The sequence below is a fragment of the uncultured Henriciella sp. genome, assembly GCF_964005855.1.
Classification (GTDB): Bacteria; Pseudomonadota; Alphaproteobacteria; order Caulobacterales; family Hyphomonadaceae; genus Henriciella.
Genome location: NZ_CAXFSW010000002.1, coordinates 272448 through 327486, shown reverse-complemented (window position 1 = coordinate 327486; position 55039 = coordinate 272448). Strand labels below are relative to the sequence as shown.

General features: G+C 62.8%; 57 protein-coding genes and 1 tRNA gene (2 of these 58 only partly in view). 37 read left to right on the top strand and 21 right to left on the bottom strand.

All coding sequences use genetic code 11. The features are described 5' to 3' along the window. A protein-coding gene (locus tag ABNU55_RS04740; RefSeq protein WP_290754807.1) for a sodium:proton antiporter crosses the window boundary here: on the top strand, positions 1–1342 show its 3' portion. It extends 584 nt beyond the left edge of the window; only the last 1342 of its 1926 coding nucleotides appear in the window; its start codon lies beyond the left edge, outside the window; its stop codon occupies positions 1340–1342. A 10-nt stretch (positions 1343–1352) separates the two neighbouring features. Here ABNU55_RS04740 and ABNU55_RS04735 read toward each other — a convergent pair whose 3' ends face one another. Continuing rightward, complete coding sequence (locus tag ABNU55_RS04735) at positions 1353–2072, bottom strand: SprT family zinc-dependent metalloprotease (RefSeq protein ID WP_290760577.1); 720 nt, start codon at positions 2070–2072, stop codon at positions 1353–1355. Positions 2073–2135: 63 nt separating this feature from the next. On the opposite strand from ABNU55_RS04735, the gene ABNU55_RS04730 reads away from it, so the two are divergent. The 4 genes from ABNU55_RS04730 to msrA all read left to right on the top strand — a co-directional run bounded on the left by ABNU55_RS04730 (position 2136) and on the right by msrA (position 6311). Beyond that, complete coding sequence (locus tag ABNU55_RS04730; protein WP_290754805.1) at positions 2136–3707, top strand: hypothetical protein; 1572 nt, start codon at positions 2136–2138, stop codon at positions 3705–3707. A 95-nt stretch (positions 3708–3802) separates the two neighbouring features. Then, entirely contained in the window at positions 3803–4630 is an 828-nt protein-coding gene (locus ABNU55_RS04725; protein WP_290754804.1) for a TIGR00282 family metallophosphoesterase, read from the top strand. 126 nt (positions 4631–4756) lie between these two features. After that, a complete protein-coding gene (locus tag ABNU55_RS04720) occupies positions 4757–5509 on the top strand; it encodes a YebC/PmpR family DNA-binding transcriptional regulator (RefSeq protein ID WP_290754802.1) in 753 nt (250 codons plus the stop codon). Between the two features lie 133 nt (positions 5510–5642). Beyond that, positions 5643–6311 carry a peptide-methionine (S)-S-oxide reductase MsrA gene (gene msrA / locus ABNU55_RS04715; RefSeq protein ID WP_290754800.1) on the top strand — a complete coding sequence of 223 codons (669 nt, stop codon included), beginning with the start codon at positions 5643–5645 and terminating at the stop codon, positions 6309–6311. A gap of 84 nt (positions 6312–6395) precedes the next feature. Here msrA and ABNU55_RS04710 read toward each other — a convergent pair whose 3' ends face one another. The 3 genes from ABNU55_RS04710 to amt all read right to left on the bottom strand — a co-directional run bounded on the left by ABNU55_RS04710 (position 6396) and on the right by amt (position 11288). Beyond that, positions 6396–7259 carry an outer membrane lipoprotein carrier protein LolA gene (locus ABNU55_RS04710; protein WP_290760582.1) on the bottom strand — a complete coding sequence of 288 codons (864 nt, stop codon included), beginning with the start codon at positions 7257–7259 and terminating at the stop codon, positions 6396–6398. Positions 7260–7370: 111 nt separating this feature from the next. Next, positions 7371–9764, bottom strand: coding sequence for a DNA translocase FtsK (locus tag ABNU55_RS04705; protein WP_290754506.1), 2394 nt, complete (start codon positions 9762–9764; stop codon positions 7371–7373). A gap of 198 nt (positions 9765–9962) precedes the next feature. Next, the gene (amt, locus tag ABNU55_RS04700) at positions 9963–11288 is read right to left on the bottom strand and encodes an ammonium transporter (RefSeq protein WP_290754505.1); all 1326 of its coding nucleotides are present in this window, start codon (positions 11286–11288) and stop codon (positions 9963–9965) included. Between the two features lie 199 nt (positions 11289–11487). On the opposite strand from amt, the gene ABNU55_RS04695 reads away from it, so the two are divergent. Continuing rightward, positions 11488–12711, top strand: coding sequence for an FAD-dependent oxidoreductase (locus ABNU55_RS04695; RefSeq protein WP_290754504.1), 1224 nt, complete (start codon positions 11488–11490; stop codon positions 12709–12711). On the opposite strand, the gene ABNU55_RS04690 is transcribed toward ABNU55_RS04695, so the two are convergent. The 5 genes from ABNU55_RS04690 to ABNU55_RS04670 all read right to left on the bottom strand — a co-directional run bounded on the left by ABNU55_RS04690 (position 12708) and on the right by ABNU55_RS04670 (position 15446). Further along, positions 12708–13019, bottom strand: coding sequence for a gamma-butyrobetaine hydroxylase-like domain-containing protein (locus ABNU55_RS04690; RefSeq protein ID WP_290754503.1), 312 nt, complete (start codon positions 13017–13019; stop codon positions 12708–12710). The genes ABNU55_RS04695 and ABNU55_RS04690 overlap by 4 nt on opposite strands. Further along, positions 13019–13237, bottom strand: a complete 219-nt coding sequence (locus tag ABNU55_RS04685; RefSeq protein WP_290754502.1) for a Trm112 family protein — start codon at positions 13235–13237, stop codon at positions 13019–13021. The genes ABNU55_RS04690 and ABNU55_RS04685 overlap by 1 nt, the downstream gene beginning before the upstream one ends. After that, positions 13234–13884 (bottom strand): LON peptidase substrate-binding domain-containing protein, encoded by a 651-nt coding sequence (locus ABNU55_RS04680; protein ID WP_290754501.1) that lies wholly within the window; start codon positions 13882–13884, stop codon positions 13234–13236. The genes ABNU55_RS04685 and ABNU55_RS04680 overlap by 4 nt, the downstream gene beginning before the upstream one ends. 65 nt (positions 13885–13949) lie before the next feature. Next, a complete protein-coding gene (gene trxA, locus ABNU55_RS04675; RefSeq protein WP_290754500.1) occupies positions 13950–14858 on the bottom strand; it encodes a thioredoxin in 909 nt (302 codons plus the stop codon). Positions 14859–14936: 78 nt separating this feature from the next. Then, positions 14937–15446: a prolyl-tRNA synthetase associated domain-containing protein gene (locus tag ABNU55_RS04670; RefSeq protein WP_290754499.1), complete on the bottom strand. Its 510-nt coding sequence runs from the start codon at positions 15444–15446 to the stop codon at positions 14937–14939. A 52-nt stretch (positions 15447–15498) separates the two neighbouring features. On the opposite strand from ABNU55_RS04670, the gene ABNU55_RS04665 reads away from it, so the two are divergent. The 3 genes from ABNU55_RS04665 to ABNU55_RS04655 all read left to right on the top strand — a co-directional run bounded on the left by ABNU55_RS04665 (position 15499) and on the right by ABNU55_RS04655 (position 18905). Next, entirely contained in the window at positions 15499–16233 is a 735-nt protein-coding gene (locus ABNU55_RS04665; protein WP_290754498.1) for a DUF6065 family protein, read from the top strand. A gap of 123 nt (positions 16234–16356) precedes the next feature. Beyond that, positions 16357–16431 (top strand) — tRNA-Gly (locus tag ABNU55_RS04660). Between the two features lie 191 nt (positions 16432–16622). Next, positions 16623–18905 (top strand): TonB-dependent receptor, encoded by a 2283-nt coding sequence (locus ABNU55_RS04655; RefSeq protein WP_290754497.1) that lies wholly within the window; start codon positions 16623–16625, stop codon positions 18903–18905. Positions 18906–18914: 9 nt separating this feature from the next. On the opposite strand, the gene ABNU55_RS04650 is transcribed toward ABNU55_RS04655, so the two are convergent. Then, positions 18915–19328, bottom strand: a complete 414-nt coding sequence (locus tag ABNU55_RS04650; RefSeq protein ID WP_290754496.1) for a DUF2147 domain-containing protein — start codon at positions 19326–19328, stop codon at positions 18915–18917. 119 nt (positions 19329–19447) lie between these two features. Between ABNU55_RS04650 and ABNU55_RS04645 the strand changes: the two genes are divergently transcribed. From ABNU55_RS04645 to ruvB, 6 genes are all read left to right on the top strand, one after another. Further along, complete coding sequence (locus ABNU55_RS04645) at positions 19448–20788, top strand: anthranilate synthase component I family protein (protein ID WP_290754495.1); 1341 nt, start codon at positions 19448–19450, stop codon at positions 20786–20788. 8 nt (positions 20789–20796) lie between these two features. Further along, positions 20797–21594: an aminotransferase class IV gene (locus ABNU55_RS04640; RefSeq protein ID WP_348764245.1), complete on the top strand. Its 798-nt coding sequence runs from the start codon at positions 20797–20799 to the stop codon at positions 21592–21594. Between the two features lie 49 nt (positions 21595–21643). Continuing rightward, a complete protein-coding gene (locus ABNU55_RS04635) occupies positions 21644–22354 on the top strand; it encodes a metallophosphoesterase family protein (RefSeq protein ID WP_290754643.1) in 711 nt (236 codons plus the stop codon). A 93-nt stretch (positions 22355–22447) separates the two neighbouring features. Next, positions 22448–22960: a crossover junction endodeoxyribonuclease RuvC gene (ruvC, locus tag ABNU55_RS04630; protein ID WP_290754642.1), complete on the top strand. Its 513-nt coding sequence runs from the start codon at positions 22448–22450 to the stop codon at positions 22958–22960. After that, a complete protein-coding gene (ruvA, locus tag ABNU55_RS04625; RefSeq protein ID WP_290754640.1) occupies positions 22957–23583 on the top strand; it encodes a Holliday junction branch migration protein RuvA in 627 nt (208 codons plus the stop codon). Before ruvC ends, ruvA begins: the two co-directional genes overlap by 4 nt. After that, positions 23580–24611 (top strand): Holliday junction branch migration DNA helicase RuvB, encoded by a 1032-nt coding sequence (gene ruvB, locus ABNU55_RS04620; RefSeq protein WP_290754638.1) that lies wholly within the window; start codon positions 23580–23582, stop codon positions 24609–24611. The genes ruvA and ruvB overlap by 4 nt, the downstream gene beginning before the upstream one ends. A 13-nt stretch (positions 24612–24624) precedes the next feature. Here ruvB and ABNU55_RS04615 read toward each other — a convergent pair whose 3' ends face one another. Further along, a complete protein-coding gene (locus ABNU55_RS04615) occupies positions 24625–25008 on the bottom strand; it encodes a hypothetical protein (protein ID WP_290754637.1) in 384 nt (127 codons plus the stop codon). A 63-nt stretch (positions 25009–25071) separates the two neighbouring features. Beyond that, on the bottom strand, positions 25072–25302 hold the full coding sequence (locus tag ABNU55_RS04610; protein ID WP_290754635.1) for a BolA family protein: 231 nt from the start codon (positions 25300–25302) through the stop codon (positions 25072–25074). 74 nt (positions 25303–25376) lie between these two features. Here ABNU55_RS04610 and ABNU55_RS04605 point away from each other — a divergent pair, with 74 nt between their 5' ends. From ABNU55_RS04605 to leuB, 9 genes are all read left to right on the top strand, one after another. Further along, entirely contained in the window at positions 25377–25997 is a 621-nt protein-coding gene (locus ABNU55_RS04605) for a molecular chaperone DnaJ (RefSeq protein WP_290754633.1), read from the top strand. A 34-nt stretch (positions 25998–26031) separates the two neighbouring features. Then, on the top strand, positions 26032–26760 hold the full coding sequence (gene trmD / locus ABNU55_RS04600; protein WP_290754632.1) for a tRNA (guanosine(37)-N1)-methyltransferase TrmD: 729 nt from the start codon (positions 26032–26034) through the stop codon (positions 26758–26760). Continuing rightward, entirely contained in the window at positions 26747–27304 is a 558-nt protein-coding gene (gene rplS / locus ABNU55_RS04595) for a 50S ribosomal protein L19 (RefSeq protein WP_348764244.1), read from the top strand. The genes trmD and rplS overlap by 14 nt, the downstream gene beginning before the upstream one ends. Before the next feature lie 345 nt (positions 27305–27649). Then, positions 27650–29050, top strand: a complete 1401-nt coding sequence (locus ABNU55_RS04590; RefSeq protein WP_348764243.1) for a hypothetical protein — start codon at positions 27650–27652, stop codon at positions 29048–29050. Positions 29051–29213: 163 nt separating this feature from the next. After that, a complete protein-coding gene (leuC, locus tag ABNU55_RS04585; RefSeq protein WP_290754630.1) occupies positions 29214–30611 on the top strand; it encodes a 3-isopropylmalate dehydratase large subunit in 1398 nt (465 codons plus the stop codon). A gap of 17 nt (positions 30612–30628) precedes the next feature. Then, the gene (locus ABNU55_RS04580) at positions 30629–31468 is read left to right on the top strand and encodes a VOC family protein (RefSeq protein ID WP_290754629.1); all 840 of its coding nucleotides are present in this window, start codon (positions 30629–30631) and stop codon (positions 31466–31468) included. 10 nt (positions 31469–31478) lie between these two features. Then, positions 31479–32111 carry a 3-isopropylmalate dehydratase small subunit gene (gene leuD, locus ABNU55_RS04575; protein ID WP_290754627.1) on the top strand — a complete coding sequence of 211 codons (633 nt, stop codon included), beginning with the start codon at positions 31479–31481 and terminating at the stop codon, positions 32109–32111. An 11-nt stretch (positions 32112–32122) separates the two neighbouring features. After that, positions 32123–32419, top strand: coding sequence for a putative quinol monooxygenase (locus ABNU55_RS04570; RefSeq protein WP_348764261.1), 297 nt, complete (start codon positions 32123–32125; stop codon positions 32417–32419). Between the two features lie 14 nt (positions 32420–32433). Continuing rightward, positions 32434–33489, top strand: a complete 1056-nt coding sequence (gene leuB / locus ABNU55_RS04565) for a 3-isopropylmalate dehydrogenase (protein WP_348764242.1) — start codon at positions 32434–32436, stop codon at positions 33487–33489. Here the strand turns inward: leuB and ABNU55_RS04560 are convergent. Then, on the bottom strand, positions 33486–33845 hold the full coding sequence (locus ABNU55_RS04560) for a nuclear transport factor 2 family protein (RefSeq protein ID WP_290749515.1): 360 nt from the start codon (positions 33843–33845) through the stop codon (positions 33486–33488). The genes leuB and ABNU55_RS04560 overlap by 4 nt on opposite strands. A 209-nt stretch (positions 33846–34054) precedes the next feature. Here ABNU55_RS04560 and ABNU55_RS04555 point away from each other — a divergent pair, with 209 nt between their 5' ends. Then, positions 34055–35074 (top strand): aspartate-semialdehyde dehydrogenase, encoded by a 1020-nt coding sequence (locus tag ABNU55_RS04555; protein ID WP_290749512.1) that lies wholly within the window; start codon positions 34055–34057, stop codon positions 35072–35074. A 152-nt stretch (positions 35075–35226) separates the two neighbouring features. Further along, positions 35227–36138: an EamA family transporter RarD gene (gene rarD / locus ABNU55_RS04550; RefSeq protein ID WP_290749509.1), complete on the top strand. Its 912-nt coding sequence runs from the start codon at positions 35227–35229 to the stop codon at positions 36136–36138. 113 nt (positions 36139–36251) lie between these two features. Here rarD and ABNU55_RS04545 read toward each other — a convergent pair whose 3' ends face one another. Continuing rightward, positions 36252–36863, bottom strand: a complete 612-nt coding sequence (locus tag ABNU55_RS04545; protein ID WP_290749507.1) for a LysE family translocator — start codon at positions 36861–36863, stop codon at positions 36252–36254. 105 nt (positions 36864–36968) lie between these two features. Next, positions 36969–38087: a serine hydrolase domain-containing protein gene (locus ABNU55_RS04540; protein ID WP_290749504.1), complete on the bottom strand. Its 1119-nt coding sequence runs from the start codon at positions 38085–38087 to the stop codon at positions 36969–36971. An 89-nt stretch (positions 38088–38176) separates the two neighbouring features. Here ABNU55_RS04540 and ABNU55_RS04535 point away from each other — a divergent pair, with 89 nt between their 5' ends. The 10 genes from ABNU55_RS04535 to ABNU55_RS04490 all read left to right on the top strand — a co-directional run bounded on the left by ABNU55_RS04535 (position 38177) and on the right by ABNU55_RS04490 (position 46176). Next, complete coding sequence (locus tag ABNU55_RS04535) at positions 38177–38680, top strand: DUF302 domain-containing protein (protein ID WP_290749502.1); 504 nt, start codon at positions 38177–38179, stop codon at positions 38678–38680. A 128-nt stretch (positions 38681–38808) separates the two neighbouring features. After that, positions 38809–39693 carry a CoA ester lyase gene (locus tag ABNU55_RS04530; protein WP_290749499.1) on the top strand — a complete coding sequence of 295 codons (885 nt, stop codon included), beginning with the start codon at positions 38809–38811 and terminating at the stop codon, positions 39691–39693. Positions 39694–39746: 53 nt separating this feature from the next. After that, a complete protein-coding gene (locus tag ABNU55_RS04525; RefSeq protein ID WP_290749496.1) occupies positions 39747–40094 on the top strand; it encodes an arsenate reductase family protein in 348 nt (115 codons plus the stop codon). A gap of 64 nt (positions 40095–40158) precedes the next feature. After that, on the top strand, positions 40159–40368 hold the full coding sequence (locus tag ABNU55_RS04520; RefSeq protein ID WP_290749493.1) for a hypothetical protein: 210 nt from the start codon (positions 40159–40161) through the stop codon (positions 40366–40368). A 90-nt stretch (positions 40369–40458) separates the two neighbouring features. Next, complete coding sequence (locus ABNU55_RS04515) at positions 40459–41493, top strand: MaoC family dehydratase (protein WP_290760118.1); 1035 nt, start codon at positions 40459–40461, stop codon at positions 41491–41493. A 58-nt stretch (positions 41494–41551) separates the two neighbouring features. Next, the gene (locus tag ABNU55_RS04510) at positions 41552–41974 is read left to right on the top strand and encodes a hypothetical protein (protein WP_290752031.1); all 423 of its coding nucleotides are present in this window, start codon (positions 41552–41554) and stop codon (positions 41972–41974) included. A 51-nt stretch (positions 41975–42025) separates the two neighbouring features. Continuing rightward, positions 42026–42835, top strand: coding sequence for a diaminopimelate epimerase (dapF, locus tag ABNU55_RS04505; protein ID WP_290752033.1), 810 nt, complete (start codon positions 42026–42028; stop codon positions 42833–42835). 88 nt (positions 42836–42923) lie between these two features. Next, positions 42924–44204 (top strand): tRNA (N(6)-L-threonylcarbamoyladenosine(37)-C(2))-methylthiotransferase MtaB, encoded by a 1281-nt coding sequence (gene mtaB / locus ABNU55_RS04500; RefSeq protein ID WP_290752037.1) that lies wholly within the window; start codon positions 42924–42926, stop codon positions 44202–44204. Next, a complete protein-coding gene (gene ftsY / locus ABNU55_RS04495) occupies positions 44201–45544 on the top strand; it encodes a signal recognition particle-docking protein FtsY (RefSeq protein ID WP_290752040.1) in 1344 nt (447 codons plus the stop codon). The genes mtaB and ftsY overlap by 4 nt, the downstream gene beginning before the upstream one ends. Then, entirely contained in the window at positions 45541–46176 is a 636-nt protein-coding gene (locus ABNU55_RS04490) for a 5-formyltetrahydrofolate cyclo-ligase (RefSeq protein ID WP_290752042.1), read from the top strand. The genes ftsY and ABNU55_RS04490 overlap by 4 nt, the downstream gene beginning before the upstream one ends. On the opposite strand, the gene ABNU55_RS04485 is transcribed toward ABNU55_RS04490, so the two are convergent. Genes ABNU55_RS04485 through argH form a run of 4 tightly spaced genes read right to left on the bottom strand, consistent with a single transcriptional unit; the run spans position 46173 to position 51779 of the window. Continuing rightward, entirely contained in the window at positions 46173–48836 is a 2664-nt protein-coding gene (locus tag ABNU55_RS04485; protein WP_290752045.1) for a DUF4175 family protein, read from the bottom strand. The two genes, ABNU55_RS04490 and ABNU55_RS04485, sit on opposite strands and share 4 nt — an antisense overlap. Continuing rightward, positions 48824–50086, bottom strand: a complete 1263-nt coding sequence (gene lysA / locus ABNU55_RS04480) for a diaminopimelate decarboxylase (protein WP_348764241.1) — start codon at positions 50084–50086, stop codon at positions 48824–48826. The genes ABNU55_RS04485 and lysA overlap by 13 nt, the downstream gene beginning before the upstream one ends. A 5-nt stretch (positions 50087–50091) precedes the next feature. Further along, entirely contained in the window at positions 50092–50367 is a 276-nt protein-coding gene (locus ABNU55_RS04475) for a lipoprotein (RefSeq protein WP_290752051.1), read from the bottom strand. Then, entirely contained in the window at positions 50364–51779 is a 1416-nt protein-coding gene (argH, locus tag ABNU55_RS04470) for an argininosuccinate lyase (RefSeq protein WP_290752053.1), read from the bottom strand. Before argH ends, ABNU55_RS04475 begins: the two co-directional genes overlap by 4 nt. A gap of 34 nt (positions 51780–51813) precedes the next feature. Here argH and ABNU55_RS04465 point away from each other — a divergent pair, with 34 nt between their 5' ends. Beyond that, a complete protein-coding gene (locus ABNU55_RS04465) occupies positions 51814–52404 on the top strand; it encodes a TlpA disulfide reductase family protein (protein WP_290752055.1) in 591 nt (196 codons plus the stop codon). On the opposite strand, the gene ABNU55_RS04460 is transcribed toward ABNU55_RS04465, so the two are convergent. Together ABNU55_RS04460 and cobT are read right to left on the bottom strand one after the other, a co-directional pair. After that, positions 52401–53477, bottom strand: a complete 1077-nt coding sequence (locus ABNU55_RS04460) for an esterase-like activity of phytase family protein (RefSeq protein ID WP_290752058.1) — start codon at positions 53475–53477, stop codon at positions 52401–52403. The genes ABNU55_RS04465 and ABNU55_RS04460 overlap by 4 nt on opposite strands. 11 nt (positions 53478–53488) lie before the next feature. Next, positions 53489–55039, bottom strand: partial view of a cobaltochelatase subunit CobT gene (gene cobT / locus ABNU55_RS04455; RefSeq protein WP_290752060.1) — the 3' portion only. Its footprint extends 453 nt past the window's final position; the window shows 1551 of its 2004 coding nt (coding positions 454–2004); its start codon lies off the right edge, out of view; the stop codon is at positions 53489–53491.

Genomic DNA, 55039 nt, shown 5'->3' with positions numbered 1-55039 from the left:
GGGCGATTCCACATTCGCGGCCGGGCTCTGGATCCTCGCAGCTGCCGGTATCGGCGTTGGGCTCGGCATCGTTTTCGGGCTCGCCATCTCGCGCGCCTTCCGCGCCGGCTGGACGCCGGAATACCTCAAGGCACCGCTGATCTTCGCCTCGATCATCCTGTGTTACGCGCTCGCCGAAGAGGTCGAGAAGGAAATCGGCCTCGTCGCCGTGACCGCCTATGGCATGACGCTCGCCAATTCCAAGCTCGCAGACCTTTCGGAACTTCGCAAGTTCAAGGAAGACATCGCGGTTCTGCTCGTTTCGGGCGTTTTCGTCATCCTGACCGCGGACCTCACGCCGGCGACGATTGCATCGGCGCTGAACATGAACACGCTGCTTTTCCTTCTGGTGATGCTCTTCCTGGTGCGCCCGCTTTCGGTCTGGATCGCGACCATTGGCACGCTCAGCCGCAAGGAGGCGCTGCTCCTTGGCTGGATCGCGCCGCGCGGTATCGTTGCTGTCGCCGTCTCCGGCCTGTTCGGCTCGCTTCTGGTGGACCTGTCCCGCGAGGGCCGCTTCTATTTCTCCGGTGCAGACCAGATCGTGCCGCTCGCTTTTGCGATGGTGTTTACCACCGTTGTCCTGCATGGCTTCACCATTGGCCCGCTGGCCCGGCGTCTTGGCCTCGCGCGGTCTGAAAAGCCGGGTGTCCTGCTGGTGGGCGCCAATTCCTGGAGTGTGGAATTCGCCAAGGCGCTGAAATCGGTGAAGATCGATGTCATCGTTGCAGACAGCAATTACAGGCGCCTCCGGCCCGCGCGTGAGGCCGGTCTCGACACCTTCCTTGGCGAAGTTCTTTCAGAGGACGCCGAAATCCGGCTCGACCATTCACGGTTCGCGACCGTGGTCGCTCTGTCGACCAATGATTCCCACAATGCGCTGGTGTGCAGCCAGTTTGCCCCGGAAGTCGGCCGCCACCGCGTCTACCAGCTTTCGCTTTCCGAAGGCGATGAGACCGATGACAAGTCGGTCGGCTCCTCGGCGCGCGGGCGCACGCTGATCCGGCGCGGGCGCACCTATGACGGGCTGATCCGCGACCAGTATCGCGGCTGGAATTTCTCGCGCACGCGGCTCACCGACAAGTACACGCTGGAGCAGTATCTGGCCGAGCGGCCGAAAGGCGACCTGGTTGCCGAGATCCGCCCGGACGGCACACTCGTCCTTCTGGGGCCGAGCCGTGAGGCGCGCGGCGGCGAAGGGGCGACCATCATCAGCTTTGCCCCGGACCAGCAGCCGCAGCCTTCCACACCGCAAACCCCTTCCGGCAAGGATGCAAAGAGCGGTGAGGCCCAGAAAGCCTAGAAACTGAAGCCTAGAAGCTGACGGCGTGCAGCTCGCCGCCATGCCGGCGCAGCCAGGCGCGCTCACGCTTCCAGTCCGGGCAACATCTGGCGACATGCGCCCAGAAGCGCGGGCTGTGGTTCATCTCGAGAAGGTGAGCGCATTCATGGGCGGCGACATAGTCGAGCACGCTCGGCGGCGCCATGATGAGCCGCCAGGAGAAGGCGAGCCCGCCATTGGAGGTACATGACCCCCATCTTGAGCGGGTATCCTTCACACTCACACGCCGGGCATCGACGCCAAGGCGCGCGCAGTATTGCGTGACCGCGGCAGAAAGATCCTCGCGGGCGGCCTTGCGGAGATAGCGTTCGGCGCGCCGGCCTACAGTCTCCACCTCTCCCGGCAGACGCAGCGTCTGGACCTCTCCCGCCTCCAGAACCGCGCGCCGTCCCGGCCCCTCAACCGAAATCCTGCAGGGTTGGCCGCGCAGCGAAAAGACAGAGCCGGGCGCAAGCCCATTGCGGTCGGGAAGCTGGGCCAGCCGGTCTGCGATCCAGTCTGCACGATCAGCGGCAAATTTCGCTGCAGCCTTCAGGTGACGCCTTGAGGGCGCGACGGCAACCGCCTCTCTCTCGCGTTCATCGAGCCGAAGGATCAAACGCTTTGCTCGCGGGTTGATCTCCAGCCGAACATTCACATTTTGACCGTCTGAGGAGATCAGGGTCAAACTCTGGCCTTTATCGACAAACATGATAAGTCTCGCTGAGTGTGGCGACGAACAAGATCGTTTGCAAAAACATTAGGGAAACCCACTATGAGATATCTACTTTCCGGCGTCGCGGCTATTGCCATGATGACGGCGTGCGACCAGTCCGGCGGCTCTGAAGCTGCACCGCTTGAAGAAATCACGCTTCGCGAAGGCGATCCAGCCGATGCACCAGATGTGATTTCGGCGATGATGCTCACCAATTCCGGTGACGGCGCACTCGCCTACGAATCCAAGGACGTCGATGGCGCCAACGCCACCTTCTCCAACGTCACGATCGCGGACATGGACGGCGTGACGATCGATTCGCTGGTCTTCGAAGGCCTCGACATGATCGACGGCCAGGCTGCCTTCTCCCGCATGAGCTTCAGCGGCATCACCTATGACGCCCCCGAAGAGGCCGACACGTCGACGCTCACCGTGGGCGAGATCGAGCTGATCAACCCTTCACCGGCCCTGGCGGCATGGGTTGCGGGCGCGCTTGGTACCGGTGAACCGGCCGACTTCCCGTCGGTCGATCAGGTTGCTTTCGATGCCTGGGCCGTTTCGGATGTTTCCGGCGACTTCTCCGGCACCGAAGCCGAGGGCAAGTACAAGCTGAGCTCGGTCAATATGCGCGACTTCACCGGCGACAAGGCGGCCCTGGCAGAGATCAGCGGCCTCAGCTTCGACATCGTCGATGAGGACGACATGAATTTCAAAGGCGGCCTCGACTCCATGAGTGTGTCCGGCGCCGACCTCAAATTCCTGACCGCCATGCAGCAGAATGCAGGCGATGAGGAAGCCATGGCCGCGGCCATGATGAGCATGATGATGAGCAATCCAATGGAGCCCGGCTATGACCGCATCTCCCTGGATAACTTCACCTTCGCCGGTGAAGGCATGGACCTCGCCGTGCCGTCCGTCGACGCCTATGTCGAGCGCAACAATGATGGCAAGCCCGTGCGCTTCGTCCTCGAGCCCACAAGCATGACGCTCGACGCCGATGCAGATGGCGGCGAAGTCGGCGCCCAACTGGCCGAGAGCCTCAGCATGATCGGCTATGAAGGCATTGAGCTTCGCATGGCCAGCATCAGCGATTACGATCCGGAAAAAGACGCGCTGACCTTTGAGGCAGACGATAATTATTTCGAGCTCGTCGATGGCGCCCGCTTCTCCTATGGCGGCGACATCAGCGGCTATGCTGAATTCAACGAGCAGCTGGCCGCCTCCATGGACATGGAAACCCTTGCTGAGGGCGGTGAGCCCGATCCAATGGTCATGCAGCAAGCCATGGGCGCTCTGGAAATCGGCAGCCTCGAAATCCGCGTCAGCGATGACAGCCTCATTGACCGCATCTTCAATGCTGTCGCCGCCCAGAGCGGTCAGGACCCGGAGCAGATGCGCGCGCAGGCCTCACAGATGATGGGCATGGCCCCGCTCATGGCCCAGCAGGCCGGTGTAGATGTCGCCATCGCCACCGAGCTTGGCACCGCGCTGTCTTCGTTCATCCAGGACCCGAAAACGCTGACCATCATGATCGACCCTGAAGAGCCGGTCTCGATGGAAAGCCTTTCGACCATGGAAGATCCGAGCATGATCACCAAGGATTATCTCGGCTTCTCGGCCTCCAACAAATAGGCCTGAACGGGAAATCACCCCAAAAACAAAGGCGCACCTCTCCCCGCTGAGAGGCGCGCCTTTTCTTTTGCCCCCTGAACGCGCATAGCTGCCCCATGAAACTCGCTTATTTCGGAGATGTCGTCGGCAAGCCCGGCCGCGTAGCGGTGACAGACCACCTGCCTGCCCTTCGCCGCGACCTGAAACTCGATTTCGTCGTCGTGAATGGCGAGAACGCCGCTGGCGGCTTCGGCCTCACCGAATCCATCGCCGGCGACTTCTTCAATGCGGGCGCCGATTGCCTGACGCTGGGCGATCATGCCTGGGACCAGCGCGAGGCCCTGACCTATATTGCGCGCGAACCGCGTCTCCTGCGTCCGGCCAACTATCCGGCCGCCGCCGGCGCCCCCGGCAAGGGCGCTCATGTCTTCGTGCTCGATGATGGCCGCCGCGTCGGCGTGGTCCAGCTCCAGGGCAATGTGTTCATGAAACAGCAGCTGGAAAACGCCTTCCAGCATGCCGACCGTGTTCTGGATGAAATGCCGCTCGGCCTCGCCGTCGATGCGATGATCGTGGATATTCATTGCGAGGCGACGAGCGAGAAGATGGCGATGGGCCATCATTGCGACGGGCGCGCCAGCCTTGTTGTCGGCAGCCACACCCATGTGCCCACCGCGGATCTCATGATCCTGGAAGGCGGCACGGGCTATCAGACGGATGCCGGCATGTGCGGCGACTATGACAGCGTGATCGGGATGAAGAAGGAAAACTCCATCCAGCGCTTTGCGACCCAGCTGCCGGGAGAGCGCTATGCTCCGGCTCTTGGTGAAGGCACGCTGTGCGGGGTCTATGTCGAGACAGATGACAGGACCGGGCTCGCCCAGCGTATCGAACCGATCCGCATCGGGGGACGGCTGGCGGAGACCATTCCCGTCCCGGACTGACGGATGAGGCCGGGCCATTTACGTGCGTGCCGGTCTGGCGCTCTGCATCGATACCTTTAAAAAGACGCGGCGCTGCTTTACTTCGGCGCCACAGACAAAAGACGAAGCCAGCTTTGCGAGGAATTCATGGCCGGACATTCCAAATGGGCCAATATCCAGCACCGCAAGGGCGCGCAGGACAAGAAACGTGCCGCGCTCTTTGCCCGCCTGTCGAAGGAAATCACGATCGCTTCCAAGCTTGGCGGTCCGGACCCCGACGCCAATCCGCGCCTGCGCCTTGCGATAAACAATGCGCGCGGTCAGTCCATGCCCAAGGACAATATCAAACGGGCCGTCGACAAGGGCCAGGGCGGCAATGCCGAAGAATATTACGATATCCGCTATGAAGGCTTCGGTCCCGGCGGCGTCGGCATCATTGTCGAAGCCTCCACCGACAACAAGAACCGCGCCGCCAGCGAGATCCGCGCGGCCTTTTCAAAGAATGGCGGCAATCTGGGTGAGACCGGCTCTGTCTCCTTCGGCTTCGACCAGGTCGGTGAAATCGAATACCCGCTGGAAGCCGGCGACGAGATGGAAATCATGGAAGCGGCCATTGAGGCTGGCGCCACCGATGTCGAGACCGATGAGACCAGCCACTGGATCTATACCGAACGTGAGGATCTGATGGACGTTGCCTCCACGCTCGAAGGCAAATTCGGCGAGGTCGAGGCCAAGTCGACCAAGCTCATCTGGAAGCCGCAGAACAATGTGCCCGTCGAAGGCGATCAGGCCGACACGCTGATGAAGCTGCTCGATGTCCTGGATGAGCTTGATGACGTCCAGAACGTCTACGACAATTCAGAGCTCTCAGAAGCCGAAATCGAACGCCTTTCGAGCTAGTTTCCGTAAGGAGAGGACGGGCGGATTAAAGCCCGGCTCACCTTTCCGTGAGGCCTGCAGAGACGATCTCGTAATCTCCAGGCGCGGCGCCATATGACGGGGCAGAAGACACCCGTTTGATATGGACCGACCGATGAAACTTTCTCAATCCACGCTGGTTGCCATCGCCGCAGGCACGATTGCCGCTGGCTCGGCCTTCGTCTGGAGTGCCATGGCGGACGAAGGCCGTGACGCGCCGCCGCCCAGCACCAATGTCGAAAGCGCCATCTTCGCCGGTGGCTGCTTCTGGTGCACAGAGGCCGATTTCGACAAGGTCGATGGCGTGATCTCCACCGTCTCCGGCTATACCGGCGGCACGGTCGAGAACCCGACCTACCGTCAGGTGACGAGCGGCGACACCGGCCATTATGAAGCCGTCGAAGTGACCTATGACCCGGCCAAGGTCACCTATGACGAGCTTGTCGATTATTACTTCCACACCATCGACCCGACCGATGAACGCGGCCAGTTCTGTGACAAGGGCTCCAGCTACCGCTCGGCTGTCTTTGTCGAGACCGGTGATCAGCGCGAGGCGGTCGAAGCCGAGATCGAGGAGATCGAGGAATCAGGCGTCCTGCCTGGCCCGGTCGTCACAAGTGTGCTGGACGAGAGCACCTTCTGGAAGGCTGAGGACTATCACCAGAACTATTACAAGACGACGCCCGTGAAGTACCGCTTCTACCGTCAGGGCTGCGGACGCGATGCGCGTCTGAAGGAGCTCTGGGGCGATGAGGCCATGCATCTGCCGGACAGCGACAGCTAAACCCCGGTAGGATGTAACCAGACAGAAAAAGCCCCGCAGGTCCGCTGCGGGGCTTTTCATTTTAGCGGTCAGCCTGGCAGCTGCCTAGCGCTCGTCCTCTTCCCGGTCAGCCGGGTCTTCCAGCCGGAACAGGCGCGGATCGAGGCGGACATTTGTCTCGATGTCCTGCAGCGCGACACGGGTCACCTGCTGATTGGCATCCAGCGTCCGCCAGCTCATCAGCTGATAGCTTGCCGGATCGAAATAGAGCGTCAGGATGCCTTCCGCCTCGCCCCGGCGATCCTCCATCGTGATGGCGATCTCGCTCGGCGTTTTCTGCACATCCGTCACCCGCGCCTCGGTCTCGAAATCGAGCTCATCATCAAGGATAAGGCCAAGCGGGGTCGAGGCCAGCGGCACGCGGTCCACTGTCTCAAGGTCGCTGTCCTCCATGGCGACAGTCGTACCGTTCGCGACGATCAGGATGGGTGTCGGGTCATCGTAATCAAAACGCATCCGGCCGGGGCGGCTAAGGGCAAAATCGCCCTGTGTCAGCGAGCCGTCCGGGGCGAGCTGGGTAAAACGGCCACGCGCCGTCTCCGCGGCCGAGAGCGACTCTGCGGCCGCTTTCAGGATCGCGCGCCGCTCGGTCGCCGACACGGCGCCGGCTGTCTTGGCTGGCTCGCTTGTGGCGGCGGCGGGCTCAGCGCGCGGCTCTGGCGGAGGCGGGGCGACACCGGTCTGCGGCGTTGCGGCCTTCTCCTCGGTGTCTTCAGTCTCAGCCTGGGCCAGAACGATCTCGCCCTGGCTGGACTGGGCAACCGGACCGGCAGCAAGGCCGGTCGATGCAGGGGCGGCAACACGCCAGGCGAGCGGCTGCTGTGGCATGGCGCCAAACTCTGTGGTCAGCGCGAACGGGCTCGTCCCGAGGGCCAGGATGGCAGTGAGCGCTGGAAATAGAGACGTCATGGTCGTTCTCCTGTCTTGGCCAAGCAACATAGGTCCCGCATGGGCCGCAAAACAGGGCTGAAATAAGGTATTTCCGCCGCGATTCGTTGTGTCTCGTTCAGCCTCAACCTGTCACTCGGACGGCGTATCGCGCGCCAGAATCTCACGCTTGCCGGCATGGTTGGGCGCGGAGATCACGCCTTCTTCTTCCAGACGCTCGATCAGCGTGGCGGCCTTGTTGTAGCCGATCTTGAGGCGGCGCTGGATATACGAGGTAGAGGCGCGCTTGTCGCGAAGCACCACCGCCATGGCCTGCGCATAGAGGTCATCATCGCCATCGCCTGACGAAACCCCCAGCATCGCATCCATGATCGCGCTGCCCGTGCCACCCTCCTCGGGCTCTTCCAGGATCTCGGCATTATAGTCCGGCTCGCCCTGCTCCTTTAGCCAGCCGACCACGGTTTCCACCTCTTCATCGGACACGAAGGGGCCATGCAGGCGCTTGGTCTTCACACCGGCCGCCTGATAGAGAAGATCACCCATGCCGAGCAGCTGTTCAGCGCCCTGCTCACCCAGAATGGTCCGCGAGTCGATCTTCGTCGTGACCATATAGGAGATACGCGTCGGGAAGTTCGCCTTGATCGTGCCGGTGATGACATCGACCGATGGACGCTGGGTCGCGGTAATGAGGTGAATACCCGCCGCCCGCGCCATCTGCGCGAGGCGCTGGATACAGCCCTCGATTTCCTTGCCGGCGACCATCATGAGGTCAGCCATCTCGTCGATCACGACGACGATGTTCGGGATATGCTCCAGCGGCAGGATTTCGGTCTCATGGATGGGCTTGCCGCGCTCATCATAGCCGGTCTGCACCTTGCGGGTGAGCTGGTCGCCCTTCTCGCGATAGCGCGCAGCTTTCTCATTGAAACCGGCCAGGTTGCGCACGCCCGCCTTGGACATGAGCTCATAGCGGCTTTCCATCTCACGCACCGCCCATTGCAGCGCGTTCACCGCCTTTTTGGGGTCCGTGACGACAGGCGCCAGAAGGTGTGGGATGCCCTCATAGATCGAAAGCTCCAGCATTTTCGGGTCGATCATGATGAACCGGCACTGTTCGGGCGTCAGGCGGTAGATCAGCGACAGGATCATCGCATTCACCCCGACCGACTTACCGGAGCCGGTCGTCCCCGCGATGAGGAGGTGGGGCATCTTGGAGAGGTCCACCACGGTTGGCGTACCGCCAATATCCTCGCCCAGCGCCATGGGCAGCGGCGATTTGTTGTCGGCATAGGCTTTCGCCGAAAGAAGCGAGCGCAGATAGACGGTCTCGCGCTCATCATTCGGCAGTTCGATACCGATCGCGTTCTTGCCCGGAATGACGGCAACGCGTGCAGACACTGCGCTCATCGAGCGGGCGATATCATCAGCCAGGGAAATGACGCGGGCCGACTTCACACCGGCCGCCGGTTCCAGTTCGAACAGGGTGACGACCGGGCCGGGCCGGACTTCCTTGATGCGCCCGCGCACACCGAATTCGCGCAGCACCTCTGCCAGACGGTTCGCCTTGGTCAGAAGGCTGTCTTCATCGATGGCACTGCGGCGTCCGGGCGGCGCGCCCAGAAGGTCGAGCGAGGGTAGGCGGCTGGCGCGCTTGCGCTTGCCGCTCTTGGTGGTGACGGCGGGCGCGCTCGGCTGCGGGGCCTGGCGCTGGGAGACTTTCGGTTTCGTGATGGCCTTGGGCAGGTCCTCGTCTTCCTCATAGTCGGGATCGAAGTCGTCGGTCTCCTCCTCGAAAGCCTCTTCCTCGGGCGGGAAGACACGCTCAGGGCTCCGCGCCTCAGCGTGCTCGCGGGCAGCTTTGCGTGAGAACAGGCCGCCAAAGACGCGTCCGAGACCTCCCCCCAGGGCACCGAGACTGCTTGCCGCCCGCCGGCCTGAGCTGCTGGCCGCGGTCTGCAGCAGGCTGGCATCGCCGCGCCTGAAGCCGAGCGCCGCGGCGCCCAGAAGGAAGGCGCCGATGCCGAGGCTCAGCCCCGCGAGGAAGGCCGGCGCGGGCAGGAGAAGCGCCTTGAAGGGCATCATGACGAGTGCGAGCAGGCCGTCGCCTACCATTCCACCCATACCTGTCCAGAACGGCCATGAGGCAGGGACAGGAAAGGCTGACAGCATGGCGGCCAGAACCGGAATGAAGGCTGCACCGAACAGCCAGCGGCGCAAGCGCGGCGTGCCGATAAGCACGGCCCGCATCGCCCCGCCAATCATCAGGCAGAGCCCGGCCATCCAGGCCGCAAAGCCGAAGGTCTGCAGCGCAAGATCGGCAATGATGGCGCCTGTGGGCCCGAAGAGGTTGGCCACGTCGAGCCCACTGGCCGCGTTCAGGCTGGGGTCGGTCGGCTGGTGCGTTCCCACGCTGCCGCAAAGGAGCACCCCCAAGGCGAAGGCCGCTGTCCCTGTGAGGATGCGCCAGGCGGGGTCGGAAACCTCGCGATGGGCGCCAGTCTTCGTTTCAGCGGTGGTCGAGGCCATGAGGGGTAAGGTCCATCAGCTTTCAGGGTCTTTTCCTGAAATTGGCAGACGCGCCTTAACACACAGCAAACGCAGGGAGACCCAGCTGCAATCCGCAAATGCCATGTGCGGCCGCCACCGCACAAAAAAATCCCCGGCCAGTTGCCTGGCCGGGGAAGTCTGGGAGGAAACGCTTCGAAAGAAGCGAGGTATTCAGCCTCAGCCGAATTCCGGATAGGCCTCGAGGCCAACTTCGCTTTTGTCCATACCGGCGATTTCCTCTTCCTCGGTAGGACGGACGCCGACGGTTGCCTTCAGCACGAACCAGACGATCGCGGAGGCGACGGACACAAAGATTGCACAGGCCAGGACACCGATGAACTGGCCGACATAGCTCGGATTACCAGCCTCGTTCAGGCCGATATCGTTCGCGTGCGACAGCGGGACGATCATCGTGCCCCAGATACCGCAAACAAGGTGAGCCGGGATCGCGCCGACAACGTCGTCGATCTTCAGCTTGTCGAGCAGCGGAACGGTCAGGACGACGAGGACACCACCAATCGCGCCGATCAGGATCGACAGACCCATGGACGGCATCAGTGGTTCTGCGGTGATCGAGACCAGACCGCCAATGGCGCCGTTGAACGCCATCGTCGCGTCGACCTTGCCCTTGTAGAGGATGCCCGTGAGGATCATCGCGGCCAGCACACCGCCACACGCGGCCATATTGGTATTGGCGAAGATATTGGCGACGGCATTGATGTCATCGAACGTGCCGGCAGCAAGCTGCGAGGCGCCGTTAAAGCCAAACCAGCCGAACCACAGGATGAACGTACCGAGCGCAGCGAGCGGAATGTTGGAGCCCGGCATCGGGTGAACGGTCCCGTTGACGAACTTGCCAGCCCGCGGGCCGATGATGATGGCGCCGACAAGCGCTGCCCAGCCACCGGTCGAGTGAACGAGCGTGGAGCCAGCAAAGTCAGAGAAGGCGAACTGCGAGTCGAGCGCGCCGCCGCCCCATTCCCAGGAGGCTACGATCGGATAGATGAACGCGGTCAGCACAGCCGTGAAGATCAGGAACGGCCAGAGCTTCACGCGCTCTGCGACGGTACCGGAGACGATGGACGCAGCGGTCGCCACGAAGACCATCTGGAAGAACCAGTCCGAAGAGGCGGCGTAGCCGGTATCGAGGCTCTCTTCCGGCGACCAGATAAATGCAGGGATACCCACCCAGCCTGCGATCGTGGACCCCGGATAAGCCATATTGTAGCCGACCAGCCAGAACATGATCCCGGCGACCGAGAAGAGCGCGACGTTCTTCATGGACTGCATGGCGGCGTTTTTCTTCCGCACCAGACCTGCTTCCAGCATACAGAAGCCCGCTGCCATGAACATCACGATCAGGCCGCCGATCAGGAAGAGATAACTATTGTCGACATAGGCGCCGACGGCGGACGCGTCCTGCGCCGAGGCGCCTAGCGCGAGGGAGGCAACAGCTGATACAGCCCCCAGCCCCCGAATTCCCCTTTTAACCATACTGTTCATGCCCTTCTCCCATTGATTTGGTATGACAAAGCCGACTAAAGGCGCTCGCCCGTTTCTCGACCAGCGCGGCACGCCCCGACCATAATGACGCTCCGATCTTTGACCAAGAATCGTGCAGACTGCGGCGCAAACGCCCACTTCTGCGTCACCTCGCGCATAGCTCTGGACCGGAGGCCCGCGCCTGCTTACCTTGCGGGACATGGCGAACATCGACACGGAAATCGCAATTATCGGCGCCGGCCCGGCTGGCAGCTCCCTGGCGCTGGCGCTGGCGCAAGCCGGCTTTAAGGTTGCGCTGGTCGACGCCCGCGACCCGGCCGCAACCCCGCCTACCGACACGCGGAATTACGCAATCGTGACAGGCAGTTGGCGCCTTCTCACAGCGATTGGCGCGGCGCAGCGAATTGAGGGTGAAACCCAGCCACTGCATGGGCTGGAAGCGGTCGATGGCGGCACGCACTGGTTCGGCGCACCCTCCATCCTGTTTGGCGATGAAGACCTCGTTCATCGCGGTGAGGACGAAACCCTCGGCCAGATGGTGCAGGCGCCGATCCTTCAGGACGCGCTAGACAAGGCCATTGCCGACGAGCCGCGCATCACCCTGCTCGCGCCTGCCCTGTTCAAGAACTGCAAGCCCGCCCCCGGCTCTATCGATGTGGAGCTTGAGGATGGCCGCACACTCAGTGCCCGTCTTCTAATCGGCGCCGATGGCATGAAGTCGCCAGTCCGCCATGCCGCCGGCATTGAGGTTCAGGGCCGCGACTATGGGAAATCGGTCTTTGCCGCCAATGTGACCCTGTCTCGTCCGCATGACGGCATCGCCCGCCAGCTTTTTACGCCCGAAGGTCCGTTTGCGACACTTCCCCTGCCCGGCAACCGGGCAAATCTCGCCTGGTACATGAAGCGCGGCGCGCCTGAAGCGCTGGCCAGACTGCCCAAGGAAGAGGTTGAGGCCGAGCTTAATCACCGCTTTGCCCATTTTGCGGGCACCATGACGATAGACGGTCCGATGGGCAGCTATCCGCTGATCCTCCAGATCGCCGAACACCTGGTGGGCGAGCGGATCGCAATTGTCGGCGATGCGGCACGCCGGCTCAATCCGCTGGCCGGGCAGGGCCTCAATCAGGGCTTTCGCGATATCGCCGCCCTGCACCAGGCCATTGTGGAGACAGACAGGGCCGGGCTCGATATTGGCGGCGCGCAGGCGCTTGGCGCCTATGAGTCCTCGCGCCGCTTTGGCGCCAGCACCGCCGCGCTCGGCATGGATGCGATTGACCGTCTTTTCTCGAATGACAACACGTTCGCCAAGCCGCTGCGGGGCCTTAGCCTGCTGGCCGCGAACACAATTGCGCCGGTGCGACACAAGCTGGCCAGCCTTGCCAGCGCATCTTCGCCGGACCTGCCGCCCCTGATGCAGCCCTAGGCGGGCCCGCCTTCGGCAAGCTCGCGAAGATAGGCCCAGGTATAAAGACCGCTGGAATGGCCGTCGCTGAAATGGATGCGCACAGCATAGCGGCCGACCGGGTCTGCAGCTGTCACGGAGATATCGCCCGGCACAGGCGGCTGGGGCGGGCGCGGGCCGGCGCCATGGCCGCGGACTTCGGCGGAAGGGCTCTCTTCGCGCAGGCGCTTGTACCCAATATCGCCGCGAAACCCGTCCTCAAAGACAAGGCTGAGCACACCGGCGCCCTTGCGAAAGCGGAGTTCCTGCGGCCACGGCATGACACTCATCACGGCGCCTCATCGTCCAGCGGGCGCGCTTCGCTTTCCAGCATGATCGGCAGCCCGTCACGGATCGGATAGGCAAGCTGCGCACGTCTGGAGACAAGCTCCTGGCGGGCGCGGTCATAGGTCAGCGGCGTGCGCGTGACCGGGCAGATCAGGCGCTCGAGCAGACGCGGATCGGTCTGACGCGTGGCCGGTTCGGTGTGGTTTGTGTCTTCACTCATTGCAGGGTCGAGGAATCGTCGCCGCCCGCATCCATGTCAAGCAGCGTGATGAGCGCCCGGCATCTTGCCGCAACGGTCTCTGCTTCCAGAAGGGCCTGTTTCTCCATCGCGGCAAAGGGACACCCGGCCGCCAGCGCATGGACCAGCGTCTCGATGGGCGCTGTTTCCACCGCGTCCCAGTCGACGTCCATCGCATGGGTCGCCACGTATTTGCGCAGGGCTTTTGCCAGCTCGTCCCGGTCCGGAAGATTCGACAGGTCCGGCTCCTGCAGGTCGGCTGCGAAGGGCGCCCAGTCCGCCGCCACCTGCCTGTAGGGCGTCTGGATATCCAGCTCCTGACGCACATTGAAACGGCAGATTCCCGTCAGGCTGATCAGGTATCGCCCGTCATCGGTTTCCGAATAACTGGTCAGCCGCCCCGCGCACCCCACGCCGGCAAGCTGCGGATTGCGCCTGTCCTTGGTGGCCGGCTGGACCATACCGATCAGCCGCGAACCGGACATCGCATCATCGATCATGTTGAGGTAGCGCGGCTCGAATATGTTGAGCGGCAGCGACCAGCGCGGAAAGAGCAACGCGCCCGTGAGCGGGAAGACGGGGATCGTTTCGGGAAGATCTTCAATCTTCCTGTAGCCGTGCCTTGTCATAACGGGTCAGCACCTCTTGCCTTTGAAGGAAAGGACATGGCGCGCCTGCCAGTGAAGTCGAGGCCTCAGGCAAACATGAGAGAGGAGAGCCGGCGGCGTCCTTCAATAGTGGCGGGGTCTTTAGGCCCTGCAGCTTCGAACAGTTCCAGCAGCTTGGCCTTCGCCTTGCCCTCTTCCCAGTTGAGGTCGTCGGACAGGATTCTCAGAAGGTGATCGGCCGCTTCCTTGTTCTTGCCGCGCGCCATCAGCGCCTCGGCAAGCTCGAAGCGAAGGGCATGATTGGACCGGTCATTGGTGACCTTCTCCATAAGCTCATCGAGCTCGCTGTCCTTCGGCGCATCGGCCATCAGCTCGATGGCGGTGCGCACACTCTTGATCGCCGGGTCCATCTGACGGTCAGGCCCCGCCATGTCGAGGATCTGCGCGGCGCGGTCCGGATCGTCATTGGCCAGATAGCAGCGCGCAAGGCCCGCAATCGCGGCGATATTCTTCTGGTCGCGTTCGATGATCGCGCTGTAGATCTGCGCCGCCTGCCCGGCATCGCCGGACTGGAGCAGCTTGTCGGCATGCTCGATGGCTTCCTGGATCTGCTGGCCTTCATCGGTGCCGCCCAGCAGCTTCTCGACAAACTGTTTCAGCTGGCCTTCCGGCAGCGCGCCCTGGAAGGCATCGACCGGGCGGCCATTTTCAAAGGCGAAGACCGCCGGAATGGAGCGCACACCCAGCTGGCCGGCCACGCCCGGATTCTCGTCAATATTCACCTTGACGAGCTTCACCTTGCCCTGCTGCTCATTGACGACTTTCTCAAGCACGGGGGTGAGGGATTTACACGGCCCGCACCACGGCGCCCAGAAATCGACGAGCACCGGGGCCTCTTTCGAGGCCTCGATCACATCCGCCATAAAGCTCTGGTCGGTTGCGTCCTTGATATTGCCACCGGCGCCACCGGCCGGTCCGATCGTGATATTTTCCATATCGCTTGCGCCTTTCGGAATTTTCTGAGCGGAAACTTGGGCCCTCACCGGCCAAAAAACAACAGGGGCAGGCCGGTCCTAGGCGTCAGGCAGCAGCGCGGCAAAATCGACCACGGTGAGGTCATGGCCGGTCGCCTCGACAAACCGCCTGAAATCGCTGTTGGAAATGGCCGTCGTGCCTGTGTTCACCAGCGGGTGGAAGTTCAGCGTGTCATACGCCATCAGCGCGGCATCGGCGATAAAGCGCACCTTGCCCGCCTTGTCATTCATCAGCGCGAAGGCGGTGACCGATCCCGGCGTCACACCCAGAAGCTCTTCCATCAGCTCCCCGCTCGCAAAGGAGAGCCTGCGCGTACCGATCAGCTTGTGCAACTGGTTGAGCTTCAGCTCGCTGTCAGCATGCGCCGAGACAAGGACGATCACGCCATCCTTGTCCTTCATGAAGAGGTTCTTCGTGTGCCCGCCCGGCATCGTCTCCTTCAGCTCGCGGCCTTCTTCCACGGTGAAAGTGGCTTCATGCCAGCGTGTATCATGGGCGAGGCCGAGCTGGTCGAGATAGGCGAAGAGATCGTCAGGGCTTGCAGGCATGGCGGTGTTTCAGGCAATCAGGGCGCACACGTCAAGTAAGGGAGCCCGCCCGATGGAGCTCGAATGCTACAAGATCTACAATGTCGCCCCTGAAATCGTGCCGGGCCGCTCCCAGCGCGAATGGATGGATGCCTTTCCCGACCGCCATCCATATCGCTGCCTGCCGCTGACCATGGCCAACTCCACGGGCTGGGAAATCCTCTGCCCGATGGACATCAAGATCATCTGGGATGGCGGCGAGCATGACTATTCGCTGAAACTGTTCACGACAGGCAATCCGGCGGCCATCCCCTCCTTTGCCGACAGTCACTTCCGGCGCGGCATCGTCACCTTCCACACCGGCCACCTCTTCCGCACCCCGCCCGGCTGGGGCCTCTGGGCGTCCGGCCCGCCGAACTATTTCAAGGATGGGATCGCCCCGCTGACTGGCCTGGTTGAGACCGACTGGCTGCCTTTTCCCTTCACCATGAACTGGCAGATGACCCGGCCCGGCGAAGTGACCTTCAAGAAGGGCGAACCCTTCTGCTTCATCATGCCGTTCGAACATGGCAAGACCGAAGAGATCCAGCCGGAACGCAAGCTGCTGGCCTCCAATCCGGAGCTACAGAACGACTATCATGCCTGGCACCAGAGCCGGGGCAGCTTCCTCGAAAAGCTGAACGCCCTCGATTCCGACACGGTGAAGGCCGGCTGGCAGCGCCACTATATGCGCGGCGAGAAAGTCACCGGCGACAAGGCCGACGCCCACAAGACCAAACGCCGCCTCAAACCCCCGAAGGACGTCTAGAGCAGGGCGGCTGGCGCTGTGTGCAGTAAAGTCCTGCGAATCCCCCTTGCAAGGACTTCTGATTTGCGCTTAAAGCCCGTCTCTCGCTGATCGGCCTCGCGCAGGTCAGTTACCCTATCGGATGCGGGCGTAGCTCAGGGGTAGAGCACAACCTTGCCAAGGTTGGGGTCGTGAGTTCGAATCTCATCGCCCGCTCCAATTTTCTCTACGATTATCAAGCGTTTCCACGCCCGTCCCGGGCATCGCTTTTGTGGGTCACAGCAACCTTAGCAGCGCTAATCGCCGCCATCAGTTGACCCTCCTATTGCCCGCTGTATGGCCCATGGCGCAGCGGGCGGCGCAAGACCGTCCCTCCCCCCAAGCGTATCTTTCAGAGGGCCAGTCTTTCCATGAGTATCACTTCCCTGCGCCGCGCCTGCCTCGCATCCGCCAGCCTTGCCTGTCTGGCTCAGCCGGCCCTGGCGCAGACCGGCGCAAGCGATGAAGACGCCGTCCGCAAACTGGAAACCGTCGCCGTCACCGCGACACGGCGCGAGGAATCCACGCTCGACATCCCTGCCAGCGTCACTGTGCTCGCGGGCGACATCGCCGAAGAGGCTTCGACGCTCGACGGGGCCGAAGGTGTCACGCAATATCTCACCGGCGTCGAAGCCGCCGTCGCCAACGGGTCGCAGGTCGCCTTCCAGATCCGCGGCATTGGCGCCGTGGACCATCAGGCGCTGACGCCCACAGCCGCCGCCATCTATTCTGACGGCGTCTTCCTGTCGACCAACGTCCAGACCAGCCTCTTCCTCTATGACCTTGCCCGCGCCGAAGTCCTAAAAGGCCCGCAGGGCACGCTTTACGGCCGCAACGCCTCTTCCGGCGCGATCAACTTCATCAGCACGCGGCCCAGCCCGGATCAGGACGGATATCTCCGCGCCTCCTACGGCAATTTTAACCGGGTCGATCTTTCCGGCGCGGGCGGCGCAGCCCTCACCGACCGCCTGTCTTACCGGATCGCGGGCCGCTATCTCTCGCAGGAGCCGGCGCTCGACAATGTTCAGACCGATCCCGCTATTCCACGTGGCCCGGAAGATGCTGGCGGTGTGCGCGACGAATTCGGCCTTCGCGCTCAGCTTCTCTACGAAACGCCCGGCGGCTCCTCGCTCCTGCTGCGCGGCCACTATGAAGAAGACAATGGCATCAACACCACGCCCCGCAATGACAGCCTCAGCGTCGGCGACCACGAAATATCGTCCGAAGGCGATGGCCTGAAGGACACCGATAATGAGTTCTACGGCCTCGCCCTTGAAGGCCAGACCGATCTCGGCCCATGGACACTCTATTCCCTTTCGGCCCTCGAAGGCTATGGTCAGGATTACGGCTTCGATTTCGATGGCACACCGGCCCCGTCCGGCAACCCGAACCTCAATGCCAATCTGAGCTATGACCGCTCTTTCCTGCAGCTTAGCCAGGAAGTGCGCGCGAGCCGCGATTTCGAGCGCGCGCGTGTCCTGTTCGGCGCCCATCTTGCCTATGAGGATTTCGCCCAGGACTATCTCATCTGGTGCGGTGAGCTCGACCCGCAGACGCTTGCCGGCACCTGCCCCTATGTCGGCACGGCCGGCCGCGTCGGTCCGAACCCGGTCTCACCACTTACAGCCGTCACTCTCCTGACCCATATCGGACAAGAGCGGACAACTGCTGCCCTCTTCACCTATAACGACTTTGACCTGTCGGACCGCCTCACCCTGACGCTTGGCGCGCGCTACACCTTTGAAGATATTGAAGGCAATGGCTACGGCCAGCACATCTTCACCGATGGCACGCGCGGCCTGAACAACCGCGATGGCCTCGGTGGCGCGGTCGGCCAGAATGAGATCGAGGAAGACAAGCTCACCGGCAATGCCGCGCTGCGCTATGCGCTTTCTGCAGACACGTCGATCTACGCCTCGGTCGCCAATGGCTACAAAAGCGGCGGCTTCAATGGCGAGGTCCAGAACAATGCCACCAGCTGGCAGGATGAGGGCCTGTTCGGCGCCGAAACCGTGACCTCCTATGAAGCTGGCTTCAAGACGGCGCGCGGCAATCTCGCCTTCAACGCCGCCGCCTTCTATCAGGACTATGATGCCCCGCAGGCCCGCATCTTCGTCGCCTTCGACCTGCCAGACGGCAGCCAGATCACGTCCAACTCGCTCTCAAATCTTGATGAAGCGGTCTCCTATGGCGTGGAAGCCGACACAAGCTGGTCGCCGCTTCAGGGCCTCGACCTCACCGCCAGCCTCACCTGGCTCGAAACCGAGATCGAGCAGACGAGCAACACCGCAGGAAACGCCGCCCTCTTCGACGGCAACCCGCTCCCCTTTGCGCCTGAGCTTTCGGCCACGCTTGGCATCCGCCAGGAATGGCAGATCGGTGAGACCCGCCGCGCCGCCATTCAGGCGAACGCAAAGGCCAAGGGCGACTATTATCTCGACGCCGAAGGCCTCGAGGCGCGCAAGCAGGACGGTTACGCCACCGTCGACGCGAGCGCCACGCTCTATCTCGACGCGCGCGGGCTGGAACTCAGCCTCTGGGGCCGCAACCTGACAGACGAAGACGTCGCCATCTCCGGCTATGGATTCATCGGCTACAACACCTTCCGCTCTGATCCGCGCCAGTATGGCGTGGCGGCAAAGATGAGCTTCTAGGCTCCAGCCTCACTCGATCCGCGTCCACTCCCGCGTCTTGCAGAAAGGCGCGACCACGCAGCCTTTCAGCTTCAGCGTGTCGGGCCCTTCCAGCGTGATCGTGCCGGAATAGGTCTTGCCATCTGCCGGATTGTAGAGCTTGCCGCCGGTCCATTTCTCCGGGCCGCCGGAAAAGCCCGACAGCATGGTCAGCCCTTTCAGAGGCCGGTCACGCAGGGCCGGATCGTTATTCTCGGCGTCCTTTGCGTCGGCATTCGCCTTGATGGCGTTTGATGTCACAAGCGTGCCGCAGATGTCGGGGCCGCAGGGCGCGATCTCGACCTCGGCGCCATTGGTGCCCGTCTCCCAGAGGCCGGTGACGTCCTGCGCCAGGGCCGGCAGGCCAGCAACGGCAAAAGCGATGCAAACAAAGGCTGTCTTCATATATGGTTCTCCGAAGGGCCACACCGCGCCATCTTATACCCACAAGGCCGCATTCGCTAGAAAATGACGACGACGCCCAGACCTCAGCCCCTCATCGCACGCACACGAGGCACGGTGGCGTGCTGACCCGCACCCCCATCGCCTGGCGTGATCCTGTCGCGGCCTTTGCGCCGCTGAAGGACCAGCCCTTTGCGTTGCTGCTGCATGGAGCCGGCGGGCGGTGGAGCTATATCTGTGCGCAGCCGATGCGCACGCTTCTAATTGAGGCGGCGGAGGACGCCCGCGATCTGGAGGCCGCACGCCGGACGCTGTCCAGCCTGCCGTTTGAGCGCCCGCCCGGCGCCCCGCCTTTCTGTGGCGGCTGGGCGGGGCTTCTGTCCTATGAGTATGGACGCGCCCTGCTGCCAAAGCTCGGCAGAGGGGCAGAGCGGGGTCCATGGCCGGATATTGCGCTTGGTCTTTATCACGAACTCATCGCATTCGATCATGAGACGCAGGCCGCTGAGCACTTACACTGGGACTGGCCAGGCGCCCCGGCGCCACTCTTGCTCCAGCTTGCGGCTGGGCCCCTACCGCCCCAAGACGCAACCGGCCCGCTCAGCACGCCGGCGGTAAACTGCATCCAGAAGCAGGACTATGAAAGCCGCGTCGCCCGCACCGTGAGCTACGTCCATGCGGGAGACTGTTTTCAGGCCAATATCTCGCAGCGTTCGAATTTTACCCTGCTGGACGGCAAACACCCCTATATGCTGGCCGCGCGGCTCTTTGCGGCCAGCAAGGCGCCCTTCTCTGCCTGTTTCCGTCTGCCCGGCCTCGCCCTCGTCTCCAATTCGCCCGAACGCTTTCTCCAGATCCGGCGTGAGCCAGATGGCCGCCTCAAAGCGCGGACCCAGCCGATCAAGGGCACACGCCCGCGCGGAAAGACGCCGCAGGAAGACGAGGCCCTCGCCGCGGAGCTCACATCCTCTCCCAAGGACCTCGCCGAAAATCTCATGATCGTTGACCTGATGCGCAATGATCTTTCGCGTGTCTGCGTGCCGGGCAGCGTGAAGGTGCCAGAGCTGCAGGCGCTGCATTCCTATGCGAATGTCCATCACCTCGTCTCGACCATAGAGGCAGAACTTCAGCCCGGCCGTGACGCGTTCGACGTGATCGCTGCCGCTTTTCCGGGAGGGTCCGTCACCGGCGCGCCCAAGATCCGCGCCATGCAGATCATTGAAGAGATGGAGGATGAGGCGCGCGGACCCTATTGCGGCTCGCTCATATGGATGGCCCCGGACGGCGCGATGGACTCCTCCATCCTGATCCGCACGATTGCTCTGGAAGAGCGCGCGGAGGGTGGCTGGGCCGGTCATTTCCGCTCAGGCGGCGGCATCGTTGCAGATTCAGACCCGCAAGCCGAATATGCCGAGACACTGGACAAGGCCCGCGCCATCCGGGCCGCGCTTGAGGGGGAGTAGCACCGCATATGGACATTGCCTTTCTCGCCACTGACCGCCTTGAAACGCCCGCCGTCTCGGTCCGCGACCGGTCCTTCCTGCTCGGGGATGGCTGTTTCGAGACCTTGTTCGTGCGCGCAGGGAAGGCAGAGGGGATCAGCGAACACCTTGGGCTCCTGCGGCAATCGGCCAACACGCTCGGCATTACCGGCTTTCCCAAAGACGCCGCCCTGCGCGCCGCCATGGAAGAAGCGGCCAGCTCGGCCAGCGGCGACGCCTCCATCCGGATCACGCTCAGCCGCGGGGCCGGCGGGCGCGGCGCCGATGCGGGCGACAGCGCGCCCCTGACTGTCATTAGCCTCTCCCCGCTTTCCCACTCGCGCCCCTTCCCGCCGCTTACCGCTATCACCTCCACCATCCTTCGGAATGAGACCTCACCCATCAGCCGGATCAAGGCGACCAACTACGCAGACAATCTCGCGGCCCGCCGTGAAGCTGTCGCAGCCGGCGCTGGCGAAGCCCTCATGCTGAACACCAGAGGCAGGCCCGCCTGTTTCGCGATGGGGAATCTCTTTCTTCGCGGCCCGGACGGGCGCTGGCTCACACCGCCACCAGAGGAAGGCGTGCGCCCCGGCTATATGCGTGCCAAGGTGATCGCGAAGCTGCAGGCAGACGGTCACGCCATCGAGCAAGCAGCGATCTCCCTCGACCAGCTGAGGGCCAAGGGTGCCTGTCTTTTCGCCACCAACAGTCTCTGGGGCCTCCGCCCGGTCGCGCAGCTCGACTCCCACCCATATGAAATTGATATGGTGCCATTCGGCGGTTGAATTCGTTGATCCTGTGAGACCCAAGGCAAGAACGAAGGAAACCCCCGGAATGTCACACCAGCCCGTCACCTATGCGATCGGCGACATTCATGGCGAGCGCACACGGCTTGAAGACCTTCATGCAAAAATCTTCGACCATCACCGCGAGACGTTCCCGCAGAGGGAGCTGAAGCTCGTTCATCTCGGCGACTATATCGACCGGGGCCCCGATAGCGCAGGCGTCATCGCCCTCCTGATGGAGCTCGAAGAACGCACCGATATCGAGGTCGTCAATCTGCGCGGCAATCATGAGCAGATGATGCTGGACGCCTATGGCGAAGAGGCCAGAGATTTCAGGATGCACTGGCTGACCAATGGCGGCGATGCCACGTTGGAAAGCTATATCCGGCGCGGGGATGAAGACCCGCCCCCCTCACATCTTCGCTGGGTCCGCGACCTGCCAACGCTCCATCTCGACAATGATCGCAAGATCGCCTTCGTCCATGCTGGCGTCGATCCGAAAACCTTTCCGCATTCGGGCGAGCAGATTCACATGTGGACCCGGTCGAACCGGTTTTTCGACCCTGGCCGCTGGGATGTGGGGGAGCTCAAGGGCTGGCAGGTGGTCCACGGCCACACGCCGACCAAGGATTCCCGCCCCCTGGTGGCAGGCAGTCCGCCGCGCCGCTTCAACCTCGACACAGGCGCGGTCTATGGCGGCCTTCTCACAGCCGGCATTTTTGCGCCGGAGGCCGAGACGGTGGATTTTATCTACAGCTGAGCGCGAGGCGAACACGCCTCGCCTCTTGCCGGGGCGGAACAAATCAGGAAAACAGAAGGGGCCTGTTAACCGAAGCGGTGGTTTCACACCCCCATGACCCAACCTATCCGCATCCTCGGCATCGACCCAGGCCTCCGCCAGACCGGCTGGGGCGTGATCGAACAGACAGGCTCGCGCCTTTCCCATATCGCGCATGGCGTCATCCGGATCGACCCGGCGCTTTCGCTGGCCGCCCGGCTTGGCGGCATCTTTGAGGCCATCGGGCTGCTCGCCGCCGAGTACAGGCCGCAGATCGGCGGCGTCGAAGAAACCCTGGTCAACGCCAATCCCCGCTCGGCGCTGAAGCTGGGTCAGGCGCGCGGGGTCGCCATGGCCGCCCTGCACGGCGCCGGTCTCGATGTCTTCGAATTCTCCCCGCGCACCATCAAGCTCGCCGTTGTCGGAACAGGCGCGGCCGACAAGACGCAGGTCGGCTTCATGGTCGCCCGCCTCCTTCCCAAGGCGGGCAAGCTGCCCTCCGATGCCGCCGATGCACTTGCCTGCGCCATCTGCACCGCCCATCACGCCCGCCTGCCCGGCCAACTCAGTGCACGGGGCGCGGCATGATTATCGGACGCCTCAGAGGAGAGATCGCAACCGTCGGCGCCGACAGCGTCATGATCGACGTGAACGGCGTCGGCTATGTCGCGCTTGCAGGCTCGCGTCTCCTCGCGCGTCTTTCACCCGGCGAAAAGGCTGAGTTGCATATCGAGACCCGGGTGACCGACAGCTCCATCACCCTGTTCGCATTTGAAAGCGACGAAGCGCGCGCCTGGTTCGTGCGCCTTCAGGATGTGCCGGGCGTCGCTGGCAAGTCCGCCATGGCGATCATGGATGTTGTTTCCCCGTCCGAGCTGATGGATGCCCTCGCCATGGGCGATGCCGCCACCGTCTCGCGCGCCAAGGGTGTGGGCAAGAAACTCGCCGAGCGCATCATCGGGGAGCTTTCCGGCAAGCCCCCGCCGATGGGCCGCTTCGGCGCCTTCGCCCCGCATACATCCACAAAGGAAACGCAGACCTCTGGCGGCGAACTTGCCGGCTCGCGCAGCGAAGCGGTTTCGGCACTCGTCAATCTCGGCTACGCGCAGGCCGACGCCTCAAAGGCCATCCTCGCTGCGTCCAGAAATAATCCTGAGGCCGACACCTCCGCCCTCATCCGCGCCGGCCTGAAGGAGCTTTCGCCCTCATGAGCCGGGATGGCAGCCTCACCGATCCTGAACGCCAGTCCGGCGAAGCGCTGGACCGCGCCCTGCGGCCGCAGAGCTTTGAGGACTATGTCGGCCAGGACGCGATCAAGTCGAACCTCAAAATCTATGTCGACGCGGCCAAGGCGCGCGGCGAGGCGCTGGACCATGTTCTCCTCTTCGGCCCGCCCGGTCTCGGCAAGACGACGCTGGCGCAGATTATCTCAAAGGAGCTGGGTGTGGGGTTCAGATCCACCTCAGGCCCCGTCATCGCCAAGGCCGGCGATCTTGCGGCTATCCTGACCAATCTCGAAGAAAACGACGTCCTCTTCATTGATGAGATTCACCGCCTGCCGCCCGCTGTCGAGGAAATCCTCTACCCCGCCATGGAGGATTATGCCCTAGACATCGTGATCGGCGAAGGCCCGTCGGCCCGCTCTGTCCGCCTGGACCTTGCCCCCTTCACCCTTGTCGGCGCGACGACGCGCGCAGGCCTCCTCGCCAATCCGCTGCGGGACCGGTTCGGCATCCCGATGCGGCTCGACTTCTATGGTCCGGACCAGCTCGCCCATATCCTGATGGCGGCAGGCCGGCGCCTTTCCTGCGATCTTACCCGGGATGGCGCGCTCGAAATCGCCGGCCGTGCCCGCGGCACGCCGCGTATCGCCATCCGCCTGCTTCGCCGCGTGCGCGACTTTGCTGAAGCGGAGGGCGCCGCCATCGACAAGGCAGCCGCCGCCCGCGCCCTCTCCCGGCTGGAGATTGATGAAGACGGGCTCGATGCGCTGGACCGGCGCTATCTCACCGCCCTTGTGCGCACCTATGCGGGCGGCCCGGTCGGCGCCGACACGCTGGCCGCCGCCCTGTCGGAAGCGCGCGATGCGGTTGAGGACATGATTGAACCCTTCCTCATGCAGAAAGGCTATGTCGCGCGCACGCCGCGCGGGCGCGTCGCCGCGCCGCTTGCCTATGAACGTCTCGGTCTCGCCGCACCCGAAGCAGGCCCGCAGCCCGGCCTGTTCAGCGACGACTGACACGCCGCTCCGCTCAGGCGGGCAGCAGCCACATCAGCTCCATGGAATGAAGCCTGACAAGCGCTTCGTGTGAGCGTCTTGCCGCGCGCTTGGCGACAGACCCCGCCAGCCAGCGGGCAAGCCCGCCAAGAATCAGGCTGAGCGCCATGGCCGGGATAAAGACCCACCATCCGATAAAGAAGCTGCCCATCACCGCCATCATCACGAAGACCACCGACAGGGCGTCGGCAAGCCGTATGAGGGCGGGAGAGGTCCGGCTGAACGGCAGAAGAAGGTCTGGATTGCGGTGCAGGCTTTCGGCATCGATCGCCCAGATCGGGCCGCCGCGCTGGGCCAGCCTCGCAATCCGTGTCGGCGCCCCGCCCTTATGCGGATTTGGTGCAATCGCGAGCAGCATGTCTTCCCCCCACCACCTTCTGTACAGGTCAGGGACGGTCCTGCAAAATCAGGGCCGTAAGGCTCAGGCTGCGCGTGCCTTGATCGACAGTGCATGAAGCCCGCGCTCGAACTCCGGCGCCAGCGCCTGATTCACCGCACGCTGCATTTCCACCCGGCTTTTTCCGGCAAATGCAGTTGAGACGATCTCGACATTATAATGTGTCTCACCTTCCGGACTTGCGCCCGCATGCCCGGCATGACGGGCACTATCGTCGGTCACATTCAGCACGGAAGGTGAAAAAAGCTGCGTCAATCTTGCCCGAATCCGCTCTGTTCTGTTTGTCAATTCTGGCCTCTTTAAACTCTTCACTCTATGTTGTCGCGCTCATGGCAGATGCATTCTCATACCGCGTCAAGTTCACCGACATAAGGGTGAAGCCTCCGAAGGAGGAGAAGGAGCGCCAGAAAGCCGTCGAGACACGTGAGTGTCATCGCGAGGGCTGCGATCTGGCAGGTGACCATCCAGCGCCGAAGCCAAGAGGGCTCGAGGGCGTCTACTGGTTCTGCCAGAAACATGCGGGCGAATATAATCGCAATTACGACTTCTTCGCCGGCATGTCGGACGCAGAGCTTTCCGCCTTCAATGAAATGGCCCGCCACGGCTTCCAGAAAACCTGGAAGTTCGGCACCGGGCCGATGGGCAAGGGCAAGGCCGCTGCCGCACACGATCCACGCCGCTGGCGGGGCAAGGAATTCTTCGAACAGAATGCCGAAGCCCGCGCCGAACGCCGCAAGGAACAGCAGTCCGAAGGCGTGACCGCACAGGCGCTCGCAGAGCTCGATCTGGAAGCCGGCGCCACGGCAGGCGAGATCCGGGTGCGCTACAGCGAATATATCCGCAAGTTCCACCCCGACTCCAATGGCGGGGACCGGTCGACCGAACATATGCTTGCCCGCGTCCTTCGCGCCGGCAAGACGCTCAAGGCCGCCGGCATGATGAAGGGCTAGGCCGCACCGGCCAGCCCGATATACCAGAAGCGCCATGGCTTTCGACGTTTCCGTCATCACCCTCTTTCCGGAGGCCTTTCCCGGGCTTCTCGACGTGTCCATCCTCGGCCGCGCGCGCCAGCAGGGTATCTGGTCGCTGGAGACAGCCGATCTCAGACAGTTCGGCCTTGGCAGGCACCGGCAGGTCGATGACAAACCAGCCGGCGGCGGCGCGGGCCTCGTCATCCGGCCCGATGTCGCCTCGGCCGCCATAGACAGCGTCGAGCGCGCGGGCCGCCCCGTCCTCTATCTCAGTCCACGCGGCGAACCCTTCTCGCAGGCCATGGCGCAGGAATTTTCCGCCGGACCGGGTCTCATCTGTTTCTGCGGACGCTTTGAGGGCCTCGATGAACGCGTCATCGCGCAGCGGGGCATGCGTGAGGTGTCGCTCGGCGATTTCGTCCTGGCCGGAGGGGAGGCCGCCGCCCAGGCTGTTATAGAAGCCACCGTCCGGCTGCTGCCAGGGGTGGCCGGTAATGAAACCTCAATCGAGGATGAGAGTTTCTCCGCCGGATTGCTGGAATACCCGCAGTACACCTTGCCCCGGATCTGGGAAAATCAGGCAACGCCAGACGTGCTTCTATCCGGGGACCACGAAAAGATTGCCCAATGGCGGCTCAACCGCAGTAAACTGTTGACAGAAGGGCGTCGTCCCGATTTATGGGCCGCTTACCTCAACGGGCATAGAATACGAGCGTCGGAGACGGACGATGAACATGATTGAGCAGCTCGAAGCTGAAGAAGTGGCACGCGTCACTTCAGGCAAGGAAATCCCGGACTTTTCTCCAGGCGATACCGTGTCTGTAAACGTCCGGATCCGCGAAGGCGACCGTGAGCGCGTCCAGCGTTTCGAAGGCGTCTGCATTGCGCGGGCCGGCAAGGGCGTGAATGAGAACTTCACCGTCCGCAAGATTTCTTTCGGCGAAGGTGTCGAGCGGGTCTTCCCGGTCGTCTCCCCGATGATCGAAAGCATTGAAGTCAAGCGCAAGGGCCGCGTGCGCCGCGCCAAGCTTTATTATCTGCGCAACCTGCGCGGCAAGTCCGCCCGTATCGCAGAGCGTACCTCCGGCCACGGCATGGAAACGACGGAAGTCACCGTCTCCAAGACCGAGCGCCGCCGCCAGCGCGTCGAGCAGAAAGCTGCCCGCCGCGAACAGGCCGCCAAGGACCGGGCCGCTGCCGAAGAGGCAAAGCGCAAGGCCGCTGAGGCCGAAGCTGCTGCTGCCGAGAACGAAGCAGCCGCCGAAGACGGCGCCAGCGAAGAATAGAAATTCGCGAAAACTTACATTTTTAAGACCCCGCAACGAAAGTTGCGGGGTTTTTGTGTTTTCCGGGCAACACTTTCTTTCGATTGCCCCCTTTTAGCACGGCACACAGCTTGCACAGCATCCCTTCGGGCAAGCCCCGGAAGCTGCAGATTCCCCCAGTGGGACAGGCAAATTCAAGGACTTGCTCGCGTGCGAAGGGAATCTGGTTGGTTTCAAGATTACCGTTTCGTATACGAAATAAGCAAAGCCGTTATTAACGGCGTATTTACCTTTGTCCCGGGGGCGTTCGGGCGAAATTTAGAGATCCTTTTAATTGGCCGGTGGGGTCAGGATTGGGGAAGTGGAATGAAACTTAGCAAGAAACTGATGGTGGGTGTCGTTGCCTTGGCTACACTCCCCCTCGCCGCCCACGCCGATGGTGAAAAGGGTACCTGGGACAATGAAGCGGTCGGGGAGCGTTACTCTTCCAGCGGTTCTGCAACCGATGAGCGCGTCCTGACCGATGCGCAGGTCCGCGAGATTATCCAGCAGAGCGGCACCTCCGGCGGCGCCGATGTGCGCTATCTCGGGGGCGACCAGCAGGCCATCGACAGCGTCCTTTGCTGTGAGAATGTCGAGGAACGCGTCACGGAGAATGTCGAGGTCGAGGAAACGACGACCTATTTCGACGCCGTCACCCGCCGCGAGGTCGTCCAGCCGGTTGAGCGTACACTCATCCAGCCGATTGAGCGCCGCATCATCAATCCGCGCGTTGAGGAAGTGACCGAAGACACCGTCTATGAAGAAGAATACCTTCCGGTCCGCGTTGAGCAGGACGACGTGCCTGCGGTCCAGGAGAATGTGACCACCGATGTGCGCGAGGAATATGTCGAAGAGGGCACCGAGACCTATTACGACGTTGTGACCCGCCGCGAGATCACACAGCCGATTGAGCGCACCACGATTGTTCCGGTCCAGCGCCGGATCACGCGTCCGCGCACCGAGACGGTGACCGCCGACACCCGTTATGAAACGGTCCGCGCGCCCGTCCGCGTTGAGCAGGACCAAGTTCCGCAGGTCATCGAGAACGTCGTTGAGGACGTGACCGAGAACACCCGTCAGGAAGTCACCGAGACCTATGTCGATGCCGTGACCCGCCGCGACGTGTATCAGCCTGTCGTGCGCACCATGGTCCAGCCGGTCGAGCGCCGCATCCTTCGCGGCACGACCGAGACGGTCACCGCGCCGACGCGCTATGAAGAAGAGCGTCTGCCGGTTCGTGTCGAGACCGAAGCGGCCCCGCAGATCACCGAACAGGTCATCCCGCAGGTTACTGAACGCACCGTCCTCGAAGTTGAAGACGTCTATGTCGACCAGGTCACCCGTAATGTTGTCCAGCCGGTCGTCGTGACCACGATCCAGCCGGTCGAGCGCCGCGTCCTGCGTCCGCAGACCGAGACCATCGTCCGCGACACGATCTATGAGGAAGAGTATCTTCCGGGCCGGGTTGACGCTGAGCCCATTCCGGAGACCCAGGTGAATTACATCCCGCAGGTCACTGAGGAATACCGTGAAGAGTACACCGAATCCTATTTTGAGGCGGTGACCCAGCGCAATGTGATCCAGCCGGTCGAGCGCAAGATCATCCAGCCGGTAGAGTATCGCCGTGTCCGCCCGCAGGTCGAGCAGGTTGTTGCCCCGACCCGTTATGAGACACAGCGCGCCTCGCTGGTGGTCCTCAATGTCGGTCCGGGCTGCCCTTGCTAGGCCAGCCTGACGCGTAGAGTACCGATCAGGGCCGGCTCGATGAGCTGGCCCTTTTCTTTTCCCGCCCATTTCCCGGCGGCACCTTGGCGCCGCAGCCCTCACAGACTTGTCACAGACCGCTTTGCATGGTCTTTTCGCGCCCGCAGCAGGAGGCCTCAAACCGATGTCCGGCAAGACGCTTTATGACAAGATCTGGGACGCCCATCTGGTTCACACAGACCCGGCGAGCGGCGACGCCCTCATCTATATCGATCTTCACCTCATCCATGAGGTGACGACCCCGCAGGCCTTTTCCGGCCTCAAGGCGAATGCGCGCCGCGTACGCCGGCCAGAGCTCACCCTCGCCGTGGCCGACCACAATACCCCGACCGAGAACCAGGCCGCCGGGCTTGAAGGCGTGCGCGACGAAGCAGCCCGCAACCAGCTTGCCGCCCTCACCCGCAATGTCGCCGAGCATGGCATTGAATTCTTCCCCATGGGCGATGTGCGCAACGGCATTGTCCACGTCGTGGGCCCCGAACAGGGCCGCACCCAGCCTGGCATGACCATTGTCTGCGGCGACAGCCATACCTCCACCCATGGCGCTTTCGGCGCCCTCGCCCATGGCATCGGCACGTCCGAAGTCGAGCACGTCCTTGCCACCCAGACACTGCGCACCCAGAAGTCGCGCAATATGGCGATTGAGGTCAGCGGGCAGCTGCGCGAGGGCGTTACCGCCAAGGATCTCGCCCTTCATCTCATCTCCGTCATCGGCACAGCCGGCGGCACGGGCCATGTCATGGAATATCGCGGCGACGCGGTCCGCGCGCTCTCCATGGAAGGGCGTATGACGCTCTGCAATCTCTCGATTGAAGGCGGCGCGCGCGCTGGCCTGATCGCGCCGGACGAGACCACGTTCGAATATATGAAAGGCCGCCCGGCCGCACCAAAGGCCGGGGCCTGGGAAGCGGCCGAAGCCCATTGGCGCACCCTCTTCTCCGACCCGGACGCGAAATGGGACCGCGTGGTCGAGATACGGGGCGAGGATGTCGAGCCGACCGTGACCTGGGGCACCAGCCCGGAGCAGGCCATTCCGCTTTCGGGCAATGTGCCTGACCCCGCCACCATTAACGATCCGGCCCACAAGGCTGCGGTTGAGCGTGCGCTCCATTATATGGATCTTGCTCCCGGCGCCCCGATTTCCGGCACGCCGGTCCAGCGCGTCTTTATCGGCTCCTGCACCAATTCGCGGATTGAGGATCTGCGCGCCGCCGCAAAAATTGCGCAAGGCGCCCAGGTCGCTGACAGTGTCCGCGCCATGGTCGTGCCGGGCTCTGGCCTTGTGCGCGCGCAGGCTGAAGCCGAAGGTCTCGACAAGGTCTTCACAGAGGCTGGCTTTGAGTGGCGCGAACCTGGCTGTTCGATGTGTCTTGGCATGAACCCGGACATCCTCGCTCCGGGTGAGCGCTGCGCCTCCACCTCCAACCGCAATTTCGAAGGCCGTCAGGGCCGCGGCGGGCGCACCCATCTGATGAGCCCCACGCTCGCCGCCCGCGCCGCGATCACCGGCGTGATCGGCTAGGTCCGGCGACCAGATCCATGATCGACGCGCTCGACCATATCGTCCTCGTCTGCCCGGACATCGAGGCGGGCATCGCAGCTTACCGGACCGTGCTCGGCCGTTCGCCGGACTGGCGCGCCCGGTCCGATGGCGCGGCCACGGCGCTTTTTCGCGTCGACAATACCGCGCTCGAATTGATGGCGCCGGACGGTGACAGCGGCGCCGCCCCCCGCCTGCGGCAGCTGACCGCAAAAGGCGCGGCGCTCACCTCCCTCGCCTATCGCACAGAGGATATCGAGGGCACGCAGCGCCTTCTGGGCCGGCGGGGTCTCACGCCAGATGAAATTCAGCCCGGCCAGAGTACAGATACCGGATCTGGGGAGATCCGGCACTGGCGGCGTTTTCGCTGCAGCGATGCGGCCATGGCAGGGATCAAGACATTCGTTCTCCAACCAGAGCATGTGCCGTCACCCGTGTCTTGCGACCAAAGTTGCGTCCACAGTCTGGACCATATCGTGATCAATACGCCAGACCCCGACCGCGCCGCCGCTATATATGGCGCGCGTCTTGGACTGGACCTCCGCCTCGACCGCACGGCCGAGCAATGGAAGACGCGGTTTCTCTTTTTCCGCCTTGGCGGGCTGACCCTGGAAATCATCAACCGCCTCGATCAGGCCAGTGGCCCTGAGTCCGACGATCGTATCTGGGGTCTGACCTGGACCGTGAAAGACATCGATGGCGCACACACCCGTCTCGCCAACGCTGGCATCGAAACCTCACCTGTCCGCGCCGGCCGGAAGCCCGGCACCCGCGTTTTCACGGTAAAAAGCGGCACACTTGGCGTGCCCACCCTGTTCATTGCCCATTCGCAGGACTAGAAGACACCTCATGAAAGCCTTCACGACCCTGACCTCGACCGCCGCCGCGCTGACCCATAAAGGCCGGCTCATGGCCAATGTCGACACCGACATGATCATCCCGAAACAGTTCCTGAAGACGACAGAACGCGAAGGCCTGTCGCGGGGTCTCTTTTTCGAACTCAAAACGAAGGCCGATGGCAGTCCGGATCCTGACTTCGTTCTGAACCAGCCTGCCCATCAGGGCGCCGGCATCCTCATCGCTGGCGACAATTTCGGCTGCGGCTCGTCTCGCGAGCATGCCCCATGGGCGCTGCTGGACCAGGGCATCACCTGCGTGATCGCGCCCTCTTTTGCCGACATCTTCCATAATAACTGCTTCAAGAACGGCATCCTGCCCATCGCGCTCCCGGCAGAGGTTTGCGAGGCGCTCGCCGAGCAGACCGGCGGCGCCAATCACCGCTTCACCGTCGATCTTGAGGCCCAGACGGTCACCACGCCGGAGGGCGCCACCATCCAGTTCAATATCGATCCGGGCCGCAAGCAGAGTCTTCTGGAAGGACTTGATGATATCGGCCAGACCCTACAGGCTGGCGAAACCATTGATGCCTTCGAAGCGCGCCGCGCCCACGAGACGCCGTGGCTGCAGAGACGGGCGAGTTGAGCGAGATTGGCATGATTGTTATTGAGGGCACAGTACGGATCAATCCAGACCGTCTTGAAGCCGCGAGACCTGCAATGCAGAAAGTGGTGCTCGCCAGCAGAGCCGAGCCCGGCTGCATCGACTACGCCTATGCTGCTGACTTGATCGAACCCGACCTAATTCGTGTGAGTGAGCGCTGGCAGGACAGAGACAGCCTCAAGGCGCACTTTCAAACGCTCCATATGGCCGAATGGCGATCTACATGGCCGTCCCTGAATATCCACGCCCGCTCACTCCGGCTCTACGAAGCCGACCCGGAAGACATTTAACCAAGACGAGATCCATGAAACAGACCCTGCTTCTTTTGCCCGGCGATGGCATTGGCCCGGAAGTCACCGCCGAAGCCCTGCGCATCTGCCAACTCGTCGCCCCGGATATTGCGATTGAAGACGCCCTTGTCGGCGGCGCCTCGATTGATCGTCATGGCGTTCCCCTGACAGATGAGACCCTTGCCCGCGCCGGGGAAGTCGACGCAATCCTCCTTGGTGCGGTTGGTGGACCCAAATGGAAGGATGTCTCCCGTGACAAGCGGCCCGAAGCCGGTCTGCTCGGGCTGCGCAAGGGCCTCGACGTCTTTGCCAACCTCCGCCCGGCCTATTGTTTTGGGGCCCTCGTCGATGCGTCCAGCCTCAAGCGCGACCGCGTCGAAGGCCTCGACATCATGATTGTGCGTGAGCTTACATCCGGCGTCTATTTCGGCGAACCGCGCGGCATCGACACCGATGAAAATGGTGTGCGGCGCGGTTATGACATGTCGATCTACACCGCCCCGGAAGTCGAACGCGTGACCCGCGTCGCACTGGAGATCGCCCGTGGACGCTCCGGCCGGGTGTGTTCGGTCGAGAAATCCAATGTCATGGAAAGCGGCCAGTTCTGGCGCGAGGAAGTGACCACGGTCCATAAAACGTATGGTGAGGGGGTCGAACTCTCCCACATGCTGGCCGATGCCTGCGCCATGGAGCTGGTACGCGACCCGAAACAGTTCGACGTGATCCTGGCTGACAACCTTTTCGGCGACCTCCTGTCCGATGCCGCCGCCATGCTGACAGGCTCCATCGGCATGCTGCCCTCGGCCAGCCTCGGCACGGAAGGCACACCTGGCCTCTTCGAACCCGTCCACGGCTCCGCGCCCGACATTGCCGGCCAGGGCATCGCAAACCCCTGCGCGGCGATCCTGTCGCTGGAAATGGCCCTTCGCTGGTCGCTCGCCCGCCCGGATGCGGCAGACCGCGTCATGGGCGCGGTTGCCAAGGCGCTCGATGCAGGTGCACGGACCAAGGATCTCGGCGGCTCGCTCTCGACGGCAGAGATGGCCGACGCCATCATCGACTGCCTCTAGCTATAGTCGGCGACCCGGCTCATCAGCTGGCCGCGAAATTCGAAAAAGCTCGCCCCGCGGATCTTGATCGTCTCGCCCGCCTTGCGTCCATTCGGCAGATCCACGGCGGCCTTGCCTTCGAACTCGATCTCGGCGGCCGCCTTGCCCTGTCCGATCACCAGGCTGACAAGTTTCTGCCGGCGATAGGAGAAGGCGTGGCCTGACAGCTCGGCCACTTCGCGCATCTTGTCGCGGCCTTCAAACGTCATGGTCTGCCCGTGATTGGAGATGTTCTCGAAGACGACATCCTCGGTCACACAGTCCAGCATGCCCTCAATGTCACGGGAATTATAGCTCTTGATATATCTGGTGATCATGTCCTCGATCACGGGTGCCACCTCGCTCGGTCAAAAGTGATTGCAGTTCCCACCCTGAATCCGCCCCAGTCCTGCATTACATGCCAGTCAAATCAAGGCGGGCGGGGCGCACTTTCACCGGAAACATGCGAACAGCCCGCTCGTCGACCATAAGATTGGACGAACGCCCGCTTGGCGTTAAATGAGCGGGCATCGCGAAAGGAAAGAATATGGCTATCAAAGTCGCAATTGTTGGCGCCACCGGGAATGTGGGCCGCGAACTTCTCAACATCATGGACGAGCGCGATTTCCCCGCCGCTGAAGTCTATGCCCTCGCCTCGCGCCGTTCCAAGGGCCGCGAAGTCAGCTTTGGCGACAAGACGCTGAAATGCGAAGTGCTCGATGATTTCGACTTCTCCAAGGTCGACGTCGTCCTCATGTCAGCTGGCGGCACGCTGTCGAAGCAGTGGGCTGAGAAGATCGGCAAGCAAGGCGCTATCGTCATCGACAATTCCTCGGCCTGGCGCATGGACCCGGACGTCCCGCTCGTCGTGCCGGAAGTGAACGGCGAAGACGTGCTCGGCTATGACAAGAAGATGATCATCGCCAATCCGAACTGCTCGACGGCCCAGCTCGTCATGGCGCTGAAGCCGCTGCACGATGCGGCAAAGATCAAGCGCTGCGTCGTCTCGACCTATCAGTCGGTCTCCGGCTCGGGCAAGGCCGGCATGGATGAGCTCTGGAACCAGACCAAGGGCATCTTCGTCAACGATGCGCCAGAGCCTGAAGAATATCCGCGCCAGATCGCGTTCAACGCGATCCCGATGATCGGCTCCTTCCGTGAGGACGGCTTCACCGACGAGGAAGCCAAGATGTGGAATGAAACCCACAAGATGATCGACCCGAACATCAAGCTCACCGTCACCTGTGTGCGCGTGCCAGTCTTTGTCGGCCATTCGGAAAGCGTGAACATCGAGTTTGAAAACCCGATCACCCCGGAAGAGGCCCGCGAGGCGCTTCGCAATTTCGAGGGCGTCCAGGTCATCGATAATCCGGAAGAAGACCAGTATATCACGCCGGTTGAGTGCAAGGGCGAATGGGACACCTTCGTCTCGCGCATCCGTGTCGACAACACGGTCGAGCATGGCCTGTCGCTCTGGGTTGTCGCTGACAATCTGCGCAAGGGCGCAGCGCTCAACACCGTCCAGATCGCCGAAGAGCTGATCAAGCGCGGCGTGCTGAAGGCGTAAACCAAAGGCATCTTCGCCAGACAGAACAAACGCCGCTCCGGTCCCGCCGGGGCGGCGTTTTTTGATGCGCGTATGAGAGCATTGCTGAACTGTCCTGTGACGGAACAAGATTCAGGTGGCGAGACGGCGCGATCCGCATTAGGTGCCCGCCCATGTCTTCAGAACTTCGCCTTGGCCTGCTCAGCGGTTTCGGGGCCTACCTCCTCTGGGGTGGGCTGCCTCTCTATTTCCGGCTTCTGGATCATATCGGCCCGGTCGAGATGCTGGCGCACCGCATTCTCTGGGGCCTGCCGACGGCACTCCTCTTCATCACCGCAGCAAGGCGATGGAAGGATCTGCGCGCCGCGCTGACGCCCCGCCGGCTAGGCTATCTTTCCATTTCGTCCGCCCTCATCGCCACCAACTGGCTGGTCTATATCTGGGCCGTCTCGGCCGAGCGGGTAACTGAGGCGAGCCTCGGCTATTTCATCAATCCGCTGGTGAGCGTGCTGATTGGCATGGTCTTCTTTTCAGAGACGCTGCGCCGCGCGCAATGGATCGCTATCGCCATTGCCGCCTGCGGCGTCGGCGTCCTGACATGGGAGCTTGGCCGCCTGCCCTGGGTCTCGCTCGTCCTCTGTTTCAGCTTTGCGACCTATGGGGCGGTGCGCAAGACGATCAATGTCGACAGCCGTATCGGCTTCGCCGTCGAAACCGCGCTTCTCTTTCCGGTGGCCCTTGTCTGGCTCTCCTGGTTCCAGCAGACCGATGGTGGCGGCTGGCTCGGTGATGGAATCTGGCTGGACTGGCTCCTTCCGCTGGCAGGCCCGATCACGGCCGTGCCGCTCATCCTGTTCGCGCTCGCCGCCAAACGGCTGAAACTCGCCACGATCGGCATGATGCAATATCTGACGCCGACGCTTCAATTCCTGATCGCCGTGCTCATCTTCCGCGAACCCTTCGGGCCCGTCGATGCGGTCGCCTTCGGCCTCATCTGGACGGCCCTCGCCGTCTTCACCATCGACAGCCTGATGGGCGAGCGAAAGGCGCGGCGTCTCGCCCGCGCGGCGCCGGTTGCAGAGTGACAGAAAAAACCGGCCGCTCAAACTGAGCAGCCGGCCAAGGTCGATGCATGTGAAGCTGGATGGAGGCCCACTTCAACTGGCCTGCAGCAAGAGCCATACCAGCCCCTGAGACCTTAAGTGCTCAGCGCCATCCAGACCGCAATCGCGACCAGCGCCAGCGCGAAACCGCCGCGCACCCAGGCTGACTGGCGATAGCGCGCGATCTCACGCCCAAGGCGCGCCCCCGCCAGGACCAGGCCGCTGTGCACGATGACGGAGACCAGAATGTGCAGGCTCCCCAGAAACAGGATCTGACCTGCCGTGGGGGCCTCACTGCCCCGGCCCGCAAACTGGGTCACGACCGCGATATAGAAGACAAGCGCCTTGGGATTGAGGAGATTGGCGATGACGCCGCGCCGGAAGCCCTCCAGCGCTTTCGCCGCCGAGGGTGAGGCCTCGCCTGTTTCGCGCCAGGCTTCGAGCGCGAGATAGAGCATGAAGGCAATCCCGGCCCAGCGCAGGGCGTGATAGACCAGCGGGCTTCCTTCGATGAAGGCCGAAAAGCCGGTCGCGGCAAGTCCAAGCTGTATCCCAAGTCCAATTGTGATACCCAGAACGGCCATGAAGCCGACCCGGCGGCCCTGCTGGGCGGCGAGCGCGGTCAGCCAGCCCATATTCGGGCCGGGGGTCAGCTCGACCAGCGCCATTGCCCCTATAAAGGCGAGCCAGTTCATGTCGCTCAGCATCACTCTTCCCTCAGCCGGGCGGCGTTACACCGCAGAAACACTGCCCGAACACCACCCATGCACCATGGGTGCACCATGGATTCTGCGGGAAAGTCCGAAACTTTCCTACAGGCAGCCATAGAGCGCATCCACCAGGCGCCGGGCGCGCGGATCGCCTTGCAGATAGCTCGACTGCTTGTTCATCACATAGGCGGCCGACAGGTGCCGGTCGGGGTCACCAAGCGCCAGCGACCCGCCCCAGCCGGAATGCGCCAGCGTCTCTGCATTGGGCCCATAGATGCCAAGATTGTTGCGCATCACCCCCGCGGCGAACTCTGTCACGAAGGGCAGGACGAGGTCGTCACCGATGACGCGCCGGCGCGTCACCTCCCGGAAAGACGTCTCCGGAATCAGTGACTTACCATCCAGCTTCCCACCATTGGCGTAGAGACCATAGAGCTGCGCGACCGACTTCGCCGTGCCATGCCCATTGGCAGACGGAATCTCGATACGCCGCCATTCCCCGCCGCCGCGATTGGGCGAGGCCCATTTGGTCAGAAAGGCTGTCTTCTTGTAATCATTGAGCTCGCCCAGCTGGGGCAGTTCTTTCGGGCGCTGGATCTCTGCGACCCGGCCATGCTCGCTGTCGGGCAGCCCGATATGGAAATCGACACCTGCCGGTCCGCAGAAGTCCTCTCTCAATATGGTACCAAGTGTACGGCCCGTGATGCGCTTGACGATCTCTCCTGCCAGATAACCCCATGTGGTCGGGTGATAGCCATGCGCTGTCCCCGGCTCCCAAAGCGGTTCAAGCTCGGCCAGAGCCGCCGCGAGCCCGTCAGGATCGAGCCAGAGACCGGGGTCGATGGGTTCGGGAAAGCCGACAAGACCGGCCTGATGGGAGAGAAGCTCGCCAATCGTGACCTCGGCTTTTCCAGCAGCCCCGAATTCCGGCCAGACCTCAGCCACCTTTGTCTCATAGCCCTCATTGAGGCTGTCGATGACCGACGCGATGACCAGCGCCGAAACGCCCTTCGTCGTGGAATAGACAGGGACGAGCGTCTCCTCATCCCAGTGTTTCTCGCGCTGACGGTCGGCAAAGCCGCCCTGAATGTCGACAATCACCTCGCCGTCGAGGATCGCCGAAAAGCCGGCGCCCAGCTCCTCTCCGGCCTCGAAAGTCTCGGCGAAGACGTCCCGCACCGGTTCGAACCCGCTTGCCACATGGCCCCTGATCTCACTCATCGCCTGCTCCTTGCCGCCTGAACTGAAAGGCTGAACGTAAGACCAATCTTACGCGTTGCGAGACTTGGGATAACAATCGAGGAGCCAATATGAAACAGACACTTCTGGCCGCCGCCGCCATCGCAACGCTTGCCATCGGGGCTTGCGAGACCAGTGAGCCCCGCCAGCCGGCCGCCATCAATCCGCAACTGGCAAACCAGCCCGCCGCCCAGGGCCTTGTCGCCGAAGACAGTACCCATGACTTTGCCACCACCGTCTCCCGGCTGGAGGCCGCGCTTGAAGCCCGCCCCCTCACCGTCTTCGCGACCGTCGACCATGCCGCCGGCGCCCGCGATGCGGGGCTGGAGCTTGCACCATCGACGCTGTTCATCTTTGGCAACCCTGAGGCCGGTACCCCGCTCATGCAGGCTAACCCCGCACTTGGCCTTGAATTACCAATGAAAATACTGGTGGTGCAGACCGGCAATGGCGTTCAGATCCTGCGCCAGAACATAAGCGCGGTGGCGCGTCAGTACGGTGTGGCTCCACAGGATGTGAACGCTGGCAGCCTTGAGGCGACCCTGGCCGCCATTGTCGGCGAAGCTGCGGGCTAAGCACAATCATGGGGGGAAGCTTGAAACCGCAATTGTAATCTCTCCAGGCGGCGGGAGCAGTTCCGGTTGTCATGTCGATGATGCAGCCTGTAAAAGGCTGCCGAATGATAACAAACGGAGCAACATACATGTCCAGCGCCAACCGTCCCCGCCGCTCCTGCCTGTACATGCCGGGCGCGAATGCCCGCGCGCTTGAGAAGGCCAAGTCACTGGCGGCCGACGTCGTCATTCTCGACCTGGAGGATGCCGTGGCGCCGGACGCCAAACTGGAAGCGCGAAAGACGGTCTGCGAGGCGGTGAAAGCCGGTGGTTACGGCCCGCGCGAAGTCGTCATCCGGATCAACGGGCTCGACACCGAATGGGGTCTTGATGACCTCAAGGCCGCAGTAGAGGCCGGCCCGGACGCCATTCTCGCGCCGAAAGTCATTGATGGCAGCGATGTGGACCGCCTGGACGATGCCCTGACGCGCGCTGGCGCCCCCAGGGATCTCGGCCTCTGGGTCATGATCGAGATGCCGAAGGCGCTTCTCAACATTCAGGATATTGCTGAAGCGGCTGGCCGTACGCGCCTCAACGCCTTCGTCATGGGCACCAATGACATCGCCAAGGAGCTGCGCGCGACCAATGATCCGGCCCGTACAGCCTTCCAGACCTTCCTGGGGCTCACCCTCGCTGCGGCCCGGGCCTATGACATCATCGCCATCGACGGCGTGTATAATGACATCTCGAACGCCGAAGGCCTTGAAGCTGAAGTGCGTCAGGGCCGTCTTCTAGGCTTTGATGGCAAGACGCTGATCCACCCAAGCCAGATCGACATCACGAACGAGATCTTCGCGCCCGCCGAGGCCGATGTGGCGCAGGCCAAGGACGTCATCGACGCCTTTGCGGACCCGGCCAACAAGGGAAAGGGTGTCCTCAAGGTTAATGGCAAGATGACCGAGCTGCTGCATCTCGAAGAAGCCAGGCGTATCGTCGCGGTTAATGAGGCGATCAAGGCGATGGAGAGCGCTTGACCTCCGTCTGGCGCGTCCCAGATCAGCGCTGATCACACAGACGAGAGATAGTCATGACCTATACCCTCATTCATAATCCCGGCTGCGGCTCCTCCAAGAAGGGGCTGGCCCTGCTTCAGGAAAACGGCATCGAGCCTGAGGTCCGCAAATACATGAATGCGGGTGAGCGTCTTTCGGTCGAGGAGCTGAAAGACATCGCGAAGAAAATGGGCGGTGTCTCCCCGCGTGAGTTCCTGCGCGACAAGGATGCGCAGAAATTCGACATTCCGCCGACCCTGGACGACGAAAAGCTGTTCGAGGCGATGGCAGAGAACCCGAAACTCATCCAGCGCCCGATCGGGATAAATGGCGACAAGGCTGTGCTGGGCCGCCCCAATGAGAAGCTTCTCGAAATTACCTGACTGGGTGAAATTTCATCTATTCTGAGAGCGTGATCTTCAATCGGGCGCGGTATTAACCACGCTCATGACCCTGCTCGTCCTGATCGCGCTCGCGCTTCTCCTCCTCGCCGGAGCCCTGTTCTTCGGGCCCTATTTTATTGCCTATGGCCCCGATGGCTTCCGCGACATCGTCCGGCGCGGCGACGCCCGGATGATCGGCCTGTTCCTCGTTGCGGCGTTTATTCTCGCCATTCTCCTGCCAGGCGGGGATGTGGCCTTGATTTCAAGCCTCTAGACGGTGCAACTGGTCCCGCATGAATTGACGGGGCCAGCTAAAGCGCAGGATCAGGCGCTTATCGGCCCTCGCGAAAGCTCGGAGGGCAACATGACCAAATCGAATCCAGGCCATTATTTCGAAGACTTCAAGCCGGGCATGGAGCTTGTCCACGCCACCCCGCTGACGGTCTCTACAGGCGATATCTCCCTTTACCGCGCCCTGACGGGCAGCCGCCACGCGCTCTATTCGGCTGAGACCTTCGCCACCGCCAATGGGTTCGACGCCCTGCCCATCGATCCGCTGCTGGCCTTCCATGTCGTCTTCGGCAAGACGGTGCCGGATATCTCCCTGAATGCTGTCGCCAATCTCGGCTATGCCGATGGCAAATTCCTGAAGACCGTCTATCCCGGCGATACGCTGACCGCGATTTCAGACGTGATCGGGGTCAAGGAGAACTCTAACGGCAAGACCGGCGTTGTCTGGGTCAGAACGCGCGGGGAAAACCAGCGCGGCGAGACTGTGCTTTCCTATGTGCGCTGGGTCATGGTCCACAAGAAGGACCCATCCAGTCCTGCACCAGATTTTACCGCTCCGGACCTGCCCGACGCAGTTTCGCCAGACGATCTCGTCGCGCCAGATTACAAGGACTGGAACAGTGCGCTTGCCGGATCCAGCTGGCGCTATGACGACTATGAAATTGGCGAGAAGATCGACCATGTCGACGGCATGACGGTGGAGGAAGCCGAGCACCAGACCGCAACGCGCCTCTATCAGAATACCGCAAAGGTCCATTTCGACGCCCATGCGCAGGCCGGCAGCCGGTTCGGCAAACGTCTCATCTATGGCGGCGTCGTGATCTCTATCGCGCGCGCCCTGTCCTTCAATGGGCTGGAAAGCGCCGCGCAGATGCTGGCCATCAATGCCGGCACGCATGCAGGCCCCCTCTTTGCCGGCGACACGGTCTATGCCTGGTCGGAAGTCCTGGACAAGGCAGAACTGTCTGACGGGACCGGCGCCCTGCGCCTGCGCCTTGTCGCGGCGAAGAACCACCCCTGCAGCGACTTTCCGCTCAAGGGGGAGGATGGCAAATATCACGCCGATGTCCTTCTCGACTTTGATTACTGGGCCGCGATCCCCAGATAGCCGGTCATGACGCACATCCACCGCACGCCCCTTTCTGCCAGACCGGCCGGCGCCTGATATGGGCGGCGTTCCTGGCTTTGATGGCGTGGCCTATGTGGCGACCGCGATTGCGATCCTGCTCTCGGCTCTGGCGAGCCTGCTCAGCACGATGACCCGCAAGCAGCAGGTCGAGGGCGGCGCCGTCGATGCGGCCCTGCTTTGCGAGCTGACCGGCATTCAGGATCCACGCATCCTGCAGGACGTCTTCGGGCCGCCGACCATGAACCGGCTCTGGCAGGGAATCACCCTTAAACAGATCGAGAAAGAGCGGCGCTTTCCCGGCTATCTCATAAGTGATGACCGCGTCGACTGGGCCTGTATGGGCGTGGTTTTCCTGTCTTTCTTCTGGCAGCACGCCCTGATGGACGGCCTCGTCATTACCGCTGCCCTGGCCCAGATCTCCGGCTGGGTCCTCGCCTATCAGTTGCCGCGGCAGGTCTAGCGCCAAATCTGGCGCTTCCTCTGTAGCCCTATCGCGCCTACATAGGCCGCCATGAAAGTCTGGAAGATGAATGGTGCCGGCAATGCGTTCGCGGTCTTTGACGCGCGCGAAGAAGCCTTTGCGCCCGATGCGGAGAAAATCCGCAGCATTGCCGCCGAGATGAAGGCCGATCAGGTCATGTCGATAGAGCGTGACCCCTCAAGCGATGCCTTCCTGCGCATCTGGAATTCTTCCGGCGAGGAGGTTGGCGCCTGCGGGAATGGGACACGCGCCGTCGCACACCTCCTGCTGGAGGAGGCAGAAGCAGACAGCGTCTCCATCAGGACGTCCGCCGACCTTCTGAAGGGCGCACGCGCCGAGGGCGGCCTCGTAACCGTGGATATGGGCCAGCCTCGTATGGGCTGGAAAGAGATTCCGCTTGCCGAGAAGATGGATGTCCGCGGCGTCGATGTGCGCATCGGGCCGATGGATAATCCCTATCTTTCAAAGCCTGCTGTGGTCTCCATGGGCAACCCTCATGCGGTGTTCTTCGTCGACGATGTCGATGCCTATAACATTCCGCAAATCGGGCCGCTGGTCGAATGGCACCCCTTGTTTCCGGAAGGCACCAATGTCGGCTTTGCACAGGTGATTGACCGCGAAACCATCCGCCTGCGCGTCTGGGAACGCGGCGCAGGCCTCACCAAGGCTTGCGGGACGGGCGCCTGCGCGGCGCTGGTCTGCGCGGCGCGGGCCGGAAAGACAGAGCGGACGGCGAAACTCATCCTTGATGGCGGCGATCTCATCATCGAGTGGCGGCAAAGCGATAATCACGTCATGATGACCGGACCGGTCGAGGTCGAAATGAGCTTCGACCTTTAGCGGTTACGCGCGCCCGTCCTGCCCGCGAAACCTTGATTTCAGAGGCGTTCGGCGCGATGTGGCGGGGTTCTGGACAGGCATTCTGGCAATGACGGCGATTAAAGACCCACAATCGAAAGCCCGGGTAATCACGCTCGGCTGCCGCCTCAACTCCTATGAGAGTGAGGTGATGCGCGGGCATGCCGATGCTGCAGGTCTGGAAGACGCGATCATCGTCAACACGTGCGCGGTGACATCCGAGGCTGTCCGAAGCGCCCGCCAGACCATCCGCCGCGCCAGGAAAGACAATCCGGATGCCCGCATCCTGGTGACGGGCTGCGCCGCGCAGATCAATCCAGATGAATTCGCCGCCATGCCGGAAGTCGATCGCGTGATCGGCAATCATGAAAAGATGCAGGCCGGAACATGGACCTCACCGGCGCTGAATGAGGGTCGCGAGAAAATCCTCGTCAATGACATCATGTCGGTGAAGGAAACGGCCGCCCATCTCATCGACGGGATGGAGGGCAGGGCGCGCGCCTATGTCCAGGTCCAGAATGGCTGCGACCATCGCTGTACCTTCTGCATCATTCCCTATGGCCGCGGCAATTCCCGCTCGGTCCCGGCCGGCGATGTCGTGCAGATGGTCCGGCGCCTGGTTGAGACCGGCCATTATGAAGTCGTCCTGACCGGCGTCGACCTGACCAGCTGGGGCGCCGACCTGCCCGGCCAGCCGCAGCTTGGCAATCTGGTCCAGCGCATTCTGAAACTGGTGCCGGAACTGCAGCAGCTGCGCATTTCCTCCATCGATGCCATCGAGATGGATGACGCGCTATTCGACGCCATTGGTGATCCGCGTCTTGCGCCCTTCATGCACCTCTCGCTTCAGCATGGCGACAATCTGATGCTGAAGCGGATGAAGCGGCGCCACTCACGTGAAGAGGCGATCGAGCTCTCTGACAAGCTGCGCGCCATTCGACCGGATATCGCCCTGGGCGCAGACATTATCGCGGGGTTTCCAACAGAGACCGAGAGCGCGTTCGAGAATTCGGTCCGTCTGGTCGAGGACTGTAACCTCGCTTTCCTTCACGTCTTTCCCTACAGCCCGCGCCCCGGCACGCCGGCCGCGCGCATGCCGCAGCTGGAAAAGTCCCTGATCAAAGAGCGTGCCGCGCGCCTGCGCGAGGTTGGCGAGCGCGCGCTCGCCCGTCACCTCGACACCCATGTCGGCGCCGTGCGGGATGTTCTTGTCGAGCAGGAAACTGACGGGCGACTTTCCGATTTCTCGCGCGTTGCCCTGAGGGGGTTTGCCGCGCTTGAGGCTGGACGCCCCGTGCCCGCGCGGATAGTCGCTCAGGACGGACAGAAACTGATTGCGGAGCCTGTATGATCCTCTGGTTCGGAAAGAAAAAGAAAAAAGAAGAGCTTGAGGACGCTGGCGCGCAGATGCGCGAGCCGGAGCTTTCGGCAGAAGAGATCGCCGAAAAGGAAGCCGCCGAAAAGGCCGAGGCGGACCGTAAAGCCGCCGAGGAAGCTGCCGAAGCCGAGCGCAAAGCCGCAGAGCAGGCCAAGATCGATGCCGCTATCGCCGAGGCAAACAAGGCCTGGGAAGAGCGCCAGAAGCGCGAAGCGGCGGAGGCCGAAGACGAAGCGGCCCGCCAGAAGGCTGAAAACGAACTCAAGATCCTGGAGGAACGCCGCCGCGCGGAAGCGGCCCGAGAGGAAGCGCGCCGCAAGGAAGAAGAGCGACAGGCCGCCATCGCACGCGGCGAACCTGACCCTTATGCCGAAATCCGCGACCCCGGCTTCTTCGACAGGCTGTCGGGCGGGCTCTCCAAATCCTCCTCCAAGCTCGGCACCAGCCTGACCGGTATGTTCGGCGGGCGTAAGCTCGATGATGACGCGCTGGAAGATCTGGAAGACCTGCTGATCATGTCCGACATGGGCGCCAAGGTCTCATCGAAGATCACGTCAAACCTCGCAAAGACGCGGTTCGACAAGGATATCAGCGACGATGAAATCCGCGTCGCGCTGGCCTCAGAGATCGAAGCGATCATGAAACCGCGTGAACAGGTCGTCGACTTTTCGGACGGGCCGCGTCCACGCGTTGTCCTGTTCGTTGGCGTCAACGGCTCTGGCAAGACAACGACAATCGGCAAGATTGCCTCGAAACTGAAAGAGCAGGGGGCAAAGGCGCTCCTTGTGGCGGGAGATACATTCCGCGCCGCCGCCATCGAGCAGCTGACCGTCTGGGGGGAGCGGGCCGGTATTCCGGTTCTCTCCAAACCAACGGGCGCAGATGCGGCCGGGCTTGTCTACGAGGCTATCGAGAAGGCCAAGCAGGAAGACCTCGATCTTGTTCTGGTCGATACGGCCGGCCGGCTTCAGAACAAAGCCGAGCTCATGTCGGAGCTTGCAAAGATTGTCCGCGTAACCCGCAAGCTCGACCCCGACGCCCCGCATGACGTGATCCTCGTTCTCGATGCCACGGTTGGCCAGAATGCGCTGAGCCAGGTTGAGGCTTTCCGCCATACGGCCGAGGTCTCCGGCATTGTGATGACAAAGCTGGATGGCACGGCCAAGGGCGGCGTGCTCGTCGCCGTGGCCGAAGCGCATGCCCTGCCGATCCATTTTGTCGGCGTGGGCGAGAAAGCAGAAGACCTTCAGCCCTTCAGCGCGAAGGCCTATGCCAGGGCTCTGGTCGGCCTCACAGAAGAGGAAGCGGTTTGAGCGCCGAGGAGAAATCTGCCCTTCGCAAGGAGCTGAAAACCCTGCGCGAGGAAGCCCATGCGCGCGATCCGGATGCGGGCGAGACGCTTGCGGCGAAGTTTCCGCTGAAACTTCTGGAGCGCTACGGCCCCGTCGTCGCCGGCTATATGCCCATCGGCAGCGAGATCGACCCGCAGCCGCTCATGGCGCGTCTGGAAGGCGAGGGGGCGCAATTGGCTCTGCCCCGCCTTGAAACGAAGGAAACGATGACCTTCCGGGCCTGGAAAACCGGGGACGCTCTGGAGAAAGGCCCGATGGGCCTGCAGCAGCCGATGGACGACGCGGAGATTGTCACCCCGACGCTGATCCTGATGCCGCTTCTCGCCTTCGACAATCTCGGCGTCCGCCTCGGCTATGGACAAGGCCATTATGACAAGACGATTGCGCGCCTTCGCGATGAGGGCCGCGTCTTTGCCTGCGGTCTCGCCTTTCATGCGCAGATGATGGATGAGCTCCCGTCAGAACCGCATGACCAGCCGCTCGACTGGGCCGTCACTGAGCGCGGCTCCGTGCCCATCTTCATGATGCGCGCCTTCCGGGAAAATGCCGAAGAGGACAGTGATACCGGGGGAGACGGCCCGGGCGCCGCCTAGAAACGGTCGAGCAGGCGTTCGAGATAGTTGCGCTCTTCCTCGTCAGCCGGGTCGCCATAGCGCCGGCGAAGTTCTTCCAGAATGTCCTTGGCGCGCTGGCGTTCGGCCTCGTCGGGAATATTGACGTCCTGATTATCCGAAACGCCGCCCATGGGCCGGCCAAACGGATCGACCTGATTTGACGGGTCGCCATATTGATCGCCAAGCCGCTGGCGGCGCAGCTCGTCGAGCTCACCGGCAAGGTCCTGGGCAAGGTCGCGGAGCTGATCGGTCGCGTCCTGCTGATTGCGCTGGGCACGCAGGCCATTGCCATCCTCCAGCGCTTCGGCGGCCCGCCGCTGCGCGCGCTCAATGGTTTTCAGCGTGTCTTCGTCCATCCCTGACCCGCCTTCGCCGTCCTCATTTGAACCGGCGCCCCTGCGGGCAAGCTCATCGACCAGGTCGCCAAGCCGCCTCTGGCGCTCTGCCAGGGAAGGTCCGCTGCCGTCTTGCTCACCTTCTTCACCCGGACGCTGGCCGGGCTGGCGACCCTCCTCATCACCTGGCTGTTCGCCGGGTTGCTGTCCTTGCTGGCCACCCGGTTGCTCACCCTGTTGTGGCCCTCTTCGCTCACCGCGTTGCTCGGCCATCGTGTCGTCATTGAGTTCGCGCTGTTCGCGCAGAAGGTCTGAGAGCTCACGCAGCGTATCGGACAGCTCGCGCTCTCCTTCAGGCAGGTCTTCGTCATTCTCGCCCTCACCCTGACCCGGCATGCCGGGCAGGCCATCGCCGGACCCGTTGCCCTGCTGGAACTGCAGATTCTCCAGCATGTTCGTGATGTCGGAGAGAAGCTGCCGCGCCTGGTCGCTGGCGCCGGTTTCAGTCAGGTCCGACAGGGCGTCCAGCATGCCGGCAAAGTCGGATCCGCCCATCATGGACCCCTCGCCGCCACCTTGCGCACTGTCGGTATCGTTCGGCGGCGCTTCGAGACCATTTGCCATCGCTTCGGCCATGCGCGCGGCGAGATAGTTCTTTGCCGCCTGCTGGAAGGCTTCCAGCCGGCGGCGGATCTCTGCCTCGGACGCCCCATCGCGCAGAGCCTCCTCCAGCGCTTTCTTGGCCGCCTGCAGCGCACGCAGGGCGTCCGCAGCGCTGCCATATTCGACGCGCATCGCCAGCGACCAGAGAAGCGGGTCCGTCTCATCGGCTTCATCGGTTGAGCTCGCCGCCTGCAGCATTGAGCCCGCATGGCTCAGCCCGAGATAGACGCTTACATCCTCGAAGTAATGTTCCGGCTTGTAGGTGACCGCCTCAATCATGCGGGAGGCGCGCTGAATGCCGTCCGGGGCGCGCGAAATGCGCTGTGTGGCGGCCGCGAAGAGCTCGCCGGCCTCCAGAGCTTCAGCATTGGGGTTTTCCGCAGCCTCATACTCGCCATCCTCACGCAGCACGGTCACGCGGATATCCTGGATCGCCCTCGCCAGCGGCTGCAGCAGCAATTTCTCCGGCAGCACGAAAACCGCAGGCTCGCTATAACCCACCTGACCGGCACCGTCCGTGACGCGCAGGCGCGCGCTCAGCTCCAGACCGGCCCAGCGATGGCGGGTCAGGTCGATGGAGGTCACTTCCTGTGAGTCGCGCGGCGCCACGCCGGGCAGTTGCAGGTCAACAATGTCGGGGGGGCTATCAGGCCCGCGATCGGTCCGCTGCAGGACGAGCTGAAGGCTTTCCACGCCATAGTCGTCGCTCAGCTTCCATTCGAACTCTGTCCGGTCCGTGGGCGTCATCTCGGGTGTGGAGACCCATTCAGCCTCTGGCGGTGTATCGGGAGAAGCCTGCACCGGCCAGCTCGCCCGCTCGCTCCACCAGGTGACGCGAATGTCGCTGTCTGCGGTAATCGTCCCCGTTGCTTCGAAGGCGTCCTCGGGCGTCTTGCTGAAGCGGATCTTTTGCCTGGCATCTGCGGTCTCGATAACCAGCTTCGGGGCCGATGGCGCCTGCGCCCGCACGGTGATCTGCGACCCGGCGGGCACGCGCACGGGCCCTTGTCCGGCCGAGAGGAAGACGGGCGGCTTGCCCGTATGCTCAGGCGGTGTGATCCACGCCTCGATGCGGATGGTCTCGGCACCAAACAGGCTGCCAATATCGGGGCCAAACGCACGCGACAGGCGCTCGCCCGCGCTGGAGGCCGCCAGAAGCGCGGCTCCGGCGAGCAGAAGCGGCAGAAGATAGCGCAGATAGAAAGGGTCGGTCTTTTTCCAGCGGCTGGCAAAATCGGGCACATTGAGACGGCGCGCCGCGTCAGTTAGCTCGGCTTCATGCGCGCGCCAGAGCGCGGCTCCGGTCGCGTCGGGCCGTGACGGGCGGTCGGAAAGCGTGGACAGGGGGCGAAGTTCGGACTGGCGGTCGAGCAGGCGGATCGCGTCGGGACGCGTTGGCGGTCTGAAACGCGCCGCCCCCAAGGCAGCGAGCGGCAAGAGCCCCGCAAGGAAGAGAATGAGCGCCACCGAAGCGACTTTCTCACTGGCCGCGTCAATCAGGCCGGTGAGCGCCATGATGAGAAAAACAGACACGAAAACAGCGAGCGGCCAGAAGGAGCGGGCCGCACCTAGCCGCCAGAGCGCCGCCTTTGTGCGGGCAATCCTGGGCTCCAGTCCGGGAATCCGTTTCAGCTCAGCCAATCGGGGATGCTCTCCAATGCGATCATCTCTTCGAAGTCCGGGCGCCTGCGGATAACGGCATATCTGTCACCGTCGACCAGCACTTCCGGAACAAGAGGTCTCGCATTGTATTGCGACGAAAGCACGGCGCCATAGGCGCCCGCTGACATTATCGCGAGCCGGTCGCCGCCTTCAATGGGGGGCATGTCCCGCTCTGCAGCGAACTTGTCAGTCGACTCGCAGATCGGCCCGACAATGTCATACCGCATCTTGTCGCCGGCCGGACGCTCGCGAAGCGGCAGGATATCGTGATGCGCCTGATAGAGGGCGGGCCGCATGAGGTCATTCATCCCCGCATCGACCATCAGGAAATTCCGCGCCGGCCCAGGCTTCACGAACAGGGCTTCCGTGACCAGCACACCGGCATTGCCCGCAATGACGCGGCCCGGCTCGAGTATGACTTCAAGACCCAGACCCTCGGTGACTTCACGGATCATATTGGCATAGTCAGAGGGCGGCGGAGGGTTGTCCGTGGATTTATAGGGAATGGCGAGGCCGCCGCCCAGGTCCACACGCTGGATGTCATGACCTTCCTGACGAAGCTCCCGCACAAGCCCCATCACCTTCTCGAACGCCGCGCGCATCGGTGTAATATCATCGATCTGCGAGCCGATATGGACATCGACGCCAACCGCTTCGATCCCGTCGATCTCGGCAATCTGGGCATAGGCCTTGCGCGCTTCATTCCATGGCACGCCGAACTTGTCGCCGGACTTGCCGGTCGAGATGTTGGGATGGCCGCCGGCCGCCACATCCGGATTGACGCGGACCGCCACCTTTGCCGTCTTGCCCGTGCTCGCGGCAACCTCTGCCAGCACGGCCAGTTCTGCCGCGCTTTCGATATTGAACTGGTGGATGCCTTCCTCCAGCGCGAGGCGCATTTCCGCGCGCGTCTTTCCGACGCCGGAAAAGACGATGCGGGAGGCCGGGATGCCCGCCCGCCGGGCCCGCATCAGCTCGCCGCCGCTGACCACGTCTGCCCCGCAGCCCTCCTCAGCGAGCGTCCGCAGCACACCGAGATTGCCATTCGCCTTGACCGAATAGGCGATAAGACAGCTCATTCCATCAAACGCGCCAGCGATCACCCGCGCATGGCGGCGCAGCGTGGCCGAGGAATAGACATAGACGGGCGTTCCCACCTCATCAGCGATGGTATCAAGCGCCACATCCTCACAATGGAGGCGGCCATTCCGGTAATCGAAGTGATGCACTGGGCTTATTCCGGCGACACGTCGCCCATACCGGACTCATCGATATCCGCCTCTGGGTCCGATTTCGGGATCTCGCCGCCAAGGTCGTTATAATAGGCTTCGTCGGCCGAACGCGCAGGCGGGCCATCGACCTCCACGGCGGTGTCCACCGGCGTGCGGGCGGCCTCATCGGGCGCCGAAGAGAAGATTGGCGGCGGGCGGTCCAGATCGCCGCGAACACCACAGCCGGCAAGGCCGAATGTTGCGGCGCCGAGAAGGACGATAGCACTCAGTCGTTTCATGATGTCGCGGCCTCCAGGCCCAGGCGTTTGGTCCAAAGTTCGATCTGCTCTTTCACGCGTTTGGGCGCCGTCCCGCCATAGCTTTCCCGGCTCGCAGCAGACGCCTCGACGCTTAGCACGGAAAAGACAGCCTCTGTAAGGCGGGGCTCGACCTCCTGCATGGAATTTAATGAAAGCGCCTCAAGGCCAACGCCGTCTGCCTCCGCCATGGCCACAATGCGCCCCGTGACATGGTGCGCCTCACGGAAAGGGAGCTTCAGCTCACGCACCAGCCAGTCGGCAAGGTCGGTTGCGGTGGAATACCCCTTCGCTGCGGCGGCCCGCATATTGGCGGCATCAAAACTGATCGTATCGATCATGCCGGTCATGGCCTTGGCGCAGAGGCCGAACGTGTCGAACGCCTCGAAGGTAAGGCGCTTGTCATCCTGAAGGTCCTTGGCATAAGCGAGTGGCAGGGCCTTTACCGCGCCCTGGAGGCTCGCAAACTGACCTGCGATAAGGGCCGCCTTGGCGCGGATAAGCTCTGCCGCATCCGGATTACGCTTCTGCGGCATGATGGAGGAACCGGTCGACCACGCGTCAGAGAGGCGGGCAAAGCCGAACTGCGCGCTGGTCCACAGCACGATTTCCTCAGCAAGACGCGACAAGTGGGTCGCCGCAATGGAAAGCGCGGCCAGCGCCTCCAGTGCGAAATCGCGGGCAGAGACGGCATCAAGCGAGTTTGCCATAGGACGGTCAAAGCCGAGCGCTTCGGCTGTCATGTCGCGGTCGATGGGGAAGCCGGTGCCCGCGAGCGCCGCTGCGCCCAGCGGCGATTCATTAAGCCGCGCGGCAGCCCCCATAAGACGCGCCTTGTCGCGCTCTGCCATCTCGACATAGGCCAGCAGATGATGTCCGAGCGTCACCGGCTGGGCTGTCTGCAGGTGCGTGAAGCCGGGCATGACCGTCTCGGCGTGCTCACTCGCCCGGCCGATAAGCAAATGCTGAAGACCGGTCAGCGCCCGCGCTGCCTCACTCAAGGCCCCGCGCGTCCAGAGGCGGAAGTCTGTTACCACCTGATCATTGCGCGAGCGGGCCGTATGCAGCCGGCCGGCCGGCGCGCCGATAAGCTCCTTCAGGCGCGCCTCGATATTCATGTGAATGTCTTCAAGTTCGACGCGGTAAGGGAAAGTCCCGGCCTTCACCTCTTCCAGAACCTGGTCGAGGCCGGACTGGATCGCCTCATTGTCCTCTGGCTCGATTATGCCTGTTTCGGCCAGCATGTCCGCATGCGCGCGACTGCCGGCAATGTCCTGCAGCGCCATGCGCCGGTCGACGTCAATCGACGCGTTGATCGATTGCATGATGTCGGAGGGTTGCGCGGCAAAGCGTCCTCCCCACATCTGCTGGCCTTTTGAGGGCTTATCTACCATTGTCCTGCATCCTGGAAAGTGAGAGGGCTTGCATATGTCCCGCCTGGTGAAATTTGGTATCCCGGCACTTCTGGTCATAGGGCTTGTGACGGTCGCTTTCGCATGGCTTCAGGCAACTTCCAAGGGCGGAAGTAAGGATGCCATCGCGGAACTTGCGACGGGATCGATTGCCGCACTCGATGTCACGCAGCGCGGAGACCCCACATCGAGCGCCAGTTTCGACGGACCAGACGGCAGTCCGGTCACCCTGAAGGACTTTGAAGGCCGCATCACGCTCGTCAATTTCTGGGCCACCTGGTGCGGGCCATGCGAGCGCGAGATGCCCTCTCTGGCCGCGCTGCAGAAACTGAAGGGCGATGAGGACTTTCAGGTTATCGCCATCAGCGTCGACGCCGAGGAAGACCGCGACTATGCACGCGAACGCCTGCAGGAGCTGACGGGCGGCGTGCTTGATTTTTATTTCGCCCCGCCGGATCGCTGGGACATTGTCTATGACAGCGGAGCGCGGGGCTTTCCCACCACGGTCATCTATGACGAGACGGGCGCTGAAATCGCGCGCCTTTCTGGCGAGGCTGACTGGGAATCCTATGAAGCCGCTGCCCTGATCGACGCCATCAAGGACTAGCTGAGCCCCTCTGTCTCGAAAACGTAGAGAAGTGTGCGCTGGTTATCGCTGAAATTGTTGTCCGACAGGATGAAAATCCGGTGTTCGCCCGTCTCCAGCGGCCAGACCGCAACTGCCTCGAAATTATCAAGCGTGAGCGGCGCGCGCATGAAAGCCAGAGTGCGGCTTTCGCCACCTTCCCTCACACGGATGGCGATGGTGTTTTGCCGGGTCAGCGGGTTATAGGCGCGGTGCAGCGTATAGAGTCGGCCCTCTGCTTCATCGGCACCGACCAGCGGTGTGCCCTCTGCATTGACCCAGTCGTTCGCGGAAAACGAAACACCCCCATCTTCGGTGACGCGGCCAAGAGGGCCTTGACCGCCAACAAGTGTCTCAAGACCGACAAGCAGGCTGTCATCCACCATGGCCAGGGCCTCTGCGCCTGAATTTTGGCTGATGCCCCGGTCGAGCCCTGCTGGGCGCGGGTCCATACTGGCGATGCGGACCGCGCGCGCATTGCCGCCGCAGCGTTCGTAGCCATAGGCCTCTATACGGTGATTGCGCTCGAAGCTGACAAAGGCGATGCCATCGCGCAGCTGCAGGCCTTCAGCATCGCCCTCGGCCTTTCCGGTCAGCATGTCACCATCCTGATCCTTCAGATAGGTGAGCGTGGCCTGGGTCTGCGGCTCAAGCGCGGCCTGGTCAAAGGGAAGATGGACCAGCGCGCCCGCGTCAGAAACGGCCAGAAGGTCGCCGCCGGGCAGGATATCGAGGCCGGAAAGCCCTCCAAAAGACGCAAGCGACGTATCGAGCGACCATCCGCCACGGAAAATGAGCCCGTCCAGGGCTTTCGCCTTGTCGGCGGCCTTGCCCAGATCGACAGGCTGGACATTGAGGAGAACGGACATCGCAAAGCCAGCCGGTTCGCTACCGGGGCAGGACTGGTCTGCAATCTCGCGCGCCTTCTCTGGCGTGTAGACCCATGGCGCCGCCTCTGGGGCCGGGGGCCCACTGGGTGAGCCGGCCGTACAGGCGCCAAGCAGGATGCCGACAAGAAGACCCGATAACAGGCGAGAGCGGGGCATCCGTCTCATGGCTTTCTCTCTCAGCTCTTTGAGGCCTTGCTGGCTATATCCTGCAAGGACGTCCGTTTTACGTCACGCGAGCCATAGCGCGGCCCGCCGCGGGCCGTTTCGGAGACACCGCTCAGCGAAGACCGCCCGCCGCTCCCGCCACGCGGCGTCTGCACGGCCATGGCTTTCTGGTCGGGCAGATTGCCTTCCTCATCGAAGAGGCTGGCAAGCTGTTCGGTGATGGCGCCGCCGAGCTGTTCGGCATCGACGAGCGTCACGGCGCGGCGATAATAGCGGGTCACGTCATGGCCGATGCCGATGGCAATCAGTTCGACAGGGCTGCGGCTTTCGATCTCGGAAATGACCTGGCGCAAATGGCGCTCAAGATAATTGCCGACATTCACGCTGAGCGTCGAATCGTCGACCGGCGCCCCATCGGAAATCACCATCATGATCTTGCGCTGTTCGGGCCGGCCGAGCAGGCGTTCATGCGCCCAGAGCAGGGCCTCGCCATCGATATTCTCTTTCAGCAGGCCCTCACGCATCATCAGGCCGAGATTGCGCCGCGCCCGGCGCCAGGGCGCATCGGCCGACTTGTAGACGATGTGACGAAGGTCGTTGAGACGGCCAGGCCCGGCCGGCTTGTTCGCCTTGACCCAGTCCTCACGCGCAAGCCCGCCTTTCCACGCCTTGGTGGTAAAGCCGAGGATCTCAACTTTCACGCCGCAGCGCTCCAGCGTGCGCGCCAGAATGTCGGCGCAGAGGGCCGCGATCATGATCGGGCGCCCGCGCATGGAGCCGGAATTGTCCAGCAGCAGCGTCACCACCGTGTCGCGGAACTCGGAGTCTTCTTCCTGCTTGAAGGAAAGCGGCGCCGTCGGGTCCGTGATGACACGGGTGAGGCGCGCGGTATCCAGCACACCTTCCTCAAGATCGAAGGACCAGGAGCGGTTCTGTTGCGCCATGAGGCGGCGCTGGAGCCGGTTGGCCAGCTTGGACACCGCACCCTGAAGCGACTGAAGCTGGTGATCGAGATAGGCCCGCAGCCGCGTCAGCTCTTCAGCATCACAGAGGTCGGCCGCATTGGCGATCTCGTCATGGGCGGTTGTGAAGACGCGATAGGTGAAATCCTTGCGCTCATCCCCGTCGCGATAGTTCGGACGCAGCGGCTTGGAACCATCCTCGCTGTCCTCATAATCGTCTTCACCCTCAGCCTCTGACTCAGCGTCGACGGAGACATTGGTCTCTTCCCCCTCGACATCGTCGCTCTCGCCGGCCTCCATCTCCTCGGTAGAGGAACCGTCCGTGTCATCGCCGCTGTCGGGCTCGTCGCTGGAGCTCTCCTGCTGCTCGGATTCCTCTTCGGTCTCGGATTCGGTGTCGTCTTCCTGCTCGTCGCCGGCCTCATCGCCTTCGGTCAAATCCTTGATGAGGCGCTGGACGGTCTTGGCGAAGGCACGCTGGTCATTGAGCTGGCTGAGCAGGTCTTCCAGGGCGTCGCCGCCGCGTTCGGTCACTTCCTCACGCCAGATCGAGGCAATGCCTTCAGCTTCCGGCGGCAGCGGGCGGCCCGTCAGCTTCTC

Excerpts from the sequence above, each read along its gene's own strand:
- ABNU55_RS04590 (WP_348764243.1), top strand. The coding sequence starts at position 27,650 with ATGAAACTTAGCAAGAAACTGATGGTGGGTGTCGTTGCCTTGGCTACA.
- ABNU55_RS04635 (WP_290754643.1), top strand. The coding sequence starts at position 21,644 with ATGTCACACCAGCCCGTCACCTATGCGATCGGCGACATTCATGGCGAG.
- ABNU55_RS04640 (WP_348764245.1), top strand. The coding sequence starts at position 20,797 with ATGGACATTGCCTTTCTCGCCACTGACCGCCTTGAAACGCCCGCCGTC.
- mtaB (WP_290752037.1), top strand. The coding sequence starts at position 42,924 with ATGACGGCGATTAAAGACCCACAATCGAAAGCCCGGGTAATCACGCTC.
- ABNU55_RS04720 (WP_290754802.1), top strand. The coding sequence starts at position 4,757 with ATGGCCGGACATTCCAAATGGGCCAATATCCAGCACCGCAAGGGCGCG.
- rarD (WP_290749509.1), top strand. The coding sequence starts at position 35,227 with ATGTCTTCAGAACTTCGCCTTGGCCTGCTCAGCGGTTTCGGGGCCTAC.
- ABNU55_RS04465 (WP_290752055.1), top strand. The coding sequence starts at position 51,814 with ATGTCCCGCCTGGTGAAATTTGGTATCCCGGCACTTCTGGTCATAGGG.
- ftsY (WP_290752040.1), top strand. The coding sequence starts at position 44,201 with ATGATCCTCTGGTTCGGAAAGAAAAAGAAAAAAGAAGAGCTTGAGGAC.
- ABNU55_RS04725 (WP_290754804.1), top strand. The coding sequence starts at position 3,803 with ATGAAACTCGCTTATTTCGGAGATGTCGTCGGCAAGCCCGGCCGCGTA.
- leuB (WP_348764242.1), top strand. The coding sequence starts at position 32,434 with ATGAAACAGACCCTGCTTCTTTTGCCCGGCGATGGCATTGGCCCGGAA.
- ABNU55_RS04615 (WP_290754637.1), bottom strand. The coding sequence starts at position 25,008 with ATGCTGCTCGCGATTGCACCAAATCCGCATAAGGGCGGGGCGCCGACA.
- ABNU55_RS04710 (WP_290760582.1), bottom strand. The coding sequence starts at position 7,259 with ATGACGTCTCTATTTCCAGCGCTCACTGCCATCCTGGCCCTCGGGACG.
- ABNU55_RS04695 (WP_290754504.1), top strand. The coding sequence starts at position 11,488 with ATGGCGAACATCGACACGGAAATCGCAATTATCGGCGCCGGCCCGGCT.
- ABNU55_RS04580 (WP_290754629.1), top strand. The coding sequence starts at position 30,629 with ATGATCGACGCGCTCGACCATATCGTCCTCGTCTGCCCGGACATCGAG.
- ABNU55_RS04560 (WP_290749515.1), bottom strand. The coding sequence starts at position 33,845 with ATGATCACCAGATATATCAAGAGCTATAATTCCCGTGACATTGAGGGC.
- ABNU55_RS04540 (WP_290749504.1), bottom strand. The coding sequence starts at position 38,087 with ATGAGTGAGATCAGGGGCCATGTGGCAAGCGGGTTCGAACCGGTGCGG.
- rplS (WP_348764244.1), top strand. The coding sequence starts at position 26,747 with ATGAACATGATTGAGCAGCTCGAAGCTGAAGAAGTGGCACGCGTCACT.
- leuC (WP_290754630.1), top strand. The coding sequence starts at position 29,214 with ATGTCCGGCAAGACGCTTTATGACAAGATCTGGGACGCCCATCTGGTT.
- ABNU55_RS04730 (WP_290754805.1), top strand. The coding sequence starts at position 2,136 with ATGAGATATCTACTTTCCGGCGTCGCGGCTATTGCCATGATGACGGCG.
- ABNU55_RS04690 (WP_290754503.1), bottom strand. The coding sequence starts at position 13,019 with ATGAGTGTCATGCCGTGGCCGCAGGAACTCCGCTTTCGCAAGGGCGCC.
- ABNU55_RS04665 (WP_290754498.1), top strand. The coding sequence starts at position 15,499 with ATGGAGCTCGAATGCTACAAGATCTACAATGTCGCCCCTGAAATCGTG.
- ABNU55_RS04655 (WP_290754497.1), top strand. The coding sequence starts at position 16,623 with ATGAGTATCACTTCCCTGCGCCGCGCCTGCCTCGCATCCGCCAGCCTT.
- ABNU55_RS04475 (WP_290752051.1), bottom strand. The coding sequence starts at position 50,367 with ATGAAACGACTGAGTGCTATCGTCCTTCTCGGCGCCGCAACATTCGGC.
- amt (WP_290754505.1), bottom strand. The coding sequence starts at position 11,288 with ATGAACAGTATGGTTAAAAGGGGAATTCGGGGGCTGGGGGCTGTATCA.
- ABNU55_RS04530 (WP_290749499.1), top strand. The coding sequence starts at position 38,809 with ATGTCCAGCGCCAACCGTCCCCGCCGCTCCTGCCTGTACATGCCGGGC.
- argH (WP_290752053.1), bottom strand. The coding sequence starts at position 51,779 with ATGGTAGATAAGCCCTCAAAAGGCCAGCAGATGTGGGGAGGACGCTTT.
- msrA (WP_290754800.1), top strand. The coding sequence starts at position 5,643 with ATGAAACTTTCTCAATCCACGCTGGTTGCCATCGCCGCAGGCACGATT.
- ABNU55_RS04520 (WP_290749493.1), top strand. The coding sequence starts at position 40,159 with ATGACCCTGCTCGTCCTGATCGCGCTCGCGCTTCTCCTCCTCGCCGGA.
- ABNU55_RS04735 (WP_290760577.1), bottom strand. The coding sequence starts at position 2,072 with ATGTTTGTCGATAAAGGCCAGAGTTTGACCCTGATCTCCTCAGACGGT.
- ABNU55_RS04535 (WP_290749502.1), top strand. The coding sequence starts at position 38,177 with ATGAAACAGACACTTCTGGCCGCCGCCGCCATCGCAACGCTTGCCATC.
- ABNU55_RS04670 (WP_290754499.1), bottom strand. The coding sequence starts at position 15,446 with ATGCCTGCAAGCCCTGACGATCTCTTCGCCTATCTCGACCAGCTCGGC.
- ABNU55_RS04685 (WP_290754502.1), bottom strand. The coding sequence starts at position 13,237 with ATGAGTGAAGACACAAACCACACCGAACCGGCCACGCGTCAGACCGAT.
- ABNU55_RS04680 (WP_290754501.1), bottom strand. The coding sequence starts at position 13,884 with ATGACAAGGCACGGCTACAGGAAGATTGAAGATCTTCCCGAAACGATC.
- ABNU55_RS04515 (WP_290760118.1), top strand. The coding sequence starts at position 40,459 with ATGACCAAATCGAATCCAGGCCATTATTTCGAAGACTTCAAGCCGGGC.
- ABNU55_RS04545 (WP_290749507.1), bottom strand. The coding sequence starts at position 36,863 with ATGCTGAGCGACATGAACTGGCTCGCCTTTATAGGGGCAATGGCGCTG.
- ABNU55_RS04650 (WP_290754496.1), bottom strand. The coding sequence starts at position 19,328 with ATGAAGACAGCCTTTGTTTGCATCGCTTTTGCCGTTGCTGGCCTGCCG.
- ABNU55_RS04570 (WP_348764261.1), top strand. The coding sequence starts at position 32,123 with ATGATTGTTATTGAGGGCACAGTACGGATCAATCCAGACCGTCTTGAA.
- leuD (WP_290754627.1), top strand. The coding sequence starts at position 31,479 with ATGAAAGCCTTCACGACCCTGACCTCGACCGCCGCCGCGCTGACCCAT.
- ABNU55_RS04555 (WP_290749512.1), top strand. The coding sequence starts at position 34,055 with ATGGCTATCAAAGTCGCAATTGTTGGCGCCACCGGGAATGTGGGCCGC.
- trmD (WP_290754632.1), top strand. The coding sequence starts at position 26,032 with ATGGCTTTCGACGTTTCCGTCATCACCCTCTTTCCGGAGGCCTTTCCC.
- ruvA (WP_290754640.1), top strand. The coding sequence starts at position 22,957 with ATGATTATCGGACGCCTCAGAGGAGAGATCGCAACCGTCGGCGCCGAC.
- ruvC (WP_290754642.1), top strand. The coding sequence starts at position 22,448 with ATGACCCAACCTATCCGCATCCTCGGCATCGACCCAGGCCTCCGCCAG.
- ABNU55_RS04705 (WP_290754506.1), bottom strand. The coding sequence starts at position 9,764 with ATGGCCTCGACCACCGCTGAAACGAAGACTGGCGCCCATCGCGAGGTT.
- trxA (WP_290754500.1), bottom strand. The coding sequence starts at position 14,858 with ATGGAAAATATCACGATCGGACCGGCCGGTGGCGCCGGTGGCAATATC.
- ruvB (WP_290754638.1), top strand. The coding sequence starts at position 23,580 with ATGAGCCGGGATGGCAGCCTCACCGATCCTGAACGCCAGTCCGGCGAA.
- ABNU55_RS04460 (WP_290752058.1), bottom strand. The coding sequence starts at position 53,477 with ATGAGACGGATGCCCCGCTCTCGCCTGTTATCGGGTCTTCTTGTCGGC.
- dapF (WP_290752033.1), top strand. The coding sequence starts at position 42,026 with ATGAAAGTCTGGAAGATGAATGGTGCCGGCAATGCGTTCGCGGTCTTT.
- ABNU55_RS04605 (WP_290754633.1), top strand. The coding sequence starts at position 25,377 with ATGGCAGATGCATTCTCATACCGCGTCAAGTTCACCGACATAAGGGTG.
- ABNU55_RS04510 (WP_290752031.1), top strand. The coding sequence starts at position 41,552 with ATGGGCGGCGTTCCTGGCTTTGATGGCGTGGCCTATGTGGCGACCGCG.
- ABNU55_RS04525 (WP_290749496.1), top strand. The coding sequence starts at position 39,747 with ATGACCTATACCCTCATTCATAATCCCGGCTGCGGCTCCTCCAAGAAG.